The organism is Nocardia sp. NPDC004568, from assembly GCF_040609955.1.
Classification (GTDB): Bacteria; Actinomycetota; Actinomycetes; order Mycobacteriales; family Mycobacteriaceae; genus Nocardia.
The window spans coordinates 1-55,861 of record NZ_JBEXLL010000005.1 but is presented as its reverse complement, the minus strand read 5'-3'; the positions used below and the strand labels follow the sequence as shown (position 1 = coordinate 55,861).

The following is a 55,861-nucleotide window of genomic DNA, read 5'->3' as shown; positions in this document are numbered from 1 at the left end:
CAGCGGCTGGCCGCGATCGCGGACAAACGGTTGTTCCACGCGCTGGAGACCCTGCTGGAACCGCAGGTGCGCATCGAAGTCCACGGTATCTACGACCGCGGATTCGACCGGGTGGTGCGTATGCACGCGGGGGTGGCCGGGCAGTCCGCCACGCTCGCCGTCCAGGCCTCGGGGCCGACGAAGGAGTACGGCGGCGACGTGCTGCTGCACACCCTGCCGGCTCGGCAGCTGGCGGCCCGGCTCGTCGCGTACCTGCCGCGCTGTGCCGCCGGCGGTTACCGCACGGTCCACGGTGCGCGGGCGGATATCGGGAAGGTCGAGTACTCCCGCCATCCCACCCGGATATCGCGAACCGAGGAGATCAATCGGATCATCCGGCGCCCGCGGTCCGGTATCGGCGAGATCGGGGTGTTCGCGGGCCCGGCGATCGACTCCCGGCCCACCGGTAATCCGCACGGTTTCCACTGGATGGACTATCTGCCGCAGGACGGCCGCTATCTGCTGATCAACCACACGACAGAGGAATTCACCCTCACACCGGGCCCACCCGAGGAGATCACCCGGCGACTCCAGCAGGCTGTCGCCACCGTCCGGCCGACCGCTGCGTCATCGCCCGGTGTCCGCCGCGACCCGGCCTGGGACGATGCCGACGACGACTACTACCGGCAACGAAATGAGCGCGGCCGGCCGACCTGACCGGTCCTGTCGCGAAACATCGGAGCTTCACATCGGTCGCGCGCGGCGGCCGGTGGGGACATACTTCACCTCGTCACGACATGATCATGAAAGGTGTCACGACATGGGTGCTCCCACCGCGCTGGTGTTGTTCGCCGCGGGCCTGCTGTTCTTGACGGCGCTCGGACTCGGAGTCTGGAAATGGCAGGCCATGGTCGGTTCGCCCGAGGGTGTGGCGCACCCCTATGTGGACATAGCCCACCGGTCCGCATTGCTGTACTCGTTCGCGACCGCCATGATCGCGCTCTTCGTCGAGTTCTCGGCGTGGCCGGCGGCGGTCGACGCGACCGCCGCCGGGCTCCTGGTGCTGATGTTCGTGATCACCATCGCGAACTACATCAGGCACGGCATCCTGCGCGACACCACGAACCAGATGCACAATCCGCCGTCGTCGTTCCGTTTCGTGCTGGTGGCGCTGATCGTCGGCGAAATCGGCGGTTTCGCGGTGCTGCTCGCCGGATTCGCCGCCGGCGAACTCTTCTGAACGGGCGTCACCACTCCACGAGAAGCTGTTTCGGGCCGCGCACCAGCAGGCCCGACTTCCACGGGATCTCGTCGAGCGGCAGCGACAACCGCAACGACGGGAAACGTTCCAGCAGTGCCTCCAGCGCGACCTGGAGTTCGACGCGGGCCAGCTGCGCTCCCAGGCAGTGGTGCGCGCCGTAACCGAAGGCCACGTGCGGATTGCGCTGCCGGGTGAGGTCCAGGGATTCGGGATCCTCGAAGACGGCCTCGTCGCGGTTGGCGGCCTGGGTGTTCACGAAAACCGACTCCCCGGCCCGCACCGTCACGCCGCTGAGCACCACATCCTCGGTGGCGACCCGGGGCTGCCCGGCACCGGCGCCGAGCTGCACATAGCGCAGCAGTTCCTCTACCGCGCCCGGAATCAGCTCGGGCTCCGCGCGCAGCAGTTCCCAGTACTCGCGCTGAGTGAGCAGCACATAGGTGAAGTTGGCGATCTGGTTGGCGGTGGTCTCGTGGCCCGCGATGAGCAACCCGACGCCGAGGTTCACCAGCTCCCGCTCACTGAGGCGGTCCTCTTCGTCGCGGGCGGTGACCAGCGCCCCGAGCAGATCGTCGGTGGGCCGCTGCCGACGCTCGGCGACCACCTCGGCGAGATAGGTCTCCAGCGAATCCCGGGCGCTTTCGATCTGTTCCCGGGTGTAGGCCGTGGTGGACAGGATCGCGTCGGAGAAATCGCGGAACCGGTGCTGATCGCGCGGCGGCACGCCGAGCATCTCGCAGATCACGGTGACCGGTAGCGGCAGCGCGAAACCTTCCACCAGATCCGCAGGGGCACCGGCCCGTTCGAGTGCGGTGAGCTTCTCGTCGACTATCTCGCGCGTACGCGGGCGCAGCTCGGCGACCCGGCGGCCGGTGAACGCCTTCGCCACCAGTTTCCGCAACCGGCTGTGCTCGGGCGGATCCATACTCAACAGCGAATCGGGGCGGACCGGCGCGGGGGTGGCCCGCGGCAGATCCTCCCGGCCCACGGTCGCCGCGCGGCTGAACCGGGGATCGGCGAGGACCAGTTTGACGTCCTCGTACCGGGTGACCAGCCAGCCTTCGCCGCCGTAGGGCAGTTCGACCCGGCAGACCGGTTCTTCCCGGCGCAGTTTGGTGAACAGCGGGTCCATATCGAGGCGAACCGGCTCTCCGAAGGGGTACTGCCGTACCTCGGTGTTCACGGTCATACGGTCTCCCTTTCCCGACGCCCGACGGCTCCAGCCTTGTAAGCAGTTGCTTACTTAGGCAGGGTAAGGGTTTTTGGGAGGTGGCGTCAACGACGCAACAGCGTCAGGCCGGAGGGAATCTCGTATCGTTGCGCTCCAGAAGCACTTCCGCCGCCCGCAGCACATGACCGGCGACCTGCGCCGGATCCGCACTACACAACGGCTCCCGATGCAGTACGGAACGAACCAGCCCGATTCCCAGCAACCAGGCCAGCAGCAGATCGGCGCGCAGTTCCCCGTCACCACCGTCGGTGAGCGTCGACAGCGCCCGGATGTACTCCTCCCCCAACTCCCGGCGAATCACCGAGGCGCCTTCGTCGTGACCGCTGGAACGCAATGCCGCCTGTAACCAATTACCGGGCGACACAGTCTCGCTCGGCTCCAGCGCGCGCTCCAGCAACCGTGACAGCAACGCGTCCACCGGCCCGGCGTCGAGCACCGAACGCCCGCGATCGGTCATCGTCGCCCGGAAGAGCTCGTCCTTGTTCCCGAAATAGCGGAAGAGCAGCGCCTGGTTCACCCCGGCGCGGGTAGCGATATCACGGACAGTGGCCCGCTCGTACCCGCGTTCGGCGAACAGTTCCTGCGCGGCCGCCAGGATCGCGGCCCGCGTGGCCGAGGCATCCCGTCGCCGACCGACCAACTCGTCTCCGCTGACCATATGCCCTCCGCTCCGCGCGCCATCTGGAAGAGCAGCGTAGAGCACACCGGATCGGACAAAGCGGGCGACCAGCAACGTTCCCGCACACCGCCTCGCCGCAACGCACCCTGGACGCGAGCCGGACAGGGCTCTACGCTCGGATGACCATGCCGGAACTCCTCGGGATCAATCATCTGACGTTGTCCACGACGGACCTGGACCAGCTCGTGGCGTACTACACCGGAGTGCTCGGAGCGCGGCTGTCCTTCGAGCGTCCCGCCTCGGGCACCGACCCCCGTATCGCGATCCTCGATGTCGGCGGGGCCGACCACCTGGCGATCGTCGAGACCCCGACCGGTCCGACCACCGACCTCGACCCGCTCGGTCGGGCCGGATGGGGTCTGCGCCTGGCGACCTACGCCCAGTTGTGCGAGGTCCGGGAACGGATCATGGGTGCCGGGCTCCAGGCCGGGCCGATCGAGACACTCCCGACCCAGTGGACGATGACGACCCAGGACCCGGACGGTCGCCCGGTCGATATCCGAGCCCACCGCCCCTGAGCCGAGGGCACGTCACGCCGTGCCGGCCCGCGCATCCCTCTGCATGCGCAACGCCGATCGTGCCTCCATGAGCGCGAATCCGAGCAGATTCGAGCCCTTCCACCGCGTAGGGTCCTCCGCCCGGGGGTCGTCCGCTGCCAGCCCGATACCCCAGACCCGGTCGACCGGACTGGCCTCGACGAGCACCCGGTCCCCGGTGTCCAGCAGGAAACGCCGCAGCGGTTCGTGCTGCCCGAACTTCGCGGTGCTGCCCGCCACGACGATCCCGAATCGATGCAGTTCCCAGAGCTCCTCGTCGAATCCGCCGATCCGCCGCCCCAACGACTTCGCCTCGCCGGGGCTGAGCGCCGCGAGTACCGCCGCGGCGATCCCCCCGTCGTCGAACAGCACCGCTTTCCGCCACATCATGTAGTGCTCAGCGGTCGGAAAGACCTGCCCGTCCACCGTGAATTCGGCCGGCCACCACTGGCTGAGGCAACCGGCACCGATCGCCCCGTCGCTCCGGGGCCGGTGCCCCCAGAACGGCAGATACTTCACCCGGCCGCCCTCGGCCAGGATCTGGACCAACTCACTGACACTCCGTGCCGTCATCCGGTCAACCCTGCCCGAAACGCGGGAACGGCGCATCCAGCTTTCGGTCCGGCCGCGGCTGCTCCGGGCCGAAGCGTTCGGGCGCCGGTGGAGCGCACCCCGGCCGCGGTGACGCACCCGAGATCGACACCACCGCCCGCGTGGGCGAGTCTCACATGACGCGTAGCGCGGTCACCTTCCAAGGCGTTGTGCTTCCGCGCTCGATACGCCCGGCGAGGACCAGGCGGCGCGGCCCGCGCTGGTAGGTGGCCACCATCTCCGCGGCCCGCTCTTCCACCTGGAACAAACGCACATTGCCGAGCACGGCCGACCCCAGGTTGCGGCCGGGAGCGTGATCGCCCGCCACCAGCGAGCCGATCGCGCAGACCAACCCGGGTGTACACAGAGCGGTGAGCTGCGCGACCGGGCGCCGGCGATCGAGTACTTCGAGCAGGATCCGGACCGAGGTGGTGGCGAAGGCCCGGGCACCGGCGGGTTCGGGATTCCGGGCCGCGGCATGACCGACACGCTGGGCTCGCCGGATGCCCGCGGAAGCACTGCGGTTGCGTCGCAACGTCTGCCGATCCGGACGGCTCGCGCAGTCCGAGGCGGGTGAGGGCCGGGCGGCGCTGCGCTCGTCGGCCTTCGTATCCACCGGGACGCAGGTCTTCGCGGCCGGGCCGCGATCGCGCACTGCCCCGAGCCGGCTCCGGGCGGGCGTGGGCGCCGCTGCCCCGGGTAGGGCCGGCGGCCGGACCACTGCCCCGGATACGGCCGCCCGCTCTTCGTCTGCCACAGCGGGTCCCGCGGCACGCACCCGATCGGCCCCAGGCGGTACGCCGGCTCGCGCGCACCGGCCGACCGGCGGTTCGTATCCCGGTACCCGATGGAGAACCGGCCGGACATCACCCATTTCCACGCCCCCCTTTGCGAAACGGATCGCCCCCACGACGTTTCCTTCCGCGACAGCATCGCACCTCCGGGCGCGGCAGTACAGACGGGTCATCGGATCTTTCACCACGCACCAGGTCGAGGCGGCGTGTTCCCGCCGGTGGTCCGTTCGGCGCGTCGCGCACCGTGCGCGAGGTCCGGGATGTCGGAATCGATTGCTAATTTGAACGCTACCGTTCGTTCGCTTTTCAGATACGGGAGAGTCAGTGCTCGGCCATTCCCACGCCACCAGCGGCGCGCTCGCGTTCGTGACCGCCGCCACCATCGTTCCGACCTCCGTGATGGAGGTGGTACAGGGGCCGGTGGAGATCACCGCACTCGAACTCGTTCTGGGAGCGTTGATCACAGCGGGCGCGGCCCTGCTCCCCGATATCGATCACCCGAACGGCACCATCGCGCAATCGCTCGGACCGGTGAGCAATGCTGTCGCGAAAGGAGTTTCGGTGGTTTCCGGCGGACACCGCAAGGGGACGCACGGGCTGCTGTTCATCCTGCTCGCCGGGTGGGCGACCTGGGCCGGGGTGCATCACCTGGGCCGGTATTTCACCCTGAGCATGATCTTCGTGATGCTCGCCTTCGGCGTACGGGCCCTGCACCTGACGCCGAAAGGCGATTCGCTGCGCGCCTACGGCATGTGCGTACTGCTGGCCGGCGGCGGCACCGTGCTGATGGACCGTTGGCTACCGGACGCGCCCTACTGGCTACCGTTCGCGATCGGGCTGGGCACACTCATCCATATCGTCGGCGACTGCCTCACCGACCGGGGCTGTCCGCTGCTGTGGCCGCTGAAGCCCAAGCTGGCGGTGCCGATCATCTCCCGGACCGGGAACAAGGTGGAGACCTGGGTGCTCACCCCACTGATGGGCCTGGTCACGGTCGGGCTGCTGTACGTGTACGCGGTGCCCAACTAGTCCGTGCCGAAGCAACACACGGCCACCGAGCCTGTCCTCACCTGCGCGTATTCGCATAGTGTGCGGTGATGACCGAAGCAGCGGAAGGCGAGTACCTCCAGCAGACCGGACTGGCGGCGAAACTCAACTGGCTGCGGGCCGGAGTGCTGGGCGCCAATGACGGGATCGTTTCGACCGCGGGGCTCGTGGTGGGGGTCGCGGCCGCGTCGTCGAATACCGACACGATCCTCACCGCGGGCATCGCGGGGATCAGCGCGGGCGCCATCTCCATGGCGGTCGGTGAGTACGTCTCGGTGAGTACCCAGCGTGATACGGAGAAGGCGCTGCTGGAGCAGGAGAGCCGGGAGCTGGAGCAGGATCCGGCCGACGAACTCGACGAACTCACCGCCATCTACCACGCCAAGGGACTGTCCGCCGAAACCGCGCGCAAGGTGGCCGAGGAACTCACCGCCTACGATGTGTTCGCCGCGCACGCCGAGGCCGAGCTCGGACTGAACCCCGACGAGCTGACCATTCCATGGCACGCGGCGCTGTCCTCGGCCGTCTCGTTCACGGTCGGCGCGCTGCTGCCACTACTGGCGATCCTGCTCCCGCCGGAGTCGGCGCGGATACCGGTCACCATGGTCGCGGTGCTCCTGGCGCTGGCGCTCACCGGTTCGATCAGTGCCGGGCTCGGTGGGAGCAGCCGGCCGCGGGCCATGGCCCGGGTGGTGATCGGTGGCGCGCTGGCGATGGCGGTCACCTACGGGATCGGCCAGCTCGCGGATGTCACCGGTATCTGACCCACCACGAATCCTGTTGCCGGGAACGATATTTCTATCAAGTGAACCAGCGCCGATTCGGATATTTTGCTGTACTTGGCGGGTGAGTTCTCTATTCGCCGTAATGCCCGCGGCCGGGATCGAGTCGGCCGCGCAGGCTTACGAGCGTTACCGGTCCCTGGCAGGCGCCCCCGATCCGAGGCCGCCGCTGCAGCCGGTGGGGGTCGTGTGCACGCTGATCCACCGCTCCGGAACCGGACTGCGGGTGTACCGGCGCCCCGACGCCCGCGGGGCCCTGCTGGAGGCCACCGTCGATGATCGTTTCGACTGTCTGCGCGCGCTGCTGGCCCTCACCGCCGACCGCGACCTGGCCGTGCTCGATGTCGCCACCCGCCGCTTCTACAACCCGCGGGGAGCCGCCCGGGTCCCGGTGACCGCGGGCGATTTCCGGCTGCCCTACCTCACCGAGAGCATCCTGGACGAGATCCTGGAAACCCCGCCGGATCCGCGCGACCCGGCGCTGAAGGTGATCCGTGCCCCTATGTGCCATATCCGGGCGCGCCGATTACCGGAGGAGATATTCGAGCTCGAGCATCGCGATCTCGACGCGTTCTTCCAGCTCTACACCGACGACGCGATTCTGGTGCGCAAGACGATCTGGGCCTGGGCGACCGGTGACCCGTGGTGGCAGCAAGCCATCGCCTGGCAGCCGATCGACGCCCCGGACCCCCGGCGTCGCCGCCCGCCCGAGGACGATATCGACTCCGTCCTGGCCGAACTGCGGCAGATGGCCGAGGAGACGCCGTTCGAACTCGGCGCGCTGGACCTGATCTCGGCCCTGGGCGATGTCGACAACCAGGCCCAGGCCATTCTGGACCGCGCGAACAGCGACGAACCGGAATACCCGTGAGCCCCCGAATCGTAGTGACGGACGATACCCTCGACGAGCGGATCGATCCGGCCACCGGTCACGGCTGTCTCGTCGAATCCGCGACGTCGGACTCGACGCGCATTTCCGGGCCGCCGTGGGCGACAACGCTCCTGGCGTCTCCTCGCCCGCGGGCGACATGGTGGTCACTGTGGTTCAGCACTGGGCCGCTCGACACGAGGGCCGGCGAACCGCGCTGGAGTGGAAACGAATGGCAATGGGACGGTACGCCGTGACTGCGCCACGCGGGCTCACTGGGTCATCGCGTGGCGATCGCGGTGAATGCCTCGCGAAACCGCTCGGTACCACCACTCTCGGTGAACCGTCCTATGTCGTAGAGGATCACATGTTCACAACCGGCCTGGTGGTACTCGTCGAGACGTGATCGCACATCGGCAGGTGAACCGTGCAATACCGCGCGTTCGACGATTTCGTCGGGTATCCGGCGCAGTAGCGCGTCGGCGTCGGCGGCCGGGATCTCATGCGGGATGTAGCCGTGTTCCAGCGGATAGGGTGCGCCCGCTGCCTCGAACGCGGCGCGGCCGCGGTAGAGCGCGACCCCGCGGACGGTGGGATGCTCGAGAAGTGCCCGGCTCTCCGCGCGGGTACCCGCCAACGCAGTCCAGACGAAGAGCAGCGGTTTTATCGAGCGCGGGTCACGGCCGGCCGCCTTCGCGTGCTGCCGGAGCAGGCCGAGTTTCTCCGCGTAGTCTGCCGGCGCGAGAGAGGACGGGATCCAGCCGTCACCGTAGCGGGCCGTGAGTTCGAGCATCCGCGGTCCGTGCGCGGCGATGTAGAGGTCGTAACCGGGCTCGTGCGCGACCGGAAGATCGGCCTCCGGCCACGGTGAGCCGGGTACACGGAGAGAGTGCAATTGTTCGACGGCGGGTCGCACGTAGTGCATCCGCCCGGTCCGCTCCCTGCTCTGGTGCAGGCCGAACGGCCGCAGCTGGCCGGGGTCGCCCGCTCCTATGCCGAGTTTCAGGCGACGGCCACTCAGCCGGCCGATGGTGCTCGCGGTATGCGCGAGAGCAACGCTCGTACGGCGGATGGGATCGGTCACCGCAACCCCGATATCCACCCGCCGGGTGGTGGCGGCCCCGGCGGCCAGCACGGTCAGCGCATCCAGTGTGTGGTGCGGGTCCGCAAGGACGGGACTCGCGGCGCCGCGCGGGTACCAACCCTGTAGGTGGTCGATGATCCATGCGGCGGCAGCGGGGTGCCGGTCGGCCCAGTGGATGTCGTCGAGCGGGTCGGCGTCGGGATGGATGGCGATCGGGGCGCCGAATGTCAGTGGTTCCGTCATAGTGTTCCTGAGGGTGGGGCCGTGCGCGGCGGATATCGGACCGGCCGTGCGACCGGCTGTTGTTGGTCGTGGCGGCTTCGCCGCTGCACGAGAGGCTTGGTCAGGGTGCGGACGGCGTGGTGGCCGGCGCCGGGTCGGCCGGCGTGACATAACCGGGGTCCGCCGGTAGTTCGCGTAGTGCGAGTGTCGCCAGGAAGGAAACGATGCCGAACCCGGTCATGAAGCCCGCGATGGCGTGCCAACCGCCTGTCACACCCAGCAGCGAGGTGGCGATCAGCGGGGACAATCCGCTGCCCACCACCGTGCCCAAGCTGTATCCGACGGCCATTCCCGAGTACCGGATCCGGGCCGGGAAGACATGCGCGAAGAAGGCGGGCATCGTTCCATAGGTGGCGCAGTAGGGGATGAACAGCAGGACGAAACCGGCGAACATGACGAGCGGGTCGGCGGTGCCCAGCATCGGGAACCACAACCATGGCAGTGTCGCCATACCCACGATTCCGGCCAGATACACGAGTTTGCGGTCGAATCGATCCGAGAGCCAGCCGAAGAGTGGGACGCCCACGATCGCCACCACGGTGACTCCGGTGACGAGTTCCAGGGTGGTGGAGCGGTCGACACCGAGATGCTGAGCACCATAGGACAGGGAGAACACGGTCGCCACATAGAACGTCGCGCCGGCCGACAGGTACGACAGTGCCAGGAGAACGACCGACCGCCAGTGCTCGATCACCACCGTGCGCAGGGGCTGCCGCGGGATCCGGTTCTCGCCGGCCACGGCCCGGAACTCGGGACTTTCGCTGATGGTGACCCGGATGGACATTCCGATCGCGATGAGTATCGCGCTGGCCCAGAACGGGACTCGCCAGCCCCAGGTCCGGAATGCGTCGTCGGGCAAATAGGACAGCAGCAGGAAGACCAGTGATGCCAGTAGCAGACCCCAACTGGCGCCCGTGTTGATCAGGCTGCCGAAGAAGCCCCGCCGGGACGGCTTCGTGTGCTCGACACTCATCAGCACCGCCCCGCTGTATTCACCGCCCAGCGAAATACCCTGGACCACCCGCAACATCACTAGGATCACCGGCGCGAGTACGCCGATGGTGTGGTAGGTCGGTAGACAGCCGATGAGCACCGTGGCGGCGCCCATCATGCTCAACGAGAGGACCAGCAGTTTCTTGCGGCCGACGCGGTCGCCGAAATGACCGAAGATCGCCGCGCCCACCGGTCGCGCCAGGAAGGCGAGCGCGAAGCTGGAGAGAGCCAGCAGTGTCCCGACGAGTGGATCGGCGCTGGGAAAGAATAGTTCGCCGAAGATCAGCGCCGAGGCCGTGCCGTAGATGTAGAACTCGTACCACTCGATCACCGTGCCGGCGAGGCTGGCGGCCACGACACGTTTCGATTGTGCGGATGCGGGTGCGGGAGGGTTTGTCGCCATGGTGGATCTGCCGTTTCTCGAGCCGTGGAAGCCGGTCGACACGCCGTTGTACTCCGGAGCCGGGGCGTGGACCGCCGGTCCGGCGCGGGGCCGGCCGTCCACTTGTCCCTTGTTCGAACAAGAGACAAGTTGGATGCTAAGCTCGGTCCGGCAAGTTGGCAACCGCTGAGCGCTCGAGCAGAGGAACACAGGATGGAGTTATCGGCGGCGTTCTCGACCTCGCTGTCGCGACGGCCGCTACCGGAACTCATCGCGGAGCGGATCGTGGCTGCGATCGCGGCCGGTGTGTTCACTCCCGGCGACCGGTTGCCGTCCGAACCCCAGCTGGCCAAGCAGATGAGTGTGGGCCGCGGCTCGTTGCGCGAAGCGCTGGCGAAACTCCAGGATGCCGGGATCGTGGAGATCGTCCGAGGGCGTGGCGCGTTCGTCCGCGAGCCGGTCGGCGACGACTCGCGTCTGCGTTTCGCGGTCTGGAGCCGGGCCGAGAGCGCCCAGGTGACCCAACTGCTGGAAGCGCGGATCGGACTGGAGTCCACAGCGGCCGGCCTCGCCTGTGAACGGGCCGACACCCTCGACCTGGAAGCGCTGGCCACCGCCTGTGCCGAACATGAGAAAGCCCATCGCGGAGGCGATCTCACCACCATGGTCGAAACCGACGAACATTTCCACAACGTGCTCGTCGCCTGCGCACACAACGAAGTGATGACCGATCTCTACCGGACGCTGGTCCCCGGGCTGAAGGAGTTCCGGCAGCAGCTGCTCTCCCGGGAAGGTGCCGAACGCCGGTCCACCCACGATCACGCGCGGATCGTCGCCGCCGTCGCCGACAAGGACCACAGCGCGGCGCGTAGAGGTGTCGTCGCTCACCTCTGGCCGATGTATGCAGAGGTGGTGGCCGCGGCGACCGGCGGAGAACAGAATCCCGCCTACGAGGGCGCGGAGATATTCGTGGACTGAGCGCCGAACCGGCCCGAGAGCTCACTGCTCGCGGTTACTTCACCCCTACCCGGAGCCGCACCGAATCGTCGGTGGTGCTCTGTAGCGCCTGGCCGATCAAACTGCCGATATCGAGCGGTGGCACCGAGGCGTTCAGTGCGTCGGTGAGTGGCGCCAGCCCGGGCTGCAGGGCGGCCGGTTCGGGACCTGCCTCGTCGAGGAACTCGCGCAGACGCTGGAGTAACGGGACCAGGCCGTCGTCGCGCAGATACATCTCCGGTGACCCCTCGGCACCGGTGAACCGGCCCACCGCTTCGACGAAACCGTCGAGTACTTCGGCGAACCGGGTGAATTCGGTGGCCGCGGCCGAGGTGGCCGGGCCGGACCACTCGCTGTCGGCGGCGGCGGTCTCGAAATTGTCGAGCAGTTCGGCGATACGCGGTTCCCGGGACATGATGGTAGCTGCCAGCAGGTCGGCGGCTCGGGTGAGTTCGGGCAGCGCCGCGTCGGTGCCGTGCAGGGCATCGCGCAGCGTCCGCACCAGCGATCCCATGGTCGCCGGGTCGAGCTGGTTCATGGTCCGGGTGACCATTCGCGCGGCCTGCGGGATCGACAGCGGGCTGTGTATGTCCCGCGATTCCAGCCGTTGCCCGTCGCGCAGGTACGGGCCCGCCCCGGTCTCGGGCGCGAACTGGACATAGGGCTCACCGAGCGCCGAGAGATGTTCGACAGTGACGACGCTGTCGACGGGCAGGCGATGCGAATCGTTCACCCGGAAACCGATCTCCACACCGTCGGCGACGCGGTCCACGGCGGTCACCCGGCCGACCTCGATACCGGTGAGCAGGACCGGTGAACCCACACCGAGCCCGCCGGAGTCGTCGAGGACCAGTGAGGCGTCCAGGTAATCGGCGAACGGGTCCGCGCGCACCACTCCGAAGGTCAGGTAGCCCGCCCCGAGCACGGTGATGGCCGCGATACCGCCCAGCGAGGCCAGTGGCCCGATCTTCATCGCACGGCTCCGATCATGCGCAGGGTTTCGATGATCCGGTTCACCTGGTCGTCTGCGGACATATCACCGGCGTGTACCGAACGCAGGTTCACCCGAGGTCCGTTCTCCACGAACGGGATGATCTGGTCCCGCAACAGCGCGACGAGCAGGTTCAGGTTCGAGGGCTGCCGCAGGTCCAGCGGTCCTCCGGTCACCAGCGGAACCAGCGCCGCCACGGCCGCCCCACCGGACTGCGCGATCGGCGCGAGCCAGGTCAGCGAACCGCCCACCGGGCCCAGCCCGCCGAAGATCTCGGTCACCCCGGCGATGGATTCGGTGGCGGCGCTCATCTGCCGGACCGACTCCGGGCGCAGGATATTGTCCAGCTCGTCCTGGATCCCATGCATGACCTCGGCATTGGAGGCGACACCGTGCAGCAGCAGATCCACCTGATCCAGGTGCGCGGCGAGATCGACCGTATCGGTCGCCAGCACCTGCGCGATCCGCTTCGTTTCCGCCGGATCCTGCGGCAGTACCGAGTTCACGCGATTCACGATGTCCTGCAACTGCCCCACCGATCCGCTGTTCACGAAGAACGCGATGGCGGCCATGGTGTCCTCGAGCTGCACCGGCGGCCGGGTGCGGTCACGGGTGATGGTGTCGCCGGGGCGCAGCAGGGTGCCGTAACCGTCGGGCGGGGTGGTCAGCGCGATATGGATATCGCCGAGCACGGTGTTCTGCCGCAGTTCGGCGATGGTGGTGGCCGGTAGCTCGACCGAATCCTCGACCTCGATATCGACGGCCACATACCCCGCGCCCGCCGCGTCGCCGGGTATCACCTCGACTTTGTCCACAGTGCCCACCTGGGCCCCGTTGGCGATCACCTTCGCCCGCGCGGGCAGGTTCAGCACATTGGTGAACTCGATCCGCAATCGGTAGCTGTCCCCCGCGACCGTGGCGCCGGGGACAGGGATATCCGAGGGGTCGAACGCGCAGCCCGAAACGCCCAGTGCCGCCGCCAGCCCGCACGCGGCCAGCCCGCGTCGCAGGCGGGTGAGGTCCACGGTGATCCGCGCGGTCATCGAACACCCACCGATCCCAGCACCAGCTGTGTCAGATCCAGATCGACCATGCCGTCGGCGGCGCCGGCGCAGCGGCCGGGCGAGACCGCGTTCACCGCCGCGCACACCTGCTCGGCATTCGCCTGCGGCACGGCCACCCGCGGGGGCGCGTAGGTGAGCCCGGGCGCCCCGCTCGCCGGATCGGTGACCGTCCGGAACGCCGAGGCCAGCACCGGCGTGGTGCGCACGATATCGCCGAGCGACCCGACATTCGCGCGCAGCAGCTTCACCAGCGGTACCAGGCCGTCGAGTGAGGACATGAGCGGGTCGGCCAGGATCACGGTGAGATCGTTGAGGACGGGCAGGATTTCGCCCAGGCCGTCGAACAGCGCGATACCGGGAGTGAGCAGTTCGGTATGCGCCTGGTACAGGGTCGGAGCCAGCCGGGTGAGCATCAGCTTCAGATCGCCCCAGTGTTCGGCCACCTTGTTGGACACCGACGCGTAGGCGTCGAAGATCCCGGCCAGATGGGCGATATCGGCGTCCGGGGATTCCAGGACCCGGCCCAGCTGATCGATCAGATGATTGATCTGAGGGCCGGTACCGGCCGAGGCCGCGTCGAGCGCGTCCAGTCCGCCGGCCAGAACGTTCGGCCGGGTTTCGGTGCCCCCGATCTGGTCGGACAGTTCCGCGAGCGCGGTGGCGGTCTGGGTCAGGCTCTTCGGCGTGAGCGTTTTGGTCACGCACTGCGCGGGATCCCATTCCTCCGTGGTCTTCCCGCTCGACAGCACCGCCAGTTCCCGGTCGGCCACCACGGTGTCGGACACCGTGGTGGCGCCGGAGTCGGCGTAGAGCGGATGGTCGGCGTCGACCTCGAAATCCACGCGCACCTTGGTGCCCTCCGGCGCGATACCGGTCACCGTGCCGACAGCGATACCCCGCATCGAAACCTGATTGCCCTGGTAGAGGCCGATACTGTCCGGCATCAGCGCGCAGTACGCGCGGGTCTGCTTCAGCGGTTCGAACGCGATCACATAGGCCGCCGTGACGGCCAGCACCAGCACCACCGCCCCGGCGATCGACATGAGCGCCGGTGATCCGAGCACTTTTCGCATCATCAGCACGCCTTCCCCGGCAGCGGAACACACAGGATCGCGCCGGGCGCCGGCGCTGTCACCGTGGTCCCCGACCGGTCGATGCGCACCCCGCCGTCCGGACCGGTCAGCTCGCGCAGCTTCGCGCCCAGGCTCTGCGCCGAGGCGATCATCGGCTCCAACTGGTTCCCGTATTCCTGCAAACGGGGCAGCACGTCGGCCAGCTGCCGGACCTTCGGCCGCAGGGTGTCGTCCCAGGCCGGTGCCAGCGCGCTCACCCGCTGCACCACCGAACTCAGCAGCGCCAACGCCTGCCGCAGTTCGGCCCGTTTGTCCAGCAGGACCGTTTCCATGAGGTTGACGTTGTCCATCAACCGGCCCAGATCGGTTTTCGCGCCGTCGTACATGGTGACGTACTCGTCGGCGGTCGCGATGGCGTTCGACACCTGGGTGCGCTGGCGTTCGATGGCGTCCAGATAACTGCCGACCGTGTCCAGCACGCTGCGCAGCGATTCCGGCGCGGCGTCGAGGGAGGTGTCCAGCGCGGCGAGATTGCGGCGCAGGGTGTCGCCGTCGGTTTCCCGCAGCGGCGTGGTGGCGTCCTGGAAGGTCTCCATCAGGCTGTAGGGCAGCCGGACCCGGTCGGCGGGGATCGGCTCGTCACCCATTTCCGCGCTACCCGCCGGGAACAGCGCCACATAGTGGCCGCCGACCAGGGTCAGCATCCGGATATCGAGGGAGCTGCGGTCGCCCACGAACACATCCCGGTCCACGGTGAATCGCATGAGCACGCGGTCCGGTCGCAGCTCCAGCGATTTCACCTCGCCCACCGGCACACCGGCCAGCCGGATGTCGTCGCCGGGTTTCACCGATTGCGCCTCGGCGAGTTCGGCGATGTAGGTCCGCTTTCCGAGCGGCACCACGTACAGCACCCCGACGGCCACCGCCAGAACCGCCACCGCGCACACTCCGATCACACCCGATCGCAACTGTCTGCGCAGTGTCGTGGGTTCGTCGGTGATCGGCTGGTCGCGGTCGAACCAGCGGCGCAGGGCCACCGTCCACGTGCCGAGGTTCACCCGTTGCATATCGTCACCCGCTGTCCGCCGATCAGCACGCGCACCGGAGCCGGTACCTCGGCCGTGCCATTACTGCACTCCGGCCGCAACCCCGCCGGAGTCCGCGGGAACGAGGTGTCCACCGCGGCCAGCAAGCCGGGCAGGCGGCCGAAGACATCGACGGCCTGCTGCGGGTCCGGGAAAAGATTCCGGATCATGGCATCGATGTCGGGACCCGTCTCCGGACTCAGCCCCGCCGCCGCCAGCAGCCGGTCCACCGGTTCGAGCACCGAGGGCGCGCTCATCGCAAAATCGGCCAGGCCGCCGACATTGCGCTGCAAGGCCTGGAAGATATCGGTGAGCCGGGCCAGCAACGGCACCAGATGGTAGAGCCGGCCGCCCACCCGTTCGGAGAGATCCGACATGTTCCGCACCAGCGTGCCGATCACCTGCTGCCGGTCGCCCAGGTATTCGCTGAGCGTGCCGATGGCGTCCAGGGCGGGCCCGATACCGGCACCGTCACCCTCGATCACCGCCAGCAGGCTCTCGGTCAGCTGGTTGAGGGCCTCCGGTGAGAGGGTCGCGAGCACCGGTTGCAGACCGTTGAACAGGCTGGTCACATCGAACGACGGGATGGTCTGTGCCGGGCCGATGGTCGAACCGTCGTCGAGCCGGGTACCGGCGTTCGGCTGCTGCTGCAGATCTATATAGCGCTGTCCGGTGAGGTTCTGGTACCGGATGGCCAGGGTGCTGTTGTCGTAGATCGGGGTGTCGGTGGTGACGGTGAGGCGGACTTTCGCCCTGTCGCCCTCCAGCGTCACGGCCTCGACCTTGCCGACCTGCACGCCGAACATCCGGACGTCGTCGCCGGTCTTCAGACCGTTGGCGTCGGTGAACAGGGCGTGATGGGTTTCGGTCTCGCCGTCCACAGGCCGTTCGATGGCGCCGATCACCAAGGCCAGCACCAGGCCCATCACCCCGGCGAACAGAGCCAGCCGCCAGGCGGCGCGGCGTGCGGTCATCGCGCACCTCCCAGCTCCACATCCAGATCGAGCACCGGCCCCTCTGGCCCTTCCTTGAAGGCGAGCCCCAGCCGGGTGAGCAGGGTGCGCAGGTCGGCGGCAGACTGCTGTGGATCCGGCACCGCCAGCGCCAGCAGATTCAGGGTCGGCGCGAGCGCGTCGGTGTATCCGGACAGCTGCCCGCCGCTGCGCGCGGTCGCGGCCAGACTCGGCAGGATGTCACCGGTGAGTGCTTTCACACCCGCGTCGTAGTCGGCGCGGTCGGTGCGCAGCACATCGATATCGACGATCTGGTCGAGCACCTCGATGGTGGCGCCGGCGAACCGGCCGCCGCCCTCGAACGCCGGACCCAACCGCCCGACCAGCTCGTTCGCCGGCATCGACTGGTGGTCGGCGATCACCCGGCCCGCGGTGATCAAAGCCTCGGCCAGCGGGGTGAACGCCTTCACGTCGGCGGCCGCCTGGGAGATCACCATGGCCATATCCGGCGTGAACACCGTGTCACCGGTCTGCGAGAGGCTGCGCAGCAGCGCGCCCATGGTCGCGTCGTACACATCGGCGGCCCGGCGCCCGGTCAGATCCACCACCGTGCCGGATTCCAGCGGCGCGCCGCCCGCGCCCGGCCGTAGTTCGATCTCGCTGATCCCGAACAGATTGGCCGGCGCGTAGTCCACCAGCATGCTGTCGTCGATCCCGTGCAGGTGATCCGGATCCAGGGACAGCTCGATCTCCTGGGTGCCCCGCCCGGCGGGCCCGACAGCGGTGACCGAACCGACCTGGACACCGTCGATCCGCACCAGCGTGCCGGCCACCACGCCGTCACCGATCTGCTCGGTCCGCAGCGCGATCCGCACCCCGTCGCCGCCGGTCAGCGCGCGGTATCCGTAACCGGCCACGGCGAGCGCCACCACGACCGCGACCACGAGGGCGCCGATCCGCCGCGCACTGCGCGGATCGGCGACGACCCCCGGCATTCCGTACTTCGGCATCTGTCCCTATCCCGTGAAACTGATCGCCGAGTCGAATCCCCACAGCAGGAGGATCAGCACCATGTCGATGGCGATGATGGCGACGAAACTGGCGCGCACGGCCCGGCCCGAGGCGATACCGACGCCTTCGGGACCGCCGGTGGCGAAGAAGCCGTAGTAGCTGTGCACGCAGATCACCACGGTGCCGAAGACAGCGACCTTCACCGTGGCCGCGACGATGTCGAAGCCGGCGATGAACTGGAAGAAGTAGTGGTCGTAGACCCCGGCGGACTGGCCGTGCACCAGGGTGATCAGGCCGCGGCAGGCGAAATACGAACCGATCAGCGCGATCAGGAAGGTCGGCACGATGGCGATGGCCCCGGCGATGACCCGGGTGGTCACCACGAACGGTACCGACCGCAGACCCAATGCCTCGATGGCGTCGATCTCCTCTGAGATCCGCATGGAACCGATCTCCGCGGTGATCCGGCAGCCGGCCTGGGCGGCGAATCCCACCGCGGCGGCGATGGGGGCCAGCTCGCGCGTGGTCGCGAACGCCGAGACGATACCGGTCACCGGGCCCATCCCCAGCATGTCCAGGGTGGCGAACGATTCCACGCCGATCGACGCGCCGATCACCAGACCCAGCACGATCATCATGGGCACGGTCCCGCCACCGACGATCACCGACCCGCGGCCCCAGGTCATATCGGTGATGACACGCAGGGTCTCGCCCCGATAGCGCTTCGACGCCAGCGGGATCGAGGACAGCACCTGCCAGCAGAACACCAGCACGAAGCCGAGCGAATCGACGGCGCCCAGAATCCGGCTGCCGCGCCGGAAGTACCGCACCAGGAAGCCGAGCCCCTTCGGGGCGTAGGAGGTCGCGGCCATCACGCCAGCCTGGTCGGGAGGAACATGGCGGTCACCTGGGTCATCGCCAGATTCACGATGACGATCGACACCACCGACAACACCACCGCCGCGTTCACCGCGTCGGCGACACCGCGCGGCCCACCCTTGGCCTCCAGCCCGCGCTGACAGGCGATGATCACCACCAGGAAGCCGAAGACGAGTGCCTTGAGCAATGAGACCCAGACGTCGGCGGCGGTGGTGAAGGAGCCGAAGGTCGCCCAGTAGGAGCCGGGCGTCACGCCCTGCCCGCCGATCGCGACCAGGTATCCGGCGATGACGCCGACGAAGATCACCAGGATATTGAGCAGCGGCGCGACCACCAGCATCGCCACCATCCGGGGTATCACCAGCCGGTGCACCGGGCTGATGCCCATGGTGTGCAGGGCGTCGATCTCCTCGCGGATCGTCCGGGCGCCGAGGTCGGCCGCGATGGCCGCCGCCCCCGCGCCGCCGAGCAGGAATCCGGTGGCCATGGGCGCGCCCTGTTTGATGACGCCGAGGCCACCGGTCGCGCCGAGCAGCGAGTCGGCGCCGAGGTTGTGGATGAGATTGCCGACCTGTACCGAGACGATCACCCCGAACGGGATCGCCATCAGGATCGCCGGAAAGGCGGTGACCGTGACCAGCCGCCACGCCTGGATCAGCATCTCCTGCCACTGGAACCGGCCGCGCACCGCGTCCGAGGCCGCACCGGCGACAGATTCCCGGGCCATTCCGACCGCGCGACCGAAGGTGCGCAGTGAGGATACGGCGGTGCCCGAGAAATTCTGCTGGACGATTTCTCGCGCGGACGGTTTTCGCGAAAGTTCGGCGGAATCGGATCGGGCCACAGAATCCATCGCGGCGGTACGGCGCTCGGAGTTCATGGCCGAGATCCCGGTACCGCCCTCGCGGGACGGATTGTTGCGAAATTCATGCGTGTGATCTCTCCGGTCCGGCATCGATGCCAACGGAGAGGAAGCTAATCGTTACGCACGGTGACGGACAAATCCCCGGTGGTGTGACAGTGCACACGGCACCATGTTCACGCACATCAATTTCCGGCGATCATATGTTCGATCACCGGAATATCCCAGCCGAAACAAGAACGCGTTTCACCGGAAGAACCGATGCGCCGCGCACACGAATTCCCGACTGTTCTCAGCCGTCCAAATCGACGCGAATCGTCAGCAGATCGGTACCCATGACCCGCACCGCGGCACTGTTGCCACGCGGTAGCGAAGCCAGCCTGCGCACCGGGTCGTCCTCGGGCAGCGGGTGTGCGGTCCCGGCCAGCCATTCGCCACGTAACCGCACCCGGACGCGGTTGTCCGCGCGAATATTGCGCACATAGTCCGAGCGGTCACCGAACTCGGAGACGAACCAGAACTCGTTTCCGGTCCGCCGACCGCCGACCGGCACGACCCGGGGTACGCCGCTGACCCGGCCCGTGGTCTCCAGCAACTGCTGCGCCGACCGCTTCCGGTTCAGCGGATTGGCCACATGCCGCTGCAACGTGGTGACAATGCGATGTTTCATACGCCGCATATCGGTCATGTGGCGACGGTAACACCGGCGTGTGCGGCGCGCCCGGATTACGACCGGCCCGACGAATCGTCGATTCATTTCGACCGGAGCGCGCACCATGGGCGACAATTCCCCCGTGCGAACTCAGTTCACCAACGAGCTCGTCGCGTTGACCGCGGATCTGACACAGATGTGCCGTATCACCCACGAAGCGGCCGAACGTGTCACCGACGCCGTCGTCGGGGCCGACCTCGCCGCGACCTACGAGGTCTTCGCCCTCGACGAACGACTCCAGACGATGTACGGCGCATGCGAAGCGCGCACTGTCGTCCTCTTGGCGCTCCAGGCACCGGTCGCGCGCGATCTACGCCATGTGGTGACGGCGATCCAGATCGCCGGTGAGCTGTCCCGGATCGGCCGGCTGTTCAGCCGGGTGGCCGATCAGGTGTACCAGACCCACCCCGACCCCATCGCCCCACCGCCGGTCCTCGACATACTGGCGCAGATGGCCGGTCTCACCGCCGAATGCACCGCCCGGGCCCAGCGCGCCGTCACCCGCGGCCGGCACACCCCCGCCGACGACACCGGCGCGGGCACCATGCAGGCGCTGAACCAGAAGCTGCACAACGCGCTGTCCTCGACCGGGGACGCCTCCACCGAAGCCACGATCACACTGGCCCTCATCGGCCACAAACTGGCCCGGACGTTGGACCACACCGAGCGCATCGAGCGGCTGATCCACTTCCTGGACACCGGCGTCCCGCCGACCGCCCAGATCCTCCCCGCGGACGAGGACGCCGATATCGCGGAGTAGTGCCGCGTCCCACACCCGCGACCCCGCTCGCTCCCAATCATGGGAATTCCCTATGCTTTTCACCTGACGGCGGACCGGCGTACACCCGGGGTCGAAATATCGGCCTGCTGCCGGACACCACAGCTTCATATCGAGAACCCGGCCGGATGACACCCGGCCCCCTGAACGTCACGGCGAGCGTACCGGTGCGGAAAGACCTCGGGTCTCCCCCTCATCAAGCCCCGCGGTGCGTCGTGATCGCCGGTCCGGACAACCGGCCCATGACACGCACCGGATTCGGCGCCTCGCTCGTGACACGCCCACCCCCCGAGTCGGCGCCGGCACGGCGACTCGGGGGGTGGTGCTCTGTCGAACAGCGGAGGAATACCCCGCGTCCCCATCGGGTACTCCCGCCCAGGTATGCCGAATCTCACACCGGACAGTAGCTTTCGGTTAGCTGACCGGCCGGTAGCTTAACGCTCGGCACATCCCGGTACCTCGGCAAGGAATCTCGTTGAAGCGCACAGCAAATGAACACGAAGCGGGCCGCACGCCCCTCGCCCATCGATTCGCGGAGGTCCGGCGATGAACTCGCTGCTTTCTGCTCTGCCCGCCCCGATCCGCAGGTTCGCCGCTCTCGTCGTCCCCGTGCTGATCGCGATGGCCCTGGTCGCGGGCTTTTTCCTACAAGGCTGTAGCCCCAGCCCGACCGATCCCGCCGCCGGCGCCGCGAAATCGGTCGCCGGTACCGCCGCCGAGATACGGTCCGCGCTCGACAAGCTGCCGGTGAAGGCCGAGGTCGGGATGGCCGGATACAGCCGGGAGAAGTTCCCGCACTGGGACAACAACGAACCCGAGCACGGGTTCGGCCCGGAATTCGCCCAGTACAGCAAATGCACCACCCGCGAGGTGATGATGCTGCGCGACGCCACCGGCGAGGTGAGCCTGGACCCGAAGACCTGCGATCTGAAGATCGGTAAAGGCGGTGGTTGGCAGGACGCCTACGGCGTCATGGACAGCAAGACCGGGCAGCTCAAGCCGTACAAGTTCATCGTCGAGGCCAAGAGTGTCGACGCCGAGCACATCGTGCCGCTGGCCGAGGCCTGGCGTTCGGGGGCCAAGGACCTCGACACCGACACCCGGCGCCGGATCGCCAACGACGCGCTGAACCTCATCGCCTCCGATCCGTCGGCGAACCGTTCCAAGGGCGACCAGGACGCGGCGCACTACCTGCCGCCGGGAAGTTTCCGGTGTGGCTATGTCTCGCATTATGTCCAGGTCAAGCTAAAGTACGGCCTGAGCGTTGACCCAGAAGAACAGACCGCACTGCGCACCGCGGTGGACGACTGCGTCGAACGGGGTGAGTTCAAATAGCCGAAGTCATCGAGTTACCCGCCTCGGCATCGGTGATGACCCGGGAAGTCGGCACCATCTCCGGCGATCTCGACATCACTGTGGATCCCGAGGGTTTCGGTCTCATCCGCTACCGGGAGACCGAGGACTGGTACACGATCGGCAATCTGGACGACGACGAGCCACGCACCTGGAAATCGGCCGCGGAACTCGAGGAAGCGATAGTGCGGGGAATCGGGGCCCGCGACGCCGCGGGAAACACGATCCCCTTCGAATGCTGATTCCCCGGCCGAACGGCCCGGCGGCGAGGAGTCCTCGCCGCCGGGCCGTTCGGCTACCGGACTGAAGCCCCGGCGCGGCGCACCGGCTCGTCCCAGGTGATCCGATAGCGCTGCTCGGTGGCGACCGTCTTCTCCGGTTTCATCACGGTGCGAGCCAGCACGGGCATCAACCACTGCATCATCCTGCGGGCCACCGGCCCGGGCGTCTTGCTGTGGTTGATCTTCGCCGCGCGGGCGGCCACACCTTCCACCCGGCTACGGCGCAATGCCTCGTAGGCCGCGAACGCCTGGGCCGGTTCGGGAAGGTCCCGCAGGCACCTGGCCAGTTCGATCGCGCTCTCGATCGCCAGCGACGCACCCTGACCCGAACTGTTCGACGGCGCGTGTACCGCGTCGCCCACCAGCACCATGCGTCCCCGGTACCAGTGCGGCACCGGCGGCATGATGTGCAACGCACCCACGGTTTCCAGCCCGCCGGCGGTGGTGGCCCGCGCCAGCTGCCCGCCCGGGGTGTCGCCGCCGTAGGTTTCGCGCAGCACCTCGAGCCAGTGCTCGGCGGGCACCCGGCGCGCGTCGGTGAGCGAGAGGTATTCCTTGCTGGGCAGATTCGCGCCCCAGCCGATCCGGCCGGGGCCGGCACTCCAGTACAGGTAGTAGGCCCGGGAACCGTAGGCGAAAACCATGGTGCCGGGTTCGATATCGATCGCGCAGTCCACGGTCGCGCCGAAACCGAGCATCCCGGTGTAGTCCGGGCCCGGCGCCGCCGGATCGATCAGGCCGCGCACGGTGGAGCGGATACCGTCCGCGCCGATGAGCACATCGGCGGTGGCGGTGCTGCCGTCGGTGAACCGGGCGAGCACGCCGTCGGCCGTCTGCTCCGCCGATTCCAGCCGTTTGCCGAATTCGACCGGCACCCCGGCGGCCAACGCCCGCTCGTGCAGGGTGCGATGGAGTTCGCCACGATCCACCAGTTGCAGCGGCGGCTGATCACCGAGCACGGGCATGGACAGCAGCTTCCCGCCGACCGACAGCGCCATCCGCGGGATGGGTATGGCGATATCGCGCACCGCGTCGCCGGCGCCGATCACATCCAGGGCGGCGACACCGTTCGGCGCCAGGGCCAGGCCGCTGCCGATCGTGTACGCGGGGCTCGGGTAGGCCTCGTAGACGCGGGCGTCGATACCCGCTGTGCGCAATGCGGTGGCCACCACCGGCCCCGCGATTCCACCGCCGATCACCAGGGCGGTCTCTGTTCCGGACATGGGAGTACTCCTCGGGAGCTCGAATCGACGCCGCCACCTACGACGGCGCGGGTCCGGAACCCTCGTGGTCCGGACCATTTTCTTGTCGAACCACCCCGACGTCCACACCCGGTTATCCTGTGTTCTGCCAAACTCTGGCCGGGTGTGCGTCCGCGCGGGCACGGTCCGAGACGGTGATCCGAGCTCGATGGTGGTGTTGCCGCACCTCCATCGAGCTCGGTGGGTTCAGTGATCCGTCGTGCTGTCGGCCCCCTCCACGTAGGCGCGCGCACGCGCGCTGTCCACGCCCGGCCCGTTCCGGTGCCAGGCCCGCCATTCCGCGAGATCGGGGAAGGTTCCCTCCATCAACTCGGCGCGTAACGCCCTGGTCCACTCCGCCTCGGCCTCGAGCAGGGTGAGCCCGTACTCGGATTCGATCAGGAAGAGCCGGGGCAGCGTGCCGGCGAGTGCGGCGAACTCCGCGCGCACCTGCGCGATCTGTTCGTCCAATGCGGCCAGCCGGCGCCCGAGCAGCTCCGCCACCTCCTCCGGCGGCAGGACGGCCAGAATCGACAGGCCCGCGACGAACCGGCCGCGTTCGGGTTCGGGTTGCGCGATCAGCTCGCGCGTCCAGTCGACGAGTTCGCGGCGCCCGGCCTCGGTGATCCGATAGATCACCCGCTCGGGCCGCGCCCCCTCGCGCTCGCTGCCCACCACCTCGAGAAAACCGGCCTTCGCCAGGTTCTGCACCACCGTGTACAGCGATCCCCATTTGATATCGAGGTCCCGGTCTTTGCCGTACTCACGCAGCCGCGCCGCGATCTGATACCGGTGCATGGCTTCGTCCTGCATCACCGCGAGCACCGCGAGCGCCAGCAGATTGCCGACCTTGCGCTTCTTCGCCATACACCCTCCTTACTCGCCTACGAATATACGTGAGCGAGTATTTGGGCGGCAAGGGGCGTCCAGGGCCCTACGCAACGCAGCGCGGCACCCGGAGTGGAGAGGACAACCGGTGTGGCCGCGCCGGCGTCCGAGACCCGGGTGGCCGGTCGGCTACGAAGCCTCGACCGTGTCGGTGACCAGGGATGCCGGCGCCGCCAGCCGCCAGGAATCCAAAATTATGGCCCGCATTTCGTCCAGATCGTCCAGGGCCGCGAGCCGGACCCGCACCCACGCGTTGTGCGCCTCGTGTCCGGCGATCCAGAATTTGTCCGGTTCGGCCTGCACCAGTTCGTCCCGGTCGACGATCGGGCAGCGCACCGCCATGGAAGTCTCGTCCTCGGGAAGGGTGAGGAACAGCCGGCGCTCCACCCGGAAAGTGGGCATGCCCCAGGTGAACTGTTCGGTCGTGGCCGGAAGGGCCAGGGCGTAGGCACGGACATCGTCCCCGGTGGCGGTCATGACCGTGATTCTGCCCCGCGCCGGTGACAAGTTCACCCGCCCCGGGCGGGCCTCAGGCGCCGGCCCGGACCACGGCGCCGGAGAGCTCGACTCCGGCCTCGGTCAGCTCTTCCAGGGCTTTCTCGACGGTCACCGGCGCGACTCCGGCGGTGAGCCCGAGCAGGATCCGAGCGCCGAAACCGGCGCCCACGGCGTCCAGAGCGGTGGCCCGGACACAGTGGTCGGTGGCGATACCCACGACGTCGACCGCACCGATATCACGGGCGCGCAGCCATTCGGTGAGGGTTTCCCCGGCCGTCGAGGCGCCCTCGAACCCCGAGTACGCCGCCGAGTACTCGCCCTTGGAGAAGACCTCCTGTACGGCGGCGGTCTCGAGACTCGGGTGGAAATCCGCCCCCGGGGTGCCGACCCGGCAGTGCGGCGGCCAACTGTCCACATAGTCGGGTGTATCGGAGAAATGGGAGCCCGGATCGATGTGGTAATCGCGAGTGGCCACGACCGCGTCGTACCGGTTCTCGGCCAGATATTCGCTGATCAACTCCGCGACGCGGGCGCCCCCCGATACGGCAAGCGTTCCGCCCTCGCAGAAATCGTTCTGCACATCCACCACGATCAGCGCGCGTTTCATATTTCCAGTCTCCTCGCATACGCCCGGTCAGACCAGGAATGTAGTCGCAATCGCCGGGTCACCGCCGGACAGTTTGAGTCCCTCCCACGGCAGACTCACCAGACCGCGGGCCACCAGATCCCGGGATCCGGCGAGGTCGGGCCGGTCCAGCACCGCACCACCGCGCACCAGCGGGACCGACAGATCGCGCACCTCGTAGCCTGCGGGCGCCGGCCGCTCGGCAGTCGCGGGGTACACGATCTCCTCCACGATGGTCCCGGTATCGCGGGCCAGGCGCACCGCGCGTTTGGCGCCGCCGCGGGATTCCTTGTGACTGGACCGTTTGGCCACCGGCAGTCCGTCGACTTCGACCAGCTTGTAGACCATTCCGGCGGTCGGCGCGCCGGAACCGATGACCAGCTGGGTGCCGATCCCATAGGCGTCCACCGGTTCGGCCCGCAGCGCCGCGATGGCGTATTCGTCCAGGTCCCCGGAGACGACGATCCGCGTTTTCACCGCGCCCAGTTCGTCCAGTTGCCGGCGCACCTGCCGGGCCAGGACCCCGAGGTCACCGGAGTCGATCCGCACCGCCCCCAGGTCCGGCCCGGCGACCTCGACCGCGAGCGCGACGCCGCGGGTGATGTCGAAGGTGTCCACCAGCAGGGTGGTACCGGTGCCGTGCGCTGCCACCTGACTGCGGAACGCCTCGATCTCGTGTTCGCCGTCGGCGCCGCTGTGCACCAGGGTGAACGCGTGCGCACTGGTCCCCGCACCGGGCACGCCGTAGCGACGTACGGCCTCCAGATTGGAGGTCGCGTGGAATCCCGCCAGGTAGGCCGCCCGCGCGCTGGCGGGTGCGGCCTGCTCATGGGTGCGCCGCGAACCCATCTCGATCATCCGGCGTCCGTCGGCGGCGCTCACCATCCGAGCGGCCGCCGCGGCGATCGCGCTGTCGTGGTTGAACACCGACAGCACCAGCGTCTCGAGCAGCACGCATTCGGCGAAAGTTCCGGTCACCGACAGGATCGGCGAACCCGGGAAGTACAGCTCACCTTCCGGATAGCCGTCGATATCGCCGGTGAACCGGTAATCGCGCAACCAGGCGACCGTCTCCGCGTCCAGGAACCGGGCGGCGATCTCCAGCTCCGCCGCGCCGAACCGGAAGCGGTCCAGCGCATCGAGGAAACGGCCGGTACCGGCTACGACACCGTATCTCCGGCCGTGCGGCAAACGCCGGGCGAACACTTCGAAGGTGCACCGCCGCGTCGCGGAACCGTCGGCGAGAGCGGCGGCCAGCATGGTGAGCTCGTATTGGTCGGTCAGCAGAGCGGTGCTGCCGGCCGCGTCGCGCAGGTCCACGGATGTCACTGTAAACAGCCCGTGCGCGCCGCGGGAAAGCCCGCCGGGGGCGGCGCCGGGCGCCGGACCCGCGCGGCGGCGTGTCGCAGGTGGTACGCGGCGCCGGGGCAGGCGGAGACGAGCGGCATCGTTGCTGCTCCGGGTGTTGTGAATTACCCCGCGAGTCGTACTCTTGAGTTCATGGCCTTGTGCAACACCGCACCCCGCTCATCGACGACAGAGGTCCCCCTCGGCGCCCCCGGCGTCACGTTGTCGGCGGCCCAGGCGACACCAGAGGCCGTGGAGTACACCGAGATCCTCGAGGCGGAGGACCGGCCGTGGGTCACCGTGGTCTGGGACGATCCGGTCAACCTCATGCACTATGTCGCCTACATCTTCCAGAAGCTGTTCGGCTACAGCAAAGCCAAGGCGACCGAGCTGATGCTCAAGGTGCACAACGAGGGCAAAGCGGTCGTATCGTCGGGATCGCGGGACAAAATGGAGCAGGATGTCCGCCGCCTGCACGCGGCAGGCCTGTGGGCGACCATGCAACGAGACGACTGATCGGACGGTTACCGTAGCGACGTGCGTAAATGGAGCCGGAAGAACTCATTGAGCGGTCTCAAGCTGCGGTCGGAGATGGACGCGCGCGAAGCCAGCGTGCTGCGCTCGCTGGTCGGAGCCGTTTCCGGGCTCCTGGGTGAACGCGCCTCCGCCGCCCCCGAGGACGAGCTCGCCGCTCTCACCGGGCTGCGCAGTGGAAACACCACGCCGCCCGACGATCCGCGGCTGGCCCGGCTGTTGCCCGAATTCCACCGGGCCGAACCGGGCTCCCCCGATGCCGAACGAGCCGATCTGAACAGCGCGCTGCGTGGCCTGCACGAGCCGGAGATCATCGACGAGAAACTGGCCGCCGCCGGGGTAGTGCTGCACACGCTGCCCGAGGACGGCGGCAAGATCGTTATCACCCCCGAAGAGGCCGACTCCTGGCTCACCGCGCTCACCGACGTCCGGCTGGCACTCGGCGTGGTGCTGGAAATCGACGCCGACACGCCCGAGCAGTTCCCGCCCGACGATCCACGCGCCCCGCACCTGGACGTCTACCACTGGCTGACCTGGATGCAGGATTCCCTACTGCAGGCGATGGCCCCGTGACCGCCGCACCCGGAGCACTCGACGCGCTCACCGATGTGGCCGGCCTGCTGGTCGGCCACCACCATGTACTCGACCCGGACGCGACCCGCGGCTCCGGCGCGGCGACCGGTTGCACCGTGGTCCGCGCGCCGGGCGGCGCGGTCGCCGCGGTGGATGTCCGCGGTGGCGGCCCCGGCACCCGGGAGACCGATCTACTCGACCCCGCGAACACGGTCCGGCAGGTCCACGCGGTTCTGCTCACCGGCGGCAGCGCCTACGGTCTCGCCGCGGCGGACGGGGTGATGCGCTGGCTGGAGGAACACGGCGAAGGGCTGCCCATGTCGACCGAGGACCCCGGCCGCGTGGTGCCGATCGTGCCCGGCGCCGTGATCTTCGACCTTCCGGTCGGCGACTGGAACACCCGGCCGACCGCCGAATTCGGTTACCACGCGGCCGACGCCGCCGGACCCGATTTCCTGCGCGGTTGCGTCGGCGCCGGGACCGGGGCCCAGGCGGGGGCGCTCAAGGGCGGTATCGGAACCGCCAGTATCCGGTTCGACGAGGGCGTCGCCGCCGGGCTGACCGTGGGCGCGCTGGTCGTCGCGAACCCCGTCGGGTCGGTTTTCGATCCGCGCACCGGGATACCGTGGGGCGCCGGCACCGACGGACCCGAGTTCTTCGGTCTGCGGCCCGGGACCGCCGAGGAACTCGCGGCCGCGAACGCGCTGGCGGTGAAGGGCACCGTCCTCAACACCACGATCGGCGTGGTCGCCACCGACGCCCCGCTCGACCCGGCCGGGTGCCGCCGGCTGGCCACGGTCGCCCACGACGGTCTGGCCCGGGCGGTCCGCCCGGCTCATTCCCCGCTGGACGGGGACACCTTCTTCGCGCTGGCCACCGGCACCGCGACACCGCCGGCGGGGCCCCGGCCGCCCGCCGCCTTCCCGGCCGATCTGGCGGTGGTCGACGCATTGAGCACGGCGACCGCGGTCTGTGTCGAACGCGCGGTGGTGGACGCGATCCGCACCGCCCACTCCGTAGCCGGCATCCCGGCGTACAGCGACCTGTTCGGTGCCTGATCGACCCGCCTCGGGCGAGGCGGGTCGAGGCCCCGGTGACCCCGGCCGCGGCAGGCGCGTCGTCGCGCGTCACGCGCGGGCACGCGGGCGCAGCGGTAGGGGCCGTGCGGGGTGCCGGGAATACCCGAATATCCTCGGCAGTTGTCGGCTGTGACCGGTCGGCGAGGGCCGTGACAAGAGGTGGAAGGGTTCGATTGTGCTCGTGATCAGGGCCGACCTGGTGGATGCGATGGTCGTGCACGCGCGCGCCGACCATCCCGACGAGGCCTGCGGCATCATCGCGGGACCCGAGGGGTCCGACCGGCCCGAGCGTTTCGTCGCGATGATGAACGCGGAGCGGTCGCCCACCTTCTACCGCTTCGATTCCGGCGAACAGCTGAAGGTCTGGCGAGCCATGGACGACGCCGACGAGGAGCCGGTGGTGATCTACCACTCGCACACCGCGACCGAGGCCTACCCGAGCCGTACCGATATCTCCTACGCCTCCGAGCCGAACGCCCACTACGTGCTGATCTCCACCCGCGATGCCACGCAGCACGAAGTGCGCAGCTACCGGATCGTCGACGGCGAGGTCACCGAGGAGCCGGTACAGATCGTCGACGCCTACGAGACCGTCTGACGCCACAGTTTTCCGACCCACCCACCGAGTACAAGCGAGGAGCAGCACCATGCCGGTCACCGTGTCCATCCCGACCATCATGCGTACCCACACCGGAGGCGAGAAGCGCGTCGCGGCCGAGGGGTCCACACTCGCCGCGGTGATCGAGAACCTCGAGGCCAACCACCCGGGGCTGGCCGAGCGGCTGCTCAACGAGGGCAAGCTGAACCGGTACGTCAATATCTATGTCGACGACGAGGACGTGCGGTTCTCCGGCGGCCTGGAGACCGCCGTGGCCGAGGGCTCGACCGTGACGATCCTGCCCGCCGTCGCGGGTGGGGCCCGCTGATTCCGTGGCACGCTACGAGTCACTGATCGCGACCCTCGGGAACACCCCGCTGGTCGGTCTGCGCACGCTGTCCCCGCAGTGGGAGGGCGAGCAGCCGGTACGGCTGTGGGCCAAACTCGAGGATCGCAATCCCACCGGGTCCATCAAGGACCGGCCCGCGCTGCGCATGATCGAGCAGGCCGAGGCCGACGGCCGGCTGACCCCGGGCTGCACCATTCTCGAACCCACCAGCGGCAACACCGGGATCTCGCTGGCCATGGCGGCGAAACTCAAGGGATACCGGCTGGTCTGTGTGATGCCGGAGAACACTTCGGTGGAGCGCCGGCAACTGCTCACCATGTTCGGTGCCGAGATCATCGACTCACCGGCGGCGGGTGGTTCGAACCAGGCGGTGGCCCGGGCCAAGGAGATCGCCGCCGCGAACCCGGACTGGGTGATGCTGTACCAGTACGGCAACCCCGCCAACGCGCTCGCCCACTACGAGACCACCGGCCCGGAGATCCTCGCGGATCTACCCGAGATCACCCATTTCGTCGCCGGTCTGGGCACCACCGGCACCCTGATGGGCACCGGCCGGTTCCTGCGCGAGAAGGTCCCGAACATCGAAATCGTCGCGGCCGAACCCCGCTACGGCGAACTGGTCTACGGTCTGCGCAATATCGACGAGGGCTTCATTCCCGAACTGTACGACGAGTCGGTACTCACCAGCCGGTTCTCCGTGGGTCCGTACGACGCCGTACGCCGCACCCGCGAACTGGTGCTCGAAGAGGGAATCTTCGCCGGTATCTCCACCGGTGCCATCCTGCACGCCGCGCTCGGTGTCGCCCGCAAAGCCGTCGCCGCGGGCCGACGTGCCGATATCGCCTTCGTGGTGGCCGACGGCGGCTGGAAGTACCTGTCCACCGGCGCCTACGACGGCACCCTCGAAGAAGCCGAGGAACGCCTCGACGGCCAGCTCTGGGCTTGAGTTCCGCGCCGCGGCCGCGCGCGCACCGGACGAGTGCGGCCCCCGGATGCACCCGCGCGTCTTCCGGACGGCCGACACCCGCCGTGGTGCCCGCGGGTGTCGCCTGAACAGCTGGTCACAGCATCATCCACCCGGCCGGACGCGGCTTGCGGATAGGCTGTGTACATCCGCTCACCCCGAGCCCCCACTCCACACGGCACCTCCCCGATCGGGGCCCGCCCCGGTTCCGGAGTCCAGCGCAGGAGTGGAGAACCGGGGTCACGAGGGCTCCGGCCCGCGGCGCCGAGGGCGCCGCAGTAGATACAGGAGATCGGTATGACCGGTGGGCCGCTGGGCGCTTCGTTCGACCCCGACCGTATCGCCGCGCTCCGGCCGCAAGCGGGTGGCACATCCCCCACCGGTTCGGGCCCCGGCCGGTTCGCCGCGACCCGTCGCACCTGGTCACGCGCCGGTGTGCTGACCCTCGCGTTCGTGATCGTGCTGTATCTGATCGAGGTCGTCGATGTCCTGGTCGACTTCGATATCGATCGCGCGGTCGGTATCGAACCCCGCGAGGTGGACGGCCTGGACGGGATCGTCTTCGCACCGCTACTGCACCACGGCTGGGACCATCTGATCGGCAATACCCTGCCCGTGCTGATCCTCGGCTTCCTGACCCTGGCCACCGGTATCCGCCGCGGGCTGGCCGCCACCGCGATCGTCTGGTTCGTGGCCGGGGTGGGCACCTGGCTGACCGGTGGTCAGTACACCGTGCACGTCGGCGCGTCCTCGTTGGTGTTCGGCTGGCTCACCTACCTCATCTGCCGCGGCTGGTTCGCCCGGCAGATCGGCCAGATCGTGCTGGGCCTGGTGATCCTCGTGCTCTACGGTTCGCTGCTGTGGGGCGTACTGCCGGGACAGGACGGAATCTCCTGGCAGGGACACCTTTTCGGCGCTATGGGTGGACTGTTCGCCGGGTGGGTACTCTCCAGTGATGAACGTCGACACCGCCGTCAACTCCACACCGGGCCACCCGCCTCGCCCCGGTGACCGTGGGTGCGGCCAGTATTTTCGGGGGATGCGGTCTTGAATCGGGAAACCTCGTGGCAGCATGGTGACATGCGCCTCACCGTCCTCGGGTGCTCGGGCAGTGTGTCCGGCCCGGATTCCCCCGCGTCGGGTTATCTGCTCACCGGTCCGGACATGTCGCCGGTGGTCATCGATTTCGGGCCGGGAATCCTCGGTGCGCTGCAGCGATTCGCCGACCCCGGCGAGGTGTCGATCTTCCTGACCCATCTGCACGCCGATCACTGCCTCGACCTCCCCGGGCTGCTGGTGTGGCGGCGCTACCATCCCACGCCCCCCACCGGGCAGGCGATCGTCCGCGGTCCCTCGGACGCGCCGCTGCGCATCGGCAACGCCTCCGCCGAGATCGGCGGGGAATGCGACGACTGGTCCGATGTGATCGATTTCCATCCGTGGAACGAGGACGAGGCGGTGACGTTCGGTCCCGGGCACACCATCACCGCGCGGCGGATGTTCCACCCGCCGGAGTCCTACGGTCTGCGGATCGTCACCGCCGCGGGCCGTACCTTCGTCTACACCGGCGATACCGCGGTCTGTCCGGCCGTCCAGGAACTGGCCCGCGGCGCCGATGTGCTGCTGGCGGAGGCCTCCTGGACCCACGATCCCGCCAATCGGCCGACGGGTATTCACCTTTCGGGCACCGAGGCCGGCCGTATCGCCGCCGAGGCCGGTGTCGGGGAACTCCTGCTCACCCATATTCCGCCGTGGATCTCCCGCGAAGATGTCATCGCCGAGGCCAAGGCCGAGTTCACCGGGCCCGTGCACGCGGTGACCCCGGGCGAGTCCTTCGACCTGTAGACCCAGGGATGTCCCGGCAGGGGTACCCCACTACGCTGAGCCCGTGTCGAGACGAGCCGATGGCAGGGCGGACGACGAACTCCGCGAGGTACGGATAACTCGAGGCTTCACCACGCACCCGGCGGGTTCGGTGCTGGTGGAGTTCGGACAGACCCGGGTGATGTGCACGGCCAGCGTCACCGAGGGGGTGCCGCCGTGGCGACGCGACTCCGGTCTCGGCTGGCTCACCGCCGAATACGCGATGCTGCCCGCCGCCACTCATACCCGCAGCGGCCGGGAATCGGTCAAGGGGAAGGTGGGCGGGCGCACCCAGGAGATCAGCCGGCTGGTCGGCCGCTCCCTGCGGGCCTGTATCGATCTCGCCGCCATCGGCGAGAACACCATCGCCGTCGACTGTGATGTGCTGCAGGCCGACGGCGGCACCCGGACCGCCGCGATCACCGGCGCCTATGTGGCGCTCGCGGACGCGATCACCTATCTGGGCGCGGCCGGGGCGCTGGCGGATCCACAGCCGATCTCCTGCGCCATCGCCGCGGTGAGCGTCGGTGTGGTGGACGGACGGGTCCGGCTCGATCTCCCCTACGAGGAGGATTCGCGGGCCGAGGTCGATATGAACGTGGTCGCCACCGATACCGGCACCCTGGTGGAGATCCAGGGCACCGGGGAGGGCGCGACCTTCCCGCGGTCCACCCTCGACAGACTGCTCGATTCGGCGTTGGCCGGGTGCGAACAGTTGTTCGCCGTCCAGAAGGAAGCGCTGGCCCTGCCCTATCCCGGCGTACTGCCGGAGGCCACCGAGACCTCGAAGAAGAAGTGATGACGCGACGAGTTCTGCTCGCCAGCCGCAATGCCAAGAAACTGACCGAACTGCGCCGCATCCTCGACGAGGCCGGCGTCGCGGGGCTGGAGATCGTGGGCCTCGACGACGTACCGGAGTATCCGGAAGCCCCGGAGACCGGCGCGACCTTCGAGGAGAACGCCCTGGCCAAGGCGCGCGACGGCGCCCGCGCCACGCGGTTGCCCTGTATCGCCGACGATTCCGGTATCGCGGTGGACGCGCTCAACGGTATGCCCGGGGTGCTGTCGGCGCGGTGGGCGGGCCGCCACGGTGACGACGCCGCCAACAACGCGCTGTTGCTGGCGCAGTTGTCCGATACGCCCGAGGAACGCCGGGGCGCGCGTTTCGTCTCCGCGTGCGCGCTGGTGATCCCGGCGGGCGCGGAGATCGTGGTGCGCGGCGAATGGCCGGGCACCATCGCGCGGGCGCCACGGGGCGACGGCGGCTTCGGTTACGACCCGCTGTTCCATCCCGACGGCGGAGAACTCAGCGCCGCCGAGCTCACCCCGGCGCAGAAGGACGGGGCGTCCCATCGTGGCCGCGCGCTGGCCCAGCTCCTGCCGGCGCTCGCCGCGCTGGCGGGCTGAGTCGACCCGGTGCCCGGGCGGTCAGACTCCGAAGTCCCGCTTGACCTGCTGGGTGTTGCGGTGTTCGACGAAGAACGACAGCAGCGGGATCGTGCCCGCGAGTAACGTGCCGACGGTGCGTGTGATCGGCCAGCGCACCTTCACCGCCAGATCCGCGGTGAGGATCAGATAGATGAAGTACGCCCAGCCGTGGACCACCGCGATCCAGCTGGGAGTATCCACGCCGAACCCGTATTTGGCGATCATCTCGGCGGTGAGGAACAGCAGCCACAGACCGGTGACCCAGGCCAGGACGCGGTAGCGCAGTAGCGCTCCCGCGATCCGCCGGTCGCCGGCCGGCGCGGCGGCGCCCGCCTCGGGTGCGGTGGTGGCGTTTTCGCTCGCGGTCAACCCGCGCTCCTCTCGGTCTCGCGGGCCGGGCCCGCCGGGCTGCCCGCGGCGCCGTCGGCGGCGTGCAAACGGGCCAGGTAGCTGTTGTATTCGGCGAGCGCCGGATCGTCGTCGCGCGCGGCTCGCGGGCGTTCGGGCAGGAAATCGGCCGGGATCTCGCGCGGCGCGGCCGCCGGGGTACCACGCCGGCCGGCGAACGGTCCGGTCCGGGTACCCGAGGGACCGGACCCGGTATCCGGCGTATCCGCGCCCTCGCCGGTGGCGCCCGACGGTTCGGTACCGGCGGTCTCCGTTTCCAACCGCACGAACCGGAAGTAGGCGAACAAGGCGAATCCGGCGAACAGCGGCCACTGCAGCGCGTACCCCAGATTCTGCGCGGTGCCGCTCGCCGAGGAGAACCGCTCCCACTGCCACCAGCCCAGGGCCAGCGCGGTCAGTGCCAGCACGACCACCAGCAGGACCAGGGCCGGGCGGTGCACGGTGCGGCGAGGTGTTGCGGACACGGCTACCACGGTACCCGTCTACTACGCGGACCGTAGTGTGAGGTGGGTATCGCGGCAGCCGTATCGCCGCCGGTCAGAACTTGTAGACGACCCCGGTCAGGCGCTCGGACTCCGCCCACAGCCGCTGCCACAGGTCGGTGTTCTTGGACAGCCGGGTGGACGGGGACGCCTCCACCGGCCCCTGGGACTGGAACAACCGGGTCGGACCCCAATACGTATCGGGATCGGCGTCGGGTGTGGTGGCCGCGAACAACGTCGAATGCGCCGCCTTCGCCGGCGCGTGCCCGACCAACCGGATCACCGGTTTGCTGACCCAGTCCAGCGGGGTCTCGGTACGGGTGAACAACTCGGTGGCCGATACCCCCGGGTGCACCCCGTAGGAGCGTTTGACCGAGCCGGACGCCGCCAGCCGGCGCTGGAGTTCGCGCGCGAACATCAGGTTCGACAGTTTGGCCTGGGCGTAGGCCAGGTTGCGCTGATAGCGGCGGTTCTCGTAGTTCAGGTCGTCGACCCAGAACTTGGGGGTCTGCTTGTGGGCGATACTGGCCAGAGTCACCACCCGGTCGCGCATCCGGTCCAGCAACAGCCCGGTCAGCGCGAAATGGCCGAGATGGTTCACGCCGAATTGGGTCTCGAAACCGTCCACGGTCCGCGAGAACGGCACATTCATCAGGCCGGCGTTGTTGACGAGTACGTCGAATTCTGCGGTCTCCTCGGCGAATTCGCGGACCGAGGACAGGTCGGCCAGATCCAGCCGGCGCACCCGCAGGTCGCCGCCGATGGCATCGGCGACCTCCTGGGCCTTCTCGGTGTTGCGGCAGGCCATCACCACGGTGGCCCCTTTGCCGGCGAGTACTTTTGTGGTCTCGGCTCCGAGTCCGCCGTTGGCGCCGGTGACGACGAATGTGCGTCCGCGCTGGTCGGCTATCTGATCAGGTTTCCACGCCATGATCCGACCTTACTTCTGAGTAAGATCGCGCGGAAGAGCGGTACACACCCGTGCTGTCGAGCGGGCAGGACAGACCGGGCCGCGACTGGACGCACGGCTGTCGGTGCGGCGCAGTAGGCTGCCCGAGTGCCCGAACTCCCGCCCGTATCAGACCTGCTGGCGACCGCCGTGACCGCGCTCGGCGGTAAGGAACGCCCGGGCCAGATGACGATGGCCGCGGCCGTGGACAACGCCATCGAGAACAAAGAGCATCTGGCCGTCCAGGCGGGGACGGGCACCGGGAAGTCGCTCGCCTATCTGGTGCCGAGCCTGCGATACGCGGTGCGGACCGGGCGCACGGTGGTGATCTCCACCGCGACCATCGCGCTCCAGCGCCAACTGGTGGACCGGGACCTCCCCCGGCTGGCCCAGGCGCTGACCGAACCGCTGGGCCGCACACCGGAGTTCGCGATCCTCAAGGGCCGCAACAACTACCTGTGCCTGAACAAGATCAACAGCGCCGTCCCGGAAGAGCCCGCCGAGGCCGAACTGTTCGACGCGTTCGCGGTCTCTCGGCTCGGCCGCGAAGTGAAGCGGCTCAACGAATGGGCCTCCGACACCGAGACCGGCGACCGCGACGAACTCGCCCCGGGCGTCGGCGACCGCGCCTGGCGGCAGGTGAGCGTGTCCGCGCGCGAATGCCTGGGCAAATCACGCTGCCCGTTCGGGCAGGACTGTTTCGCCGAACGGGCCCGGGCCGAATCGGCGCAGGCCGATATCGTCGTCACCAATCACGCGCTGCTGGCCATCGACGCCATCAGCGGAGTACAGGTACTGCCCGAGCACGATCTGGTGGTGGTCGACGAGGCGCACGAACTCGTCGACCGGGTCACCGGGATCGCGACCGCCGAGTTGTCCGCCACCGCCATCAGCACCGCGGCCCGGCGCTGCGCGAAACTGATCGACGAGCGGGAGGTCGACCGGCTCGAGGAGGCCGCCGAGGCCTGGCACACCGCGCTCGACGAACTGCCCGCGAACCGCTGGGACACGCTGCCCGAGGGCATCGCCGGGGTGCTGGCGCTCATCCGGGACGCCGCCTGGAACGCCCGCACCGCCCTCAATCCGCAGGGTTCCGTCAACGACCCCGAGGCCGCCGCCGGCCGGAACATGGCCATCGCCGGAGTGGAGGAGATCCACGACAGCGCCGTCCGCGCGCTCACCGCCTTCGACGAGCCCGATCCCGCCGTCCGCCGCGATGTGGTGTGGCTCTCGGCCGACGAGATCCGCGGCGTCACCCGGCGCACCCTGCGCATGGCCCCGCTGGCCGTGGGTGGGCTGCTGCGCAGTCAGTTGTTCGGCGCCGCGACGGTCGTCCTCACCTCGGCCACCCTGCAGATCGGCGGGAACTTCGACGGCCTGGCCCGCACCTGGGGCCTGCCGCCGCAATCGAACAGCCGGATCGATCCGGCGACGGCCAACAGCGCCGAGGCGCCGAGCGACGCCGATACGGTGCGCTGGTCCTCGCTGGATGTGGGTTCGCCGTTCGATCATGCCAAATCCGGAATTCTCTACGTCGCCAAACATCTGCCCCCTCCCGGCCGCGACGGCCTGCCCCCGGCCTACCTCGACGAGATCGAGCGCCTGGTGGGAGCCGCGGGCGGACGCACCCTCGGGCTCTTCTCGTCCATGCGGGCGGCGAAGGCCGCCACCGAGGCCCTGCGCACACGCCTGGACACCCCGATCCTGTGCCAGGGCGAGGACTCCACCGGCGCCCTGGTGCGAAAGTTCGCCGACGACCCGGAGACCTCCCTGTTCGGCACCCTCTCGCTCTGGCAGGGCGTCGACGTACCGGGTCCCTCGCTGAGTCTGGTGATCCTGGACCGCATCCCGTTCCCCCGGCCGGACGATCCGCTGCTGGCGGCTCGGCAGCGCGCCGTGGAATCGCGTGGCGGCAACGGTTTCCTCACGGTCGCCGCGAGCCACGCGGCCCTGCTCCTGGCCCAGGGCACGGGACGGTTGCTGCGCAGCGTCGACGACCGGGGCGTCGTCGCCATCCTCGATCCCCGGCTGGCCACCGCGCGCTACGGCGGTTTCCTGCGCGCCTCCCTGCCCCCGTACTGGGAGACGGCCGACCCGGCCGTGGTGGAGAAGGCGCTACGCCGGCTCTCCGCCGCCGCGACGGTCTGATCGCACCGCTCAGAGCACGGCTTTGAAGATCAGGACGAGCACCGCCGCGACCACGGCGACAACCACCGCGACCAGGCCCCACACCACGCCACCGCGCGCCCACGGGCGGTGGCCGTCCACCGAGAAGCGCCCCGGGCCGGTGAATGCCAGGGCCGCTGCCGCCACGGCGTAGAGCAGACCCGTCTCGTAACCCTTACCGGTGAGCAGGCCCCCATCGAAGCTCGTATCGATGATGACGATGGTGGTACCCAGCACGATGGCCGCGCCCAGCGGGGACAGCGCACCGAGAGCCAGCAGCAGCCCGCCGGTGAATTCGCTGAGCCCGGCGAGCGTGCCGAAGAAGCTGCCCGGGTTGAAGCCCATCTTCTCGAAAGCGGCGTTGTTCGCGGTCAGACCCGGACCGTCGAACCAGCCGAACAGTTTCTGGCTGCCGTGTGCGGCGAGAAGCAGACCGAAGACCACCCGCAGAATCAGGAGGCCGATATCGGTGGACAGAGTGCGGTTTCCGGTCGCCGGTACCGCGGTGCGGTCCAACGTCGACTCGACTGTCATATGAACCCCTCCTTGCCATCCGGATTGTTGCCACGGAAACAAACGGACCGAGGTCCTGTCAGCGGAGGTGTCGATCGCCGACCCGGCCCTCTCTCAGACTATTCCGCCAGGAAGAAGAAGTATCCAAGGAAAATGAGGGTCAGCACCCACATCACCGGATGCACCTCGCGGATCCGCCCGCGGGCCACCATCACCACCGGGTAGAAGATCATTCCCATGGCCAGCCCGTTCGCGATGGAGTACGTCAACGGCATCATCACGATGGTGATGAAGGCCGGCACCGCGAACTCCAACCGGGTCCAGTCGATATCCCCCAGCGACCGGGCCATGAGCACCCCGACCACGATCAGCGCGGCCGCGGTCACCGCCCCGGAGGCCGCCACCACGGAGAAGAGGGGATAGCAGAACATCGCCACCGCGAACCAGGCGGCCGTCACCACCGCGGTCAGCCCGGTCCTACCGCCCGCGGACACACCGGCGGTCGATTCCACATACGCCGTGGTCGTGGAAGTGCCGATCACCGCACCGGCCATGGTGCCCACCGCGTCGGCGGACAGCGCGCTCGCCGCCCGCGGCAGTTCGCCCTTGCTGTTCAGCAGGCCCGCCTGGTTGGCGACCCCGATGAGGGTGCCCGACGCGTCGAAGAAATCGACGAACAGCATGGTCAGCACCACCACGGCCATCTGCGCGGTGAACGCGTCGGGGAGATGGATGATCGCCTGTCCGAAGGTCTGATCCAGGCCCCGGGGCAGATCCGCGACACCGTCGGGCACCTCCACCAGACCGGCGACCATCCCGACCACCGCCGTGAGCACGATGCCGTACAGCACCGCCCCGTGCCAGCCGCGGACCAGGAAGATCACCGTGATCACCAGGCCGAACAGCGCCAGCACCGTCGTGCCCTGGGTGAAGTCGCCGAGCTTCACCAGCGTCGCGTCACTGTCGACCACGATGCCCGCGTTCTTGAACCCGAGAAACGCCACGAACACGCCGACACCGGCCGCGACCGCCAGTTTCAGCTGCAGCGGGATCGCGTTGAGGATCTTCTCCCGGATCCGGGTCACCGCGAGTACGAAGAAGATCGCACCCGACAGGAACGTGCCCGACAGCGCGACCTGCCAGGGAATCCCCATACCCAGCACCACCGAGAACGCGAAGAAGGCGTTCAGCCCCATGCCCGGCGCCAGCGCGATCGGGTACCGCGCCCACAATCCCATGACCAGCGACCCGGCCACCGCCGAGACCGCGGTCGCGGTGAACACCGCCTGGGTCGGGATGCCCTGGTCGCCCAGCGCACCCTGGTCACCCAGGATGGACGGGTTGACCGCCAGCACGTAACACATGGCCAGGAACGTCACCGTCCCCGCCATGAGCTCGCGGCGCATGGTCGACCCGTGCACCCCGACAGCGAAGTAGGTATCGACCCGCCCGCGGGTCCGGGTCAGAAGATCGGTGGCCATGGGACCTCCAGTCGGCTGGATATGACACCCGCCCACGCGGGGACGGGGAGCGGACCGGAGTCCGGCAGGAACTCGCCGGGTACCGCTCCGGCCGGTCCCCGGCGCGTACGCACCGAACCGAACCGGAAGGGGGCGACAGCCCCGCATACCCCTACTGGTGAGCGCGCAGTACACAGTGGGAGGTCCGGCGCCCGGCAGCGCCAGTGTGGAACGGTATCCGATACCTGTTACGAACCGAAGTCGCCACCACCCCGACCGCCGGTGGCCCGTCGCCCGGACGGGCGGCGCCGACATGAGCGACGCGAACCCGCGTGACGCGTGTCCCGTGGCAAAGCCCGCTACGGGCGCTCGCCGCGGGATACCCGGAGCCGCCCCCGTGCCGGAGGCCGGAGGGAACACGTTCCCGGAGCCGGCCGTCAGGCGTTGACCACCCGGCCCAACTCCGACGGGGTGGCCAGCAGATCGTGGGCCGGCAGCACCCGGACCGTGTAGCCGACCGCACCCGCGCACGGTAGCGGGGTCTCGACGGTGAAGACCGTGAGCGCGGAATCGCCGGACGCCGCCCCGGTGCAGGACATCGTGACGGTACTGGTGTCGGTCAGCTCGCCGTCCGGCGAAACCCGGCCCAGCACGGCCTGGACTGTCACGTCGTCCGGTCCGAGACCACCGAGTTCCACCCGCGCGGTCAAGGTCAGCGGCGCCCCCGCCACCGGGGCGTCCGGAAGGCCGGCCGCGTCCACCTGCGCCACCCGGACGCCCGGCCACGCGTTCTCCACCCGCCTGCGGTATCCGGCGAGGTCCCGGGCGCCCCGCAGGTTCGCCGCGGTGACCCGGCGGGACGCCTCGGCGGCCGGCAGGTAGTAGCGCTCGGTGTACTCGCGCACCATCCGGTCCGCGAGCACCTGCGGTCCGAGAGCGCGCAGCGTGTGGCGGACCATCTCGACCCAGCGGTTCGGGACACCGGCCGCGTCGCGCTCGTAGAAACGCGGCGCGACCGTCCGCTCCATCAGCTCGTAGAGTGCGCTCGCTTCCAGATCATCGCGTCGCTCGTCGTCGGACACGCCGTCGGCGGTCGGGATCGCCCACCCGTTCTCGCCGTCGAACATCTCGTCCCACCAGCCGTCGCGGATCGACAGGTTGAGTCCACCGTTGAGCGCGGATTTCATCCCGGAGGTACCGCACGCCTCCAGCGGCCGCAGCGGGTTGTTCAGCCACACATCACAACCCCAGTACAGGTACCGGGCCATCGACATGTCGTAGTCGGGCAGGAACACGATCCGGTGGCGCACCGCCGGATCGTCGGCGAAGCGCACCACCTGCTGGATCAGTGCCTTGCCGCCCTCGTCCGCCGGGTGGCTCTTGCCCGCCACCACCAACTGCACCGGCCGCTCGGGGTCCAGCAGCAGAGCCCGCAACCGCTGCGGATCGCGCAACATCAGGGTCAGCCGCTTGTAGGTCGGCACCCGGCGCGCGAAGCCGACGGTGAGTACCTGGGGGTCGAATACCGAAGCCACCCACTCCAATTCGGGGTCGGCGGCTCCCCGCTGCCGCCACGACTCGCGCAACCGCCGCCGCACCTCCCGCACCAACTTCGCGCGCAGCGTCGCACGGATCTCCCAGAGCCGCTCCGGCGCGAGTTCCCCCAGCGCCTCCCAGCTGCGCGGACGATCGCCGGCGTCGAGTTCCTCCCCCCATTCCCGGGCGGCCCAGGTGGGCGCGTGCACCCCGTTGGTCACCGAGCCGATCGGCACCTCGGCGGCATCGAAACCGGACCACAGCGAGTGGAACATGCTCCGGCTCACCGCACCGTGCAGGCGGGAGACGCCGTTCGCGCGCTGCGCCAGCCGCAAACCCATATGCGCCATATTGAACACCGCGGGGTCGTCCTCCCGGCCCAGCGCGATGATCCGATCCACCGTGATACCGGGGAGCAGCGGCGATTCCGATTCCCCCGCCGACCCGCCGAAATACCGGTGTACCAGCGATACCGGGAACCGGTCGATCCCGGCCGGAACCGGGGTATGCGTGGTGAACACGGTCGCCGCCCGCACCGCCGCGAGCGCGGTATCGAAATCGTGGCCCGCGGCCAGATACTCCCGGATGCGCTCCAGACCGAGGAAACCCGCGTGCCCTTCGTTCATATGGAAGACCTCCGGGTCCGCGAGACCGGCGGCGCCGGTGTAGGCGCGCACCGCCCGCACGCCGCCGATACCCGCGAGGATCTCCTGCTCGATCCGGTGCCCCTGGTCGCCGCCGTAGAGCCGGTCGGTGACCGCCCGCAGATCCGGATCGTTGGCCGCGATATCGGAGTCCAGCAGCAAGAGCGGCACCCGCCCCACCTGCGCGATCCATACCCGCGCCGCCAGCACGCGCCGGTCCGGCATCGCCACATGCACCAGCACCGGTGCGCCGTCGGCGGTCAGCGATCGCAACGGCAGCCCCTGCGGATCCAGCGCCGGATACCGCTCGGCCTGCCGGCCGTCGGCGGTCAGCGACTGCCGGAAATACCCGGATCGATAGAGCAGCCCGACGCCGATCAGCGGCAGTCCCAGATCCGAGGCCGCTTTCAGATGGTCCCCGGCGAGGATGCCGAGCCCACCCGAATAGTTGGGCAGCGCCTCGGTCACCCCGAACTCCATCGAGAAATAGGCGATTCCCCGCACCCCCGCATCCGGGACCGGGCCGTCCAGGTATGCCCGCAGATCGGCGGCCACCGCGTCCACCCGCGCACAGAATTCCGCGTCGCCGGCGAGTTCGGCCAGCCGCTCCGGCGGCACCTCCCGCAGCATCCGCACCGGATCGTGCCCCGTCTCCGCCCACCGGCGCGGGTCCAGCGCGGCGAACACATCCTGTGTCGGACCGTGCCACGACCAGCGCAGATTGGTGGAGAGCTCGTCCAGCGCGGCCAGCCGCTCCGGCAGGTGGGCGCGGACGGTGAACCGACGCAGTGCCTTCATCCGCCCGAGCATATTGGGCGGGGTGAGCAGTGAAGCCGCTGGCCCGCCGCCCGCGTCCGGGTTTCCGCACCGCGGTCGTTGCCAATAACGTGGTGAGGATGACCGGCCGCATCGCTATCGATGACACCGCCCCGCACGTCCCCGGCGGCTACCCGGCCAAGGCCGTGGTCGGGGAGGTTTTCCCGGTGCGGGCGGTGGTGTGGCGGGACGGGCCCGGCGCAGTGGGCGCCACCCTGGCGGTGCGGGCGCCGGGCTCGGCGCGGTCGGTGCGCGTCCCGATGACCCCCGACTACGAACCCGATGTCTTCAACGGTGTCTTCACGCCCACGGCCCCCGGGGTATGGCATTTCCGGGTCGAGGGCTGGGCGGATGCCGTCGCGACCTGGCGGTCGGCGGTGGAGGCGAAACTGGCGGTCGGGCAGAGCGCCGCGGATCTGGACAACGATCTGGAGATCGGCGCCCGGCTGCTGGATCGGGCGGCGCAGGCGGTGCCCAAACGCGAGTTCGAGCTTCTGCGGGCCGCCGCGGCCGCGCTCCGCGGCGCGGATCCGCTCCCGGCGCGGGTGGCACCGGCGTTCACCGACGAGGTCGCCGAGATCTTGCGGCGGACACCGCTGCGGGAGTTGCTCACGCGCGGGCCCCAGTATTCGGTGCTGGTGGAGCGCCCGCGCGCCCGCACCGGCTCCTGGTACGAGTTCTTTCCCCGCTCGACCGGCGGGCGCGACGCCGACGGTGTCCCGGTGCACGGCACCTTCGCGACCGCCGCGAACGAACTGCCCCGCATCGCCTCGATGGGGTTCGACGTGGTCTATCTGCCGCCGATCCATCCCATCGGCACGGTGAACCGAAAAGGCCGTAACAACGCGCTCACCGCGGGCCCCGACGATGTCGGCTCCCCGTGGGCGATCGGTTCGGCCGCGGGCGGTCACGACGCGTTCCACCCGCAACTGGGTACCGAAGCCGATTTCACCGCCTTCGTCCACGCGGCGACGGAACTCGGCCTGGAGGTCGCGCTGGATCTGGCCCTGCAGTGCGCGCCCGACCATCCGTGGGTGAGCGCGCATCCGGAGTGGTTCACCACGCTGCCCGACGGCACCATCGCCTACGCCGAGAATCCACCCAAGAAGTACCAGGACATCTATCCACTCGACTTCGATCACGATCCGGACGGCCTGTACGCCGAGGTGCTGCGGGTGGTGCGGTACTGGGTCGGCCTGGGGGTGAGAATCTTCCGAGTCGACAACCCACACACCAAACCGGCCGATTTCTGGGAGTGGCTGATCGCCACGGTGCGCCGCACCGATCCGGACGTGATCTTCCTGTCCGAGGCGTTCACCTATCCCGCACGGCTCTACGGTCTGGCGCGCCGGGGTTTCAGCCAGTCCTACACCTACTTCACCTGGCGCACGCACAAACACGAACTCACCGAATTCGGTCTGGAGCTCGCCGCCAAGGCCGACGAAGCCCGGCCCAACCTCTTCGTCAATACCCCCGACATCCTGCACGAGAGCCTGCAGCACGGCGGTCCGGGGATGTTCGCGATCCGCGCGGTCCTGGCCGCGACCCTGGGCCCCAGCTGGGGGGTGTACTCCGGGTACGAACTGTACGAGCACCGGGCGGTGCGTCCCGGTAGCGAGGAGTATCTGGATTCGGAGAAGTACGAGCTGCGCCCGCGCCCGTTCGCCGAGGCCCGCGCCCGCGGCGAATCCCTCGAACCGCTGCTCACCCGGCTCAACGAGATCCGCCGCCGGCATCCGGCGTTACAGCAGCTGCGCTGCCTGCACTTCCACCACATCGACAACGACAACCTGCTCGCGTATTCGAAGATCGATCCCGCCAGCGGTGACGCGATCCTGGTGGTGGTGAACCTGAACCCCTTCACCGCCGAACAGGGCATGCTGTCGCTGGACCTGCCCGCGATCGGCCGGGAGTGGCACGACCATCCGGTGGTCCACGACGAGATCAGCGGCGAGCAGTACCACTGGGCGCAGACCAACTACATCCGGCTCGATCCCGCGCACGCGGTCGCCCATGTCCTCGCGCTGCCCCCGGTGCCCCATCACGCCCGCGCCGCCCTGGCGTACCGGCGCGGGTTCCGGTGACGCGGTGATGGATCGCCGCGACCTGCTGCTCCTCGCCGCGGGCACCCATCCCGACCCGCATACGGTGCTCGGCGCGCACCCACACCCCGACGGCACAGCGGTACGGGTACTACGACCCGCCGCGGAATCGGTGTCGGTACTGGTCGGCGGAGTCGATCATCCGCTGGAGTCGCTGGGCCACGGGATCTTCACGGCCGTGCTGCCCTACCCGGAGATCCTCGACTACCGCATCGTCACCGTGCACCCCCGCCGGCCGGCCACGGTCACCGCCGACGGCTACCGCTTCCTGCCCACCCTCGGCGAACTGGACCTGCACCTCATCGGCGAGGGCCGGCATCAACGTGTGTGGGAGGTACTGGGCGCGCATCCACGGACCTATCGAGGTCTCGACGGCGAGGTCACCGGAGTCTCCTTCGCGGTCTGGGCGCCGAACGCCCGCGGCGTCACCGTATTCGGCGATTTCGATCGCTGGCAGGGCGGCACCTGGCCGATGCGCTCGCTCGGGAAGTCCGGAGTGTGGGAGGTCTTCGTACCCGGCGCCGCACCCGGTGACCGCTACAAGTACCGGGTGCACGGGGCCGACGGCCGGATCGCCGATCACGCCGATCCGGTGGCGTTCGCCACCGAGGTCCCTCCGGCCACCGCCTCCGTTGTCGCCACGACCGAGCACCGCTGGACCGATCAGGGCTGGCTCACCGCGCGCACCCACACCGATCCGGCACGCGCCCCGTTCAGTGTCTTCGAAGTGCATCTCGCGTCCTGGCGTCCGGGGCTGAACTACCGCGAACTCGCCATCGAACTCAGCGAGTACGTGCGCGGCCTCGGTTTCACCCATGTCGAACTACTCCCCATCGCCGAACATCCCTTCGGCGGGTCCTGGGGATATCAGGTCACCTCCTACTACGCCCCCACCGCGCGTTTCGGCAGCCCCGACGATTTCCGCGCCTTCGTCGACCATATGCACGCCGACGGTATCGGCGTCATCCTGGACTGGGTGCCCGCGCATTTCCCACGCGACGCCTGGGCGCTGGCCCGTTTCGACGGCACCCCCCTCTACGAACACCCGGACCCACGCCGCGGCGAACAGCCCGAATGGGGCACCTACGTCTTCGACTACGGACGGCCCGAGGTACGCAACTTCCTGATCGCCAACGCCCGATTCTGGGTGGAGGAGTTCCATATCGACGGCCTGCGCGTCGACGCGGTCGCGGCCATGCTGTACCTCGACTACGCCCGGCCCGGCAGCGGCTGGGAACCCAATGTCCACGGCGGCCGCGAGAACCTCGAGGCCGTCGCCTTCCTCACCGAGCTCAACGACAGCCTGCACACCTCGTATCCGGGTGTCGTCACCGTCGCCGAGGAGTCCACCACCTGGGCCGGCGTCACCCGCGCCACCGAGGTCGGCGGGCTCGGCTTCTCCATGAAATGGAATATGGGCTGGATGCACGACACCCTCGGCTATCTGGGCCGGGATCCCGTGCATCGCACCTGGCACCACAACGAGATCACCTTCTCGCTCATGTACGCGTGGAGCGAGAACTACGTGCTGCCCATCAGCCATGACGAGGTCGTGCACGGCAAGGGCACACTGTGGACCCGGATGCCCGGCGACGAGTTCGCCAAAGCCGGCGGGGTCCGGGCGCTGCTCGCCTACATGTGGGCCCACCCGGGTAAGCAACTGCTGTTCATGGGCCAGGAGTTCGGGCACTACCGCGAATGGTGGCACGACCACGGTCTCGACTGGCACGAGCTCGACAACCCACTGCACCGCGGTATCCAGTTGCTGGTCGCCGACCTCAACCGGACCTACCGCGACCATCCCGCCCTCTGGAGCCAGGACACCACTCCCGGCGGCCACTCCTGGATCACCGCCGACGATCGGGAGTCCAATGTCCTGGCATTCCTCCGCCACGGCGCCGACGGCAGCACAGTCGCCTGTGTCTGCAATTTCTCCGGCGCCGCCCACCGTGACTACCGGATCGGCCTACCCACCGCCGGACCCTGGACGGAGATCCTGAACACCGACGCGCTCGAGTACGGCGGCACCGGCTCGGGCAACCTCGGCATGGTGCACGCCGACCCGGTCAGCCGCCACGACCGCCCCGCCTCGGCCGCCCTCACGCTGGGCCCGCTCAGCGTCGTCTGGCTGGCCGCCCCGCGCCCCTGAACAGCCGACGCCGACCTGACCTCTGATCGCCGTCGCGAACAGCAGCACCCTCCTCGGTGCCGAGTCGCAACAGGGCCTGAAAAGGTCGAGGCCCGTCCCACCTTTGGCCGGAGGTGCTCAATGGTCGCGCTCTATGGACGGCCCACCGCACATCGCATGAGCCGAAGGCTGGAGTCCCGAGGCCTGAACGGCGGGACCGAAGGGGCCTCGACCCCGCGATGCCGCAGGCGTCGCCATAGATTCAGTAGAGGGCGGTGGCCAGTTTGCGGCGGGCCGCCACCACGAAGGGCTCGGCTTGGTCGAACAGTTCGAACAGTTCCACCAGCCGGGTCCGGACCGTGGTGCGTTCGTCGCCGGCGGTCCGGGCGACCAATGCGATGAGCCGGTCGAAAGCGGCCTCGGGCTGCTGCTGGAAGAGTTCCACATCGGCGGCGTCGAGCGCGGCCGCGACATTGCCGGGGTCCGCGTCGGCGGTGGCGATCGCCGATTCCGGGAGGTCCTGCGCCCGGCGCAGGAACTTCACCTGCCGCAGTGCCGACTTGGCCTCGGTGTTGCCGGGCTCCTGGGCGACGATCGACTCGTAGGCCGATTCCGCGCCCGCCAGGTCGCCCTGTTCGAGCAGCGCCTCCGCTGCCGCGAACCGGGGATCGGCGGGCGGCTCCTGTGGCGCGTCCGGGCCGCCCTCGAGTTTGCCCTCCACCGCCTGCACGACGGCGGTCAGCCACTGCGACACCTGCGCTTCCGGCTGGTTGCCCTGGAAATCGGCCAGCGGTTGCCCGCCCGCCACCGCGATCACCGTCGGGATGCCCTGGACGCCGAAGGCCTGGGCGATTCGCATATTGCTCTCGGCTTCGACGGCGGCGAGATCCCAGGCACCGCCGGCCTCGCCCACGAGCCGCTCCAGCAGCTGGACCAGTTCGATGCTGCCGGGGCTGCGCTGCGAGTACAACGCCACCACGACCGGTACCTGGGCGGAGCGGCGCAGCACCTTGTTCTCGAAATCCGCCTCGGTGACCGTATGGTCGCCCGCGGCGGCCGGCGCGCCCGCGGGCGGCTGCTTGAGAGCGGACAGGTCCACCGCCCCGGACATGGCGGCGGCTACGGCGGGTGAAGGACGGCGGGATGCTGGTCGAGTCACAGGCTCCAGTTTGTCACGAGGACGCCGCGAGGGTCTGCGGGGACTCGGTGGCACCGGCCGTGCTCGGCTCGCCCAGCTTGCCGGTGCGAACGGCCCACACTTCGAAGATCACCGTGAAGAACGGCGGGATGCTGGACAGCAGCGCCAGCACCGTGGTCTTCCAATTCCATTCGAGCTCACGCGAGGCCAGCAGTGCCGTCAGCACGAACAGGACGAAGACGCCGCCGTGGATCGGGCCGAAGATCTTGACGCCGATCTCGGTGCCCTCCGCGGGCAGGTACTTGAACGCCATTCCCACCAGCAGCCCCAGCCAGGACAGCGCTTCGAGCACTGCGAAGAAGCGGAACCTGCCGGCAACGGTACGCAGACCAAGGAAGTTCATGCGCCCATTGTGCCCTAGCCACTACACGGCGTCGTAGCCGAACCGGTCACACCAGACAAACCAGGCGGTCTACACCTTGACGATCAGCGCATCACCCTGGCCACCGCCACCACACAGCGCGGCCGCGCCGATCCCGCCACCGCGGCGCTTCAGTTCCAGCGCCAGATGCAGCACGATCCGCGCGCCCGACATCCCGAGCGGATGCCCGACCGCGATCGCGCCGCCGTTGACATTCACCTTCGCCGGATCGATGCCCAGTGTGCGGGTCGAGGCGATACCGACCGCCGCGAACGCCTCGTTGATCTCCACCAGATCCAGATCGGCCGGGGCGATACCCTCCTTGGCGCACGCCTGGGCGATGGCATTCGCCGGCTGGTCCTGCAGGGTCGAATCCGGCCCGGCCACCACACCCGCCGCACCGATCTCGGCGATCCAGCTCAGCCCGAGTTCTTCCGCCTTGGCCTTGCTCATCACGACCACCGCGGCCGCGCCGTCGGAGATCTGCGAAGCCGACCCGGCGGTGATCGTGCCGTCCTTGCGGAACGACGGACGCAGCTTGGACAGTGATTCCGCGGTGGTATCGGCCCGGATGCCCTCGTCCTGCCGCACCACGACCGGGTCACCCTTGCGCTGCGGCACCTCGACCGGCGTCACTTCGTCGTCGAAGAGGCCGTTCTTCCAGGCGGCGGCGGCCCGCTGATGTGAAGCGGCGGCGAACGCGTCCTGATCGGCGCGGGTGATCGGGTCGGTGTCGTTGCGCTGCTCGGTGAGCGCGCCCATCGCCTGGTCGGTGAAGATATCGTGCAGTCCGTCGTAGGCCATGTGGTCGCGCAGGGTCACGTCACCGTATTTGAAACCCTCGCGACTCTTCTCCAGCATGTGCGGGGCGCGGCTCATCGATTCCTGCCCGCCGGCCACCACGATCTCGTACTCCCCGGCCCGGATCAGCTGATCCGCCAGCGCGATGGCGTTGATCCCGGACAGACACACCTTGTTCAGCGTCAGCGCGGGCACATCCATGGGAATACCGCCCGCCACCGCGGCCTGCCGGGCCGGGATCTGTCCGGCGCCGGCGGTGAGTACCTGGCCCATGATCACGTAGTCGACCTGGTCGCCCCGGACTCCGGCCTTCTCGAGCGCCGCGGCGATCGCGAACCCGCCCAGATCCGATCCGCTGAAATCCTTCAGACCGCCCAGCAGCCGGCCGATCGGGGTACGCGCACCGGCCACGATCACAGAGTTGGTCACGACGAGCCTCCTGTGTTGACGGCGCCGCCTCCGGCGGCGCGGGTTCGGGGCCCTCGTGACCCCGGTTCTTCACTCCGGCGATCGGTCGCCGCGCTCCTGGGCTCTGTCGCTGCGGAACCGGGGCGGGCCCCGACCACCGAGAGCGACCGTCCGGAGCAGACGAGCGACGCGCGCGGGAACGCTTCGGCCGGCCCGGGCAGGTCCACGACACTGTCGGTGTTCACGGTTTCCAACCTCCGGGCGGTTCCTGCGGCGCTCGGTCGCTCCACGCCCGGGACCGGGCATGAACCACCACGGTGGCCCGTCACGTTCCCGGACCGGCCGGGAACTCGCGGTGCGACCCCGCGATCCTCGCGTCGGCCGAAAGCGACACGAGGTGCGGATTACTCCACGGTAGCCTGCGGCCTCGCCGGATCGGCGTGCAGGATGCGCAGATCACCTCGTCGAGGTTTGACGGCAGCCGCCCTCTGTCAGACCTCGATCCGGGTGGGTACGCGACCGCGACAGGGTGGAACGCGCTACTTTCGAAGGGTGAGCACCGCTACCCCGTCATCAGAATTCATTCCCGCCGACTACATCGTCGCGGTCGACCACGTCGGTATCGCCGTCCCCGACCTGGACACCGCCGTCGCCTGGTACGCGGAGAACCTCGGTCTGGTCGAAACCCACCGCGAGGTCAACGAGGAACAGGGCGTTCAGGAAGCGATGCTGTCCGCGCCCGCCGCCGAGGACGATTCGACTGCTCTGCAGTTGCTGGCCCCCCTCGACGAAACCTCCACCATCGCGAAATTCATCGATCGCAGCGGCCCGGGCCTGCAGCAGCTGGCCTTCCGGGTCACCGATATCGAAGCCGTTTCCGCATATCTGCGTGATCGCGGCATGCGCCTGCTGTACGAGGCGCCGCGACGCGGAACCGCCGACTCCCGTATCAATTTCGTCCATCCGAAGGATGCTGGCGGTGTGCTGGTCGAGTTACTGGAACCGGATCCGAATGTTACGCACTAGTATCGAGATCGGGCTGTAAGGAGACGCTCCGATAACATTCCCGGTCGGCTCACCATGCGCAGGTCTCAGGCTGTAGTTTGTTGGCCATGTCGTCACCCGAGTCCGATCGCAATCGCTTCGTTGCGCTGCCCTTCACCGTTGTGCGCAAGGGTTATGCGCAAGACGAGGTGCGTAACTATTTCGACCGCTTCGATGCCGAGTTGCGGGTCACCGCCACCGACCGCGACGCCGCCGCCGCCCAGGCCCGGAACCTCGCCAGTCAGCTGGAAGACGCCCGCGACGAAATCGACGAACTCCGCAAGGAAGTCGACCGGCTGTCCGTACCGCCGACCACCGCGGAGGGGATGAGCGACCGCATCTCCCGCATGTTGCGATTGGCCTCGGACGAGGCGTCCGAGGTTCGCGCCCTCGCCCAGGCCGAAGCCGCCGAGATGGTTTCCATCGCGGAACAGCAGGCCACCGAAATGCGCGGCAAATACGAATCCCTGCTGGCCGAAACCAAGGAAAAGCGCGAAGCGCTGGAAATCGAATACGAGCAGACGCTGGCGAATGCTCGTACCGAATCCGCCAAGATCATCGATGCCGCTCAGGCCGACGCCGAGCGTCTGGCCAAGGAGTCCGAGGCCAAGCGCAAGGCCACGCAGCAGGACTTCGAGGTCACCATGGCCGAGCGTCGCACCAAGCTGACGCGCGCCATGGAAGAGCTGGAGGCCACCAGCCGCGCCGAGGCCGCCCAGCGGATCAAGGACGCCACCGACGAGGCCAACCGCCTCATCACCTCCGCGACCCAGACCTCCGAGCGCAAGATCGCGCACGCGAAGGAACTGGCCGAGGAGATGCGCGTGCTGCGCGGCCGGGTCCTGGCCCAGCTGCTCGGCATCCGCGGCCAGCTCGATTCGGTCCCGGCCATGCTCGCGGCCGTCAACCGGGAGAGCGAACTGCTCGACGGTGTGCCCGAGCAGCCGCGTAAGTCCCTCGGCAGCGGTCAGAACAACAAGTCTGTGAACGGCCCGCGTCAGAAGGCCATCCCCGAGGTGAGCTCCGAGGACGATTCCGACGATATCCTCGAGGACGAACGCGAGAACGCCGACATCAGCCACTGAGCTGCTGTCGGGACGTACACGGCGACACCGTAGATCAATCCGAAGGCCGCCCCCGAAGGGGCGGCCTTCCTCATATCCGCCCGACGGCGACGCGATCATCCCGCACGGTGCCACGCGACCCGGTCCGTGATGTGACCGGTCCACCCGCGGTAGGCCTCTTCACACGCGGACGGAGTGCCCCCGCGGCGGAATCACCAGTTGCGAGCGGCGACCCGCGTACTCGAAGGCGCGACCCAGATGGTCGAGTGTCTCCGTGAAATGGGCCCACCCCTCACCGTGCACCGCGACGAGCACCGCCTCACCCAGCAGTTCCGCGGCCCGGACCGCGGTACGGGCGTTGAGCGTCACGTCCGCATCACCGAACCGGCCGACATTGGCGGCGCCGACGTTCACTATGGCGATATCGACCTGCCCCACACGCTCGACGATCTCGCGGACCACGTCCACCGAGGCATTGTCGCCGGAGACGTACACCGTCGGCTCCCCCGCGGCCCGCAGCACGAATCCGGTGACGACACCGCTCCGGCATGCTGACCACCGCGGCCGGGTTCGACATCTCGGTACCGAACGACCTGGAGGCGGTGTCCGGCGCCGATATCGTGATCGTCCCGAGTTGGCTGCCCGATACCGTCCCGCCGGAACCCCTTCTCGATAAGCTGCGCACCGCCCACGCCGCGGGCGCGCGGATCGTCGGACTGTGTCTCGGGGCCTGGGTCGTGGCGGCCAGCGGACTCGTCGACGGCCGGGAGATCACCACGCACTGGTCGGCGGCCGAGAACCTGGCTCGCGCGCACCCGGCAGTACGGGTGCGCGCGGATATGCTCTGGTCGGACCTGGGCGACGTCATCACCTCCGCCGGTGTCGCCGCGGCCCTCGACTGCTGCCTCCATGTGGTCCGCGCCGATCTGGGGGCTCTTGTCGCGGCCGACCTCGCCCGCGGAATCGTGCTCGCCCCGCACCGCAGTGGATCTCAGTCCCAGTTCATTCCGGTGGCGGTACTCGAAGCCACCGACGACGATCCCATCGAACGCTCCATGGTGTGGGCGAGCACCCGGTTGGCCGAGCCGATCGGCCTGGACGAGTGGGCCCGTACCGCATTGATGTCGCGGCGCACGTTCACCCGCCGCTTCCGGGAACGCACCGGCAGCAGCCCGCAGCAGTGGCTGCTGCACCAACGGGCCGACCGGGCCCGTCTACTCCTGGAGAACACCGATGACACCATGGAGCGCATAGCCGCCGATGCGGGCTTCGGCAGCGCGGTGAATCTGCGCCACCATTTCCATCGGATCCTCGGCATCGGCCCGGCTGCCCATCGCGCGCTGTTCCGCAATCGGACCTCCACCCCGAGCCCGGCGATACCCGTCGATCCGCACGACCGACCGGTAACGATCTGAGCGACCGCGCCTCCTCCCGGGCGACACGCGCAGATCCGGCCGGCCTTGCGCCCCGTTCCGGCACTCTCCCGCGGCGACAACCGTTTCCATGCCTCGGATGCACTCCACCCGGCGGGGCTGCTATCGGGACCGGTGTCGCCGAAAACGCAGGTCTATCTCGCACCGACCGAGTTCCACCGGGTCTACGACCACCGTCGGGTGATCCCGCGAGTCCACCGGCCGTTCCAGCAGCCTCCGTGCCAGTGCCGCCGGTCGGTCTCACCACCATCGGCCGGCCAGGCCACGATATGCGCGACCCCGGGCATGATCTCGTGATCGCAGCCCGGGCAACGGTACCGTTTCACCGCACGCGCCCCCGGCACCGTACGGACGACGTACTCCTCCCCGTCCGGCCCCGATTCGGTCCGCCGGTAGACATCACCGAGCCCGCCACCGGTCCGCGACGGCTCCACCCGGGAGCGCGCGCTGCGCGGATTTCGTCGCGGCATGACCCCAAGTCTAGAAGAGGCGGAATTCGTTGCTCTCGGTCCCACGTAGCGCGTCGTAATCGAGGGTCAGACAGCGAATCCCGCGATCCTCGGCCAATGTGCGCGCCTGGGGCTTGATCTGCTGCGCCGCGAACACCCCCGCGACCGGCGTCAGCAACGGGTCCCGGTTCAGCAACTCCAGGTACCGGGTGAGCTGTTCGACGCCGTCGATCTCGCCCCGGCGCTTGATCTCCACGGCCACGGTTCCACCGTCCGCGTCGCGGCACAGCAGATCCACCGGCCCGATCGCCGTCATGTACTCCCGCCGGACGAGGCTGAATCCGGGACCCAGGGTTTCCACGTGTTCGGCCAGCAGTTCCTGCAGATGGGCTTCCACGCCGTCCTTCACCAGCCCGGGGTCCACACCCAGCTCGTGACTGGAATCGTGCTCGATCTCCTCGATCCCGATCCGCAGCTCCTCCCCCGCCTTGTTGCTGACCACCCACAGCGCCTTCAGCTGTGCGGCGGCCGCGTCCGGCTGCCGCTCGTCCAACCAGCAGGGCGGGCTCATCCAGTTCAACGGCTTGTACGAACCCCCGTCGGAATGGACCAGCACCGACCCGTCCGCTTTGATCATCAACAGCCGGCGGGCCATCGGCAGATGAGCGGTCAACCGCCCCACATAGTCGACCTGGCACCGTGCAATCACGAGTCGCATCCGGCAAAGTCTAGGCGCTACCGCCGCGCACCGATCACAGCGGAGGTCTGCCCGTCGCCCCGTCCATGGCACGGCAGAACGGCCTTCGCAGAAAGGTATGGGTCCCACGACCATGAGCACCGCGCGTCCGTCAGGCACAGCGCGCTACCGGCGAACCACCACCGCGCCGGCATACCGGCGACGAGCTCTCGCCCTCTCGATCAGCACACCCGGAACCTTCGGCTCGCAAGCCGGCGACCTCCCCGGAAATCCTGGCGGTACCCGTCCTTGTTCATGGAGCCTCGAATGGGTTGCCTGGCAGCACAGCTCGCGCAAGCCGGCCGCCCCGACACCATGTACACGGCAGTCCGCTCGACCGCACGCCTGCAGGCATCCGCTGTTCGAACGGCTATTTCGCGACCGATCGCGAGCCGGAAAAACAAACAACCTCGAAAACCACTTCAGGGGGCCCACACTTGTGGGCCCCCTGAAGGGAAATATGTTCCGGCGGTGTCCTACTCTCCCACACCCTGTCGAGTGCAGTACCATCGGCGCTGGCAGGCTTAGCTTCCAGGTTCGGAATGGGACCGGGCGTTTCCCTGCCGCTATAACCGCCGTAACTCTATGAAACTATCCACAGAGAGCCACCCACCAACCCCAGGGATCTT

The 55,861-nt window shown here is 68.7% G+C and carries 58 protein-coding genes and 1 rRNA gene (1 of these 59 cut by a window edge); 26 read left to right on the top strand and 33 right to left on the bottom strand.

The genetic code is table 11. The annotated features are described in order from the left end of the window. Positions 1-696: the 3' portion of an ESX secretion-associated protein EspG gene (locus tag ABZV91_RS04120; RefSeq protein WP_355235092.1), read on the top strand. 162 nt of this gene lie to the left of the window's left edge; only the last 696 of its 858 coding nucleotides appear in the window; the start codon falls outside the window, past its left edge; its stop codon occupies positions 694-696. A gap of 103 nt (positions 697-799) precedes the next feature. Further along, positions 800-1,219: a hypothetical protein gene (locus tag ABZV91_RS04115; protein ID WP_355235090.1), complete on the top strand. Its 420-nt coding sequence runs from the start codon at positions 800-802 to the stop codon at positions 1,217-1,219. Positions 1,220-1,226: 7 nt separating this feature from the next. On the opposite strand, the gene ABZV91_RS04110 is transcribed toward ABZV91_RS04115, so the two are convergent. Both ABZV91_RS04110 and ABZV91_RS04105 read right to left on the bottom strand, forming a co-directional pair. Continuing rightward, positions 1,227-2,429, bottom strand: a complete 1,203-nt coding sequence (locus tag ABZV91_RS04110; protein WP_355235087.1) for a cytochrome P450 — start codon at positions 2,427-2,429, stop codon at positions 1,227-1,229. A gap of 103 nt (positions 2,430-2,532) precedes the next feature. Next, a complete protein-coding gene (locus ABZV91_RS04105) occupies positions 2,533-3,129 on the bottom strand; it encodes a TetR family transcriptional regulator (RefSeq protein ID WP_355235085.1) in 597 nt (198 codons plus the stop codon). A gap of 146 nt (positions 3,130-3,275) precedes the next feature. Between ABZV91_RS04105 and ABZV91_RS04100 the strand changes: the two genes are divergently transcribed. Next, on the top strand, positions 3,276-3,668 hold the full coding sequence (locus ABZV91_RS04100; RefSeq protein ID WP_355235082.1) for a VOC family protein: 393 nt from the start codon (positions 3,276-3,278) through the stop codon (positions 3,666-3,668). 12 nt (positions 3,669-3,680) lie between these two features. Here the strand turns inward: ABZV91_RS04100 and ABZV91_RS04095 are convergent, their stop codons facing one another. Both ABZV91_RS04095 and ABZV91_RS04090 read right to left on the bottom strand, forming a co-directional pair. Next, positions 3,681-4,259 carry an NADAR family protein gene (locus tag ABZV91_RS04095; RefSeq protein WP_355235079.1) on the bottom strand — a complete coding sequence of 193 codons (579 nt, stop codon included), beginning with the start codon at positions 4,257-4,259 and terminating at the stop codon, positions 3,681-3,683. A 151-nt stretch (positions 4,260-4,410) separates the two neighbouring features. Further along, the gene (locus ABZV91_RS04090; RefSeq protein WP_355235076.1) at positions 4,411-5,034 is read right to left on the bottom strand and encodes an Rv3235 family protein; all 624 of its coding nucleotides are present in this window, start codon (positions 5,032-5,034) and stop codon (positions 4,411-4,413) included. A 361-nt stretch (positions 5,035-5,395) separates the two neighbouring features. Here ABZV91_RS04090 and ABZV91_RS04085 point away from each other — a divergent pair, with 361 nt between their 5' ends. From ABZV91_RS04085 to ABZV91_RS04075, 3 genes are all read left to right on the top strand, one after another. After that, entirely contained in the window at positions 5,396-6,100 is a 705-nt protein-coding gene (locus ABZV91_RS04085; RefSeq protein WP_355235073.1) for a metal-dependent hydrolase, read from the top strand. A 68-nt stretch (positions 6,101-6,168) separates the two neighbouring features. Further along, positions 6,169-6,882, top strand: a complete 714-nt coding sequence (locus ABZV91_RS04080) for a VIT family protein (protein WP_355235070.1) — start codon at positions 6,169-6,171, stop codon at positions 6,880-6,882. 82 nt (positions 6,883-6,964) lie between these two features. Further along, positions 6,965-7,771, top strand: a complete 807-nt coding sequence (locus tag ABZV91_RS04075) for a hypothetical protein (RefSeq protein WP_355235067.1) — start codon at positions 6,965-6,967, stop codon at positions 7,769-7,771. Between the two features lie 277 nt (positions 7,772-8,048). On the opposite strand, the gene ABZV91_RS04070 is transcribed toward ABZV91_RS04075, so the two are convergent. Next, entirely contained in the window at positions 8,049-9,095 is a 1,047-nt protein-coding gene (locus ABZV91_RS04070) for an LLM class flavin-dependent oxidoreductase (protein WP_355235064.1), read from the bottom strand. A 100-nt stretch (positions 9,096-9,195) separates the two neighbouring features. After that, a complete protein-coding gene (locus ABZV91_RS04065; RefSeq protein WP_355235061.1) occupies positions 9,196-10,482 on the bottom strand; it encodes an MFS transporter in 1,287 nt (428 codons plus the stop codon). A gap of 240 nt (positions 10,483-10,722) precedes the next feature. Between ABZV91_RS04065 and ABZV91_RS04060 the strand changes: the two genes are divergently transcribed. Then, complete coding sequence (locus ABZV91_RS04060; RefSeq protein WP_355235058.1) at positions 10,723-11,487, top strand: FCD domain-containing protein; 765 nt, start codon at positions 10,723-10,725, stop codon at positions 11,485-11,487. A gap of 34 nt (positions 11,488-11,521) precedes the next feature. Here ABZV91_RS04060 and ABZV91_RS04055 read toward each other — a convergent pair whose 3' ends face one another. The 9 genes from ABZV91_RS04055 to ABZV91_RS04015 form a co-directional block, all read right to left on the bottom strand. Continuing rightward, the gene (locus ABZV91_RS04055; RefSeq protein WP_355235055.1) at positions 11,522-12,478 is read right to left on the bottom strand and encodes an MlaD family protein; all 957 of its coding nucleotides are present in this window, start codon (positions 12,476-12,478) and stop codon (positions 11,522-11,524) included. After that, positions 12,475-13,539 carry an MlaD family protein gene (locus ABZV91_RS04050; protein ID WP_355235052.1) on the bottom strand — a complete coding sequence of 355 codons (1,065 nt, stop codon included), beginning with the start codon at positions 13,537-13,539 and terminating at the stop codon, positions 12,475-12,477. Before ABZV91_RS04050 ends, ABZV91_RS04055 begins: the two co-directional genes overlap by 4 nt. Next, complete coding sequence (locus ABZV91_RS04045) at positions 13,536-14,636, bottom strand: MlaD family protein (RefSeq protein ID WP_355235049.1); 1,101 nt, start codon at positions 14,634-14,636, stop codon at positions 13,536-13,538. Before ABZV91_RS04045 ends, ABZV91_RS04050 begins: the two co-directional genes overlap by 4 nt. Continuing rightward, positions 14,636-15,700: an MCE family protein gene (locus ABZV91_RS04040; RefSeq protein WP_355235046.1), complete on the bottom strand. Its 1,065-nt coding sequence runs from the start codon at positions 15,698-15,700 to the stop codon at positions 14,636-14,638. The genes ABZV91_RS04045 and ABZV91_RS04040 overlap by 1 nt, the downstream gene beginning before the upstream one ends. Continuing rightward, the gene (locus tag ABZV91_RS04035) at positions 15,688-16,692 is read right to left on the bottom strand and encodes an MCE family protein (protein ID WP_355235043.1); all 1,005 of its coding nucleotides are present in this window, start codon (positions 16,690-16,692) and stop codon (positions 15,688-15,690) included. Before ABZV91_RS04035 ends, ABZV91_RS04040 begins: the two co-directional genes overlap by 13 nt. Continuing rightward, complete coding sequence (locus tag ABZV91_RS04030) at positions 16,689-17,681, bottom strand: MlaD family protein (RefSeq protein WP_355235040.1); 993 nt, start codon at positions 17,679-17,681, stop codon at positions 16,689-16,691. Before ABZV91_RS04030 ends, ABZV91_RS04035 begins: the two co-directional genes overlap by 4 nt. 6 nt (positions 17,682-17,687) lie before the next feature. After that, positions 17,688-18,554: an ABC transporter permease gene (locus ABZV91_RS04025; protein WP_355235037.1), complete on the bottom strand. Its 867-nt coding sequence runs from the start codon at positions 18,552-18,554 to the stop codon at positions 17,688-17,690. After that, a complete protein-coding gene (locus ABZV91_RS04020; RefSeq protein ID WP_355235408.1) occupies positions 18,554-19,414 on the bottom strand; it encodes an ABC transporter permease in 861 nt (286 codons plus the stop codon). Before ABZV91_RS04020 ends, ABZV91_RS04025 begins: the two co-directional genes overlap by 1 nt. A 301-nt stretch (positions 19,415-19,715) precedes the next feature. Next, positions 19,716-20,111, bottom strand: coding sequence for a nitroreductase/quinone reductase family protein (locus ABZV91_RS04015; RefSeq protein ID WP_355235034.1), 396 nt, complete (start codon positions 20,109-20,111; stop codon positions 19,716-19,718). A gap of 106 nt (positions 20,112-20,217) precedes the next feature. Here ABZV91_RS04015 and ABZV91_RS04010 point away from each other — a divergent pair, with 106 nt between their 5' ends. The 3 genes from ABZV91_RS04010 (at position 20,218) to ABZV91_RS04000 (ending at position 22,508) form a co-directional block, all read left to right on the top strand. Next, on the top strand, positions 20,218-20,895 hold the full coding sequence (locus ABZV91_RS04010) for a PhoU domain-containing protein (RefSeq protein WP_355235031.1): 678 nt from the start codon (positions 20,218-20,220) through the stop codon (positions 20,893-20,895). Positions 20,896-21,459: 564 nt separating this feature from the next. Then, a complete protein-coding gene (locus ABZV91_RS04005; protein WP_355235028.1) occupies positions 21,460-22,248 on the top strand; it encodes an HNH endonuclease family protein in 789 nt (262 codons plus the stop codon). Positions 22,249-22,283: 35 nt separating this feature from the next. Further along, positions 22,284-22,508, top strand: a complete 225-nt coding sequence (locus tag ABZV91_RS04000) for a hypothetical protein (RefSeq protein ID WP_355235025.1) — start codon at positions 22,284-22,286, stop codon at positions 22,506-22,508. A 53-nt stretch (positions 22,509-22,561) separates the two neighbouring features. Here the strand turns inward: ABZV91_RS04000 and ABZV91_RS03995 are convergent, their stop codons facing one another. The 5 genes from ABZV91_RS03995 to ABZV91_RS03975 all read right to left on the bottom strand — a co-directional run bounded on the left by ABZV91_RS03995 (position 22,562) and on the right by ABZV91_RS03975 (position 27,059). Next, on the bottom strand, positions 22,562-23,770 hold the full coding sequence (locus tag ABZV91_RS03995) for an FAD-dependent monooxygenase (protein ID WP_355235022.1): 1,209 nt from the start codon (positions 23,768-23,770) through the stop codon (positions 22,562-22,564). A gap of 225 nt (positions 23,771-23,995) precedes the next feature. Further along, on the bottom strand, positions 23,996-24,655 hold the full coding sequence (locus ABZV91_RS03990; protein WP_355235020.1) for a PadR family transcriptional regulator: 660 nt from the start codon (positions 24,653-24,655) through the stop codon (positions 23,996-23,998). A 150-nt stretch (positions 24,656-24,805) separates the two neighbouring features. Then, positions 24,806-25,153 carry an MmcQ/YjbR family DNA-binding protein gene (locus tag ABZV91_RS03985; protein WP_355235017.1) on the bottom strand — a complete coding sequence of 116 codons (348 nt, stop codon included), beginning with the start codon at positions 25,151-25,153 and terminating at the stop codon, positions 24,806-24,808. 52 nt (positions 25,154-25,205) lie between these two features. Beyond that, entirely contained in the window at positions 25,206-25,781 is a 576-nt protein-coding gene (locus tag ABZV91_RS03980) for a nicotinamidase (protein WP_355235014.1), read from the bottom strand. Between the two features lie 27 nt (positions 25,782-25,808). Further along, complete coding sequence (locus ABZV91_RS03975; protein ID WP_355235405.1) at positions 25,809-27,059, bottom strand: nicotinate phosphoribosyltransferase; 1,251 nt, start codon at positions 27,057-27,059, stop codon at positions 25,809-25,811. A gap of 240 nt (positions 27,060-27,299) precedes the next feature. On the opposite strand from ABZV91_RS03975, the gene clpS reads away from it, so the two are divergent. The 10 genes from clpS to rdgB all read left to right on the top strand — a co-directional run bounded on the left by clpS (position 27,300) and on the right by rdgB (position 34,513). Continuing rightward, entirely contained in the window at positions 27,300-27,662 is a 363-nt protein-coding gene (gene clpS, locus ABZV91_RS03970; protein WP_355235011.1) for an ATP-dependent Clp protease adapter ClpS, read from the top strand. A gap of 21 nt (positions 27,663-27,683) precedes the next feature. After that, complete coding sequence (locus ABZV91_RS03965; RefSeq protein WP_355235008.1) at positions 27,684-28,253, top strand: DUF2017 domain-containing protein; 570 nt, start codon at positions 27,684-27,686, stop codon at positions 28,251-28,253. Next, a complete protein-coding gene (locus tag ABZV91_RS03960; RefSeq protein ID WP_355235005.1) occupies positions 28,250-29,311 on the top strand; it encodes a P1 family peptidase in 1,062 nt (353 codons plus the stop codon). The genes ABZV91_RS03965 and ABZV91_RS03960 overlap by 4 nt, the downstream gene beginning before the upstream one ends. A gap of 196 nt (positions 29,312-29,507) precedes the next feature. Continuing rightward, the gene (locus tag ABZV91_RS03955) at positions 29,508-29,930 is read left to right on the top strand and encodes a M67 family metallopeptidase (protein ID WP_355235003.1); all 423 of its coding nucleotides are present in this window, start codon (positions 29,508-29,510) and stop codon (positions 29,928-29,930) included. 49 nt (positions 29,931-29,979) lie between these two features. After that, positions 29,980-30,258 carry a MoaD/ThiS family protein gene (locus ABZV91_RS03950; RefSeq protein WP_355235000.1) on the top strand — a complete coding sequence of 93 codons (279 nt, stop codon included), beginning with the start codon at positions 29,980-29,982 and terminating at the stop codon, positions 30,256-30,258. 4 nt (positions 30,259-30,262) lie between these two features. After that, on the top strand, positions 30,263-31,225 hold the full coding sequence (locus tag ABZV91_RS03945; RefSeq protein WP_063130592.1) for a cysteine synthase: 963 nt from the start codon (positions 30,263-30,265) through the stop codon (positions 31,223-31,225). A 315-nt stretch (positions 31,226-31,540) separates the two neighbouring features. Further along, positions 31,541-32,254: a rhomboid family intramembrane serine protease gene (locus ABZV91_RS03940; RefSeq protein WP_355234997.1), complete on the top strand. Its 714-nt coding sequence runs from the start codon at positions 31,541-31,543 to the stop codon at positions 32,252-32,254. A 69-nt stretch (positions 32,255-32,323) separates the two neighbouring features. Beyond that, the gene (locus ABZV91_RS03935; RefSeq protein WP_355234995.1) at positions 32,324-33,088 is read left to right on the top strand and encodes a cyclic nucleotide-degrading phosphodiesterase; all 765 of its coding nucleotides are present in this window, start codon (positions 32,324-32,326) and stop codon (positions 33,086-33,088) included. Between the two features lie 43 nt (positions 33,089-33,131). After that, positions 33,132-33,905 carry a ribonuclease PH gene (gene rph / locus ABZV91_RS03930; protein WP_355234992.1) on the top strand — a complete coding sequence of 258 codons (774 nt, stop codon included), beginning with the start codon at positions 33,132-33,134 and terminating at the stop codon, positions 33,903-33,905. Next, positions 33,905-34,513, top strand: coding sequence for an RdgB/HAM1 family non-canonical purine NTP pyrophosphatase (rdgB, locus tag ABZV91_RS03925; RefSeq protein WP_355234989.1), 609 nt, complete (start codon positions 33,905-33,907; stop codon positions 34,511-34,513). Before rph ends, rdgB begins: the two co-directional genes overlap by 1 nt. Before the next feature lie 21 nt (positions 34,514-34,534). Here the strand turns inward: rdgB and ABZV91_RS03920 are convergent, their stop codons facing one another. From ABZV91_RS03920 to ABZV91_RS03910, 3 genes are all read right to left on the bottom strand, one after another. Continuing rightward, a complete protein-coding gene (locus tag ABZV91_RS03920; RefSeq protein ID WP_355235402.1) occupies positions 34,535-34,834 on the bottom strand; it encodes a DUF3817 domain-containing protein in 300 nt (99 codons plus the stop codon). Between the two features lie 65 nt (positions 34,835-34,899). Beyond that, positions 34,900-35,406 (bottom strand): transcriptional regulator, encoded by a 507-nt coding sequence (locus ABZV91_RS03915; protein ID WP_355234987.1) that lies wholly within the window; start codon positions 35,404-35,406, stop codon positions 34,900-34,902. Between the two features lie 73 nt (positions 35,407-35,479). Continuing rightward, positions 35,480-36,355, bottom strand: coding sequence for an oxidoreductase (locus ABZV91_RS03910; protein ID WP_355234985.1), 876 nt, complete (start codon positions 36,353-36,355; stop codon positions 35,480-35,482). 126 nt (positions 36,356-36,481) lie between these two features. Here ABZV91_RS03910 and ABZV91_RS03905 point away from each other — a divergent pair, with 126 nt between their 5' ends. Next, on the top strand, positions 36,482-38,521 hold the full coding sequence (locus ABZV91_RS03905) for an ATP-dependent DNA helicase (protein WP_355234983.1): 2,040 nt from the start codon (positions 36,482-36,484) through the stop codon (positions 38,519-38,521). A gap of 9 nt (positions 38,522-38,530) precedes the next feature. Here the strand turns inward: ABZV91_RS03905 and ABZV91_RS03900 are convergent, their stop codons facing one another. The 3 genes from ABZV91_RS03900 to glgP all read right to left on the bottom strand — a co-directional run bounded on the left by ABZV91_RS03900 (position 38,531) and on the right by glgP (position 43,490). Beyond that, entirely contained in the window at positions 38,531-39,073 is a 543-nt protein-coding gene (locus ABZV91_RS03900; protein WP_355234980.1) for a DoxX family protein, read from the bottom strand. Positions 39,074-39,171: 98 nt separating this feature from the next. Further along, complete coding sequence (locus ABZV91_RS03895) at positions 39,172-40,533, bottom strand: NCS2 family permease (RefSeq protein ID WP_355234977.1); 1,362 nt, start codon at positions 40,531-40,533, stop codon at positions 39,172-39,174. A gap of 416 nt (positions 40,534-40,949) precedes the next feature. Further along, positions 40,950-43,490 carry an alpha-glucan family phosphorylase gene (glgP, locus tag ABZV91_RS03890; protein ID WP_355234974.1) on the bottom strand — a complete coding sequence of 847 codons (2,541 nt, stop codon included), beginning with the start codon at positions 43,488-43,490 and terminating at the stop codon, positions 40,950-40,952. Positions 43,491-43,588: 98 nt separating this feature from the next. On the opposite strand from glgP, the gene ABZV91_RS03885 reads away from it, so the two are divergent. Together ABZV91_RS03885 and glgB are read left to right on the top strand one after the other, a co-directional pair. Further along, the gene (locus ABZV91_RS03885) at positions 43,589-45,592 is read left to right on the top strand and encodes an alpha-1,4-glucan--maltose-1-phosphate maltosyltransferase (RefSeq protein ID WP_355234971.1); all 2,004 of its coding nucleotides are present in this window, start codon (positions 43,589-43,591) and stop codon (positions 45,590-45,592) included. A gap of 7 nt (positions 45,593-45,599) precedes the next feature. Continuing rightward, positions 45,600-47,759 carry a 1,4-alpha-glucan branching protein GlgB gene (glgB, locus tag ABZV91_RS03880; RefSeq protein ID WP_355235400.1) on the top strand — a complete coding sequence of 720 codons (2,160 nt, stop codon included), beginning with the start codon at positions 45,600-45,602 and terminating at the stop codon, positions 47,757-47,759. 241 nt (positions 47,760-48,000) lie between these two features. Here glgB and ABZV91_RS03875 read toward each other — a convergent pair whose 3' ends face one another. From ABZV91_RS03875 to ABZV91_RS03865, 3 genes are all read right to left on the bottom strand, one after another. Then, a complete protein-coding gene (locus tag ABZV91_RS03875; protein ID WP_355235397.1) occupies positions 48,001-48,849 on the bottom strand; it encodes a tetratricopeptide repeat protein in 849 nt (282 codons plus the stop codon). A 61-nt stretch (positions 48,850-48,910) separates the two neighbouring features. Then, entirely contained in the window at positions 48,911-49,279 is a 369-nt protein-coding gene (locus tag ABZV91_RS03870) for a DUF3817 domain-containing protein (RefSeq protein WP_355234968.1), read from the bottom strand. A 69-nt stretch (positions 49,280-49,348) separates the two neighbouring features. Next, entirely contained in the window at positions 49,349-50,527 is a 1,179-nt protein-coding gene (locus ABZV91_RS03865; protein ID WP_355234965.1) for an acetyl-CoA C-acetyltransferase, read from the bottom strand. A gap of 531 nt (positions 50,528-51,058) precedes the next feature. Between ABZV91_RS03865 and mce the strand changes: the two genes are divergently transcribed. After that, positions 51,059-51,532 carry a methylmalonyl-CoA epimerase gene (gene mce, locus ABZV91_RS03860; RefSeq protein ID WP_039822866.1) on the top strand — a complete coding sequence of 158 codons (474 nt, stop codon included), beginning with the start codon at positions 51,059-51,061 and terminating at the stop codon, positions 51,530-51,532. 86 nt (positions 51,533-51,618) lie between these two features. Continuing rightward, positions 51,619-52,635, top strand: coding sequence for a hypothetical protein (locus ABZV91_RS03855; RefSeq protein ID WP_355234961.1), 1,017 nt, complete (start codon positions 51,619-51,621; stop codon positions 52,633-52,635). 159 nt (positions 52,636-52,794) lie between these two features. On the opposite strand, the gene ABZV91_RS03850 is transcribed toward ABZV91_RS03855, so the two are convergent. Beyond that, entirely contained in the window at positions 52,795-53,109 is a 315-nt protein-coding gene (locus ABZV91_RS03850; RefSeq protein ID WP_355234958.1) for a hypothetical protein, read from the bottom strand. Between the two features lie 53 nt (positions 53,110-53,162). Here ABZV91_RS03850 and ABZV91_RS03845 point away from each other — a divergent pair, with 53 nt between their 5' ends. Beyond that, entirely contained in the window at positions 53,163-54,029 is an 867-nt protein-coding gene (locus ABZV91_RS03845) for a helix-turn-helix domain-containing protein (RefSeq protein WP_355234955.1), read from the top strand. Between the two features lie 182 nt (positions 54,030-54,211). Here ABZV91_RS03845 and ABZV91_RS03840 read toward each other — a convergent pair whose 3' ends face one another. The 3 genes from ABZV91_RS03840 to rrf all read right to left on the bottom strand — a co-directional run bounded on the left by ABZV91_RS03840 (position 54,212) and on the right by rrf (position 55,812). Then, positions 54,212-54,517 carry an ATP/GTP-binding protein gene (locus ABZV91_RS03840; protein ID WP_355234952.1) on the bottom strand — a complete coding sequence of 102 codons (306 nt, stop codon included), beginning with the start codon at positions 54,515-54,517 and terminating at the stop codon, positions 54,212-54,214. Between the two features lie 10 nt (positions 54,518-54,527). After that, entirely contained in the window at positions 54,528-55,214 is a 687-nt protein-coding gene (gene nucS, locus ABZV91_RS03835) for an endonuclease NucS (RefSeq protein ID WP_355234949.1), read from the bottom strand. A gap of 481 nt (positions 55,215-55,695) precedes the next feature. Beyond that, positions 55,696-55,812 (bottom strand): 5S ribosomal RNA (rrf, locus tag ABZV91_RS03830). Positions 55,813-55,861: the final 49 nt, after the last annotated feature.

Excerpts from the sequence above, each read along its gene's own strand:
- ABZV91_RS04115 (WP_355235090.1), top strand. The coding sequence starts at position 800 with ATGGGTGCTCCCACCGCGCTGGTGTTGTTCGCCGCGGGCCTGCTGTTC.
- ABZV91_RS04110 (WP_355235087.1), bottom strand. The coding sequence starts at position 2,429 with ATGACCGTGAACACCGAGGTACGGCAGTACCCCTTCGGAGAGCCGGTT.
- ABZV91_RS04105 (WP_355235085.1), bottom strand. The coding sequence starts at position 3,129 with ATGGTCAGCGGAGACGAGTTGGTCGGTCGGCGACGGGATGCCTCGGCC.
- ABZV91_RS04100 (WP_355235082.1), top strand. The coding sequence starts at position 3,276 with ATGCCGGAACTCCTCGGGATCAATCATCTGACGTTGTCCACGACGGAC.
- ABZV91_RS04095 (WP_355235079.1), bottom strand. The coding sequence starts at position 4,259 with ATGACGGCACGGAGTGTCAGTGAGTTGGTCCAGATCCTGGCCGAGGGC.
- ABZV91_RS04080 (WP_355235070.1), top strand. The coding sequence starts at position 6,169 with ATGACCGAAGCAGCGGAAGGCGAGTACCTCCAGCAGACCGGACTGGCG.
- ABZV91_RS04070 (WP_355235064.1), bottom strand. The coding sequence starts at position 9,095 with ATGACGGAACCACTGACATTCGGCGCCCCGATCGCCATCCATCCCGAC.
- ABZV91_RS04060 (WP_355235058.1), top strand. The coding sequence starts at position 10,723 with ATGGAGTTATCGGCGGCGTTCTCGACCTCGCTGTCGCGACGGCCGCTA.
- ABZV91_RS04055 (WP_355235055.1), bottom strand. The coding sequence starts at position 12,478 with ATGAAGATCGGGCCACTGGCCTCGCTGGGCGGTATCGCGGCCATCACC.
- ABZV91_RS04050 (WP_355235052.1), bottom strand. The coding sequence starts at position 13,539 with ATGACCGCGCGGATCACCGTGGACCTCACCCGCCTGCGACGCGGGCTG.
- ABZV91_RS04045 (WP_355235049.1), bottom strand. The coding sequence starts at position 14,636 with ATGATGCGAAAAGTGCTCGGATCACCGGCGCTCATGTCGATCGCCGGG.
- ABZV91_RS04040 (WP_355235046.1), bottom strand. The coding sequence starts at position 15,700 with ATGCAACGGGTGAACCTCGGCACGTGGACGGTGGCCCTGCGCCGCTGG.
- ABZV91_RS04035 (WP_355235043.1), bottom strand. The coding sequence starts at position 16,692 with ATGACCGCACGCCGCGCCGCCTGGCGGCTGGCTCTGTTCGCCGGGGTG.
- ABZV91_RS04030 (WP_355235040.1), bottom strand. The coding sequence starts at position 17,681 with ATGCCGAAGTACGGAATGCCGGGGGTCGTCGCCGATCCGCGCAGTGCG.
- ABZV91_RS04025 (WP_355235037.1), bottom strand. The coding sequence starts at position 18,554 with ATGGCCGCGACCTCCTACGCCCCGAAGGGGCTCGGCTTCCTGGTGCGG.
- ABZV91_RS04020 (WP_355235408.1), bottom strand. The coding sequence starts at position 19,414 with ATGGATTCTGTGGCCCGATCCGATTCCGCCGAACTTTCGCGAAAACCG.
- ABZV91_RS04015 (WP_355235034.1), bottom strand. The coding sequence starts at position 20,111 with ATGACCGATATGCGGCGTATGAAACATCGCATTGTCACCACGTTGCAG.
- ABZV91_RS04005 (WP_355235028.1), top strand. The coding sequence starts at position 21,460 with ATGAACTCGCTGCTTTCTGCTCTGCCCGCCCCGATCCGCAGGTTCGCC.
- ABZV91_RS04000 (WP_355235025.1), top strand. The coding sequence starts at position 22,284 with ATGACCCGGGAAGTCGGCACCATCTCCGGCGATCTCGACATCACTGTG.
- ABZV91_RS03995 (WP_355235022.1), bottom strand. The coding sequence starts at position 23,770 with ATGTCCGGAACAGAGACCGCCCTGGTGATCGGCGGTGGAATCGCGGGG.
- ABZV91_RS03990 (WP_355235020.1), bottom strand. The coding sequence starts at position 24,655 with ATGGCGAAGAAGCGCAAGGTCGGCAATCTGCTGGCGCTCGCGGTGCTC.
- ABZV91_RS03985 (WP_355235017.1), bottom strand. The coding sequence starts at position 25,153 with ATGACCGCCACCGGGGACGATGTCCGTGCCTACGCCCTGGCCCTTCCG.
- ABZV91_RS03980 (WP_355235014.1), bottom strand. The coding sequence starts at position 25,781 with ATGAAACGCGCGCTGATCGTGGTGGATGTGCAGAACGATTTCTGCGAG.
- ABZV91_RS03975 (WP_355235405.1), bottom strand. The coding sequence starts at position 27,059 with ATGCTGGCCGCCGCTCTCGCCGACGGTTCCGCGACGCGGCGGTGCACC.
- clpS (WP_355235011.1), top strand. The coding sequence starts at position 27,300 with ATGGCCTTGTGCAACACCGCACCCCGCTCATCGACGACAGAGGTCCCC.
- ABZV91_RS03950 (WP_355235000.1), top strand. The coding sequence starts at position 29,980 with ATGCCGGTCACCGTGTCCATCCCGACCATCATGCGTACCCACACCGGA.
- ABZV91_RS03940 (WP_355234997.1), top strand. The coding sequence starts at position 31,541 with ATGACCGGTGGGCCGCTGGGCGCTTCGTTCGACCCCGACCGTATCGCC.
- ABZV91_RS03935 (WP_355234995.1), top strand. The coding sequence starts at position 32,324 with ATGCGCCTCACCGTCCTCGGGTGCTCGGGCAGTGTGTCCGGCCCGGAT.
- rdgB (WP_355234989.1), top strand. The coding sequence starts at position 33,905 with ATGACGCGACGAGTTCTGCTCGCCAGCCGCAATGCCAAGAAACTGACC.
- ABZV91_RS03910 (WP_355234985.1), bottom strand. The coding sequence starts at position 36,355 with ATGGCGTGGAAACCTGATCAGATAGCCGACCAGCGCGGACGCACATTC.
- ABZV91_RS03900 (WP_355234980.1), bottom strand. The coding sequence starts at position 39,073 with ATGACAGTCGAGTCGACGTTGGACCGCACCGCGGTACCGGCGACCGGA.
- ABZV91_RS03895 (WP_355234977.1), bottom strand. The coding sequence starts at position 40,533 with ATGGCCACCGATCTTCTGACCCGGACCCGCGGGCGGGTCGATACCTAC.
- glgP (WP_355234974.1), bottom strand. The coding sequence starts at position 43,490 with ATGAAGGCACTGCGTCGGTTCACCGTCCGCGCCCACCTGCCGGAGCGG.
- ABZV91_RS03885 (WP_355234971.1), top strand. The coding sequence starts at position 43,589 with ATGACCGGCCGCATCGCTATCGATGACACCGCCCCGCACGTCCCCGGC.
- glgB (WP_355235400.1), top strand. The coding sequence starts at position 45,600 with ATGGATCGCCGCGACCTGCTGCTCCTCGCCGCGGGCACCCATCCCGAC.
- ABZV91_RS03875 (WP_355235397.1), bottom strand. The coding sequence starts at position 48,849 with ATGTCCGGGGCGGTGGACCTGTCCGCTCTCAAGCAGCCGCCCGCGGGC.
- ABZV91_RS03870 (WP_355234968.1), bottom strand. The coding sequence starts at position 49,279 with ATGAACTTCCTTGGTCTGCGTACCGTTGCCGGCAGGTTCCGCTTCTTC.
- ABZV91_RS03855 (WP_355234961.1), top strand. The coding sequence starts at position 51,619 with ATGTCGTCACCCGAGTCCGATCGCAATCGCTTCGTTGCGCTGCCCTTC.
- ABZV91_RS03845 (WP_355234955.1), top strand. The coding sequence starts at position 53,163 with ATGCTGACCACCGCGGCCGGGTTCGACATCTCGGTACCGAACGACCTG.
- ABZV91_RS03840 (WP_355234952.1), bottom strand. The coding sequence starts at position 54,517 with ATGCCGCGACGAAATCCGCGCAGCGCGCGCTCCCGGGTGGAGCCGTCG.
- nucS (WP_355234949.1), bottom strand. The coding sequence starts at position 55,214 with ATGCGACTCGTGATTGCACGGTGCCAGGTCGACTATGTGGGGCGGTTG.